The organism is Pseudomonas sp. W15Feb34 (assembly GCF_023127765.1).
Taxonomy (GTDB): Bacteria; Pseudomonadota; Gammaproteobacteria; order Pseudomonadales; family Pseudomonadaceae; genus Aquipseudomonas; species Aquipseudomonas synxantha_A.
In genome coordinates this window covers 94,742-152,412 of the sequence record NZ_SPKN01000053.1, presented here as the reverse complement: position 1 = coordinate 152,412, position 57,671 = coordinate 94,742, and the positions used below count along the sequence as shown (strand labels likewise).

Annotated in this window: 45 protein-coding genes (1 of these 45 cut by a window edge); 19 read left to right on the top strand and 26 right to left on the bottom strand. The window is 58.5% G+C overall.

Features of this window, described 5'->3' with window-relative positions:
* From E4O97_RS26900 to E4O97_RS26885, 4 genes are all read right to left on the bottom strand, one after another.
* Positions 1-986, bottom strand: the 5' portion of a protein-coding gene (locus tag E4O97_RS26900; RefSeq protein WP_216091400.1) for a class II histone deacetylase. It extends 127 nt beyond the left edge of the window; 986 of the gene's 1,113 nt are visible here — the first part of the coding sequence; it begins with the start codon at positions 984-986; the stop codon falls past the left edge of the window.
* The gene (locus E4O97_RS26895; RefSeq protein ID WP_248162775.1) at positions 983-2,137 is read right to left on the bottom strand and encodes an MFS transporter; all 1,155 of its coding nucleotides are present in this window, start codon (positions 2,135-2,137) and stop codon (positions 983-985) included. The genes E4O97_RS26900 and E4O97_RS26895 overlap by 4 nt, the downstream gene beginning before the upstream one ends.
* A 22-nt stretch (positions 2,138-2,159) precedes the next feature.
* Complete coding sequence (locus tag E4O97_RS26890) at positions 2,160-3,035, bottom strand: transporter (protein ID WP_223018330.1); 876 nt, start codon at positions 3,033-3,035, stop codon at positions 2,160-2,162.
* A 99-nt stretch (positions 3,036-3,134) separates the two neighbouring features.
* Positions 3,135-4,106: a LuxR C-terminal-related transcriptional regulator gene (locus E4O97_RS26885; RefSeq protein ID WP_248162773.1), complete on the bottom strand. Its 972-nt coding sequence runs from the start codon at positions 4,104-4,106 to the stop codon at positions 3,135-3,137.
* Between the two features lie 227 nt (positions 4,107-4,333).
* Between E4O97_RS26885 and E4O97_RS26880 the strand changes: the two genes are divergently transcribed.
* Complete coding sequence (locus E4O97_RS26880) at positions 4,334-4,846, top strand: GNAT family N-acetyltransferase (protein ID WP_032875400.1); 513 nt, start codon at positions 4,334-4,336, stop codon at positions 4,844-4,846.
* Here the strand turns inward: E4O97_RS26880 and E4O97_RS26875 are convergent.
* Positions 4,843-5,535 carry an aspartate/glutamate racemase family protein gene (locus E4O97_RS26875; RefSeq protein WP_078821351.1) on the bottom strand — a complete coding sequence of 231 codons (693 nt, stop codon included), beginning with the start codon at positions 5,533-5,535 and terminating at the stop codon, positions 4,843-4,845. The two genes, E4O97_RS26880 and E4O97_RS26875, sit on opposite strands and share 4 nt — an antisense overlap.
* 165 nt (positions 5,536-5,700) lie before the next feature.
* On the opposite strand from E4O97_RS26875, the gene E4O97_RS26870 reads away from it, so the two are divergent.
* Together E4O97_RS26870 and E4O97_RS26865 are read left to right on the top strand one after the other, a co-directional pair.
* Entirely contained in the window at positions 5,701-6,195 is a 495-nt protein-coding gene (locus tag E4O97_RS26870) for a hypothetical protein (RefSeq protein WP_032875395.1), read from the top strand.
* A 105-nt stretch (positions 6,196-6,300) separates the two neighbouring features.
* The gene (locus E4O97_RS26865) at positions 6,301-6,972 is read left to right on the top strand and encodes a DUF3313 domain-containing protein (RefSeq protein ID WP_005788271.1); all 672 of its coding nucleotides are present in this window, start codon (positions 6,301-6,303) and stop codon (positions 6,970-6,972) included.
* A 19-nt stretch (positions 6,973-6,991) separates the two neighbouring features.
* On the opposite strand, the gene E4O97_RS26860 is transcribed toward E4O97_RS26865, so the two are convergent.
* From E4O97_RS26860 to E4O97_RS26850, 3 genes are all read right to left on the bottom strand, one after another.
* Positions 6,992-8,392, bottom strand: coding sequence for a DUF1254 domain-containing protein (locus tag E4O97_RS26860; protein WP_248162771.1), 1,401 nt, complete (start codon positions 8,390-8,392; stop codon positions 6,992-6,994).
* A gap of 121 nt (positions 8,393-8,513) precedes the next feature.
* Positions 8,514-8,876: a response regulator gene (locus E4O97_RS26855; RefSeq protein ID WP_078821353.1), complete on the bottom strand. Its 363-nt coding sequence runs from the start codon at positions 8,874-8,876 to the stop codon at positions 8,514-8,516.
* 197 nt (positions 8,877-9,073) lie between these two features.
* Positions 9,074-12,685, bottom strand: a complete 3,612-nt coding sequence (locus E4O97_RS26850; RefSeq protein ID WP_248162769.1) for a hypothetical protein — start codon at positions 12,683-12,685, stop codon at positions 9,074-9,076.
* Between the two features lie 264 nt (positions 12,686-12,949).
* Here E4O97_RS26850 and E4O97_RS26845 point away from each other — a divergent pair, with 264 nt between their 5' ends.
* The 6 genes from E4O97_RS26845 (at position 12,950) to E4O97_RS26820 (ending at position 23,718) form a co-directional block, all read left to right on the top strand.
* The gene (locus E4O97_RS26845; RefSeq protein WP_248132245.1) at positions 12,950-16,447 is read left to right on the top strand and encodes a response regulator; all 3,498 of its coding nucleotides are present in this window, start codon (positions 12,950-12,952) and stop codon (positions 16,445-16,447) included.
* Positions 16,448-16,462: 15 nt separating this feature from the next.
* Positions 16,463-17,278 carry a protein-glutamate O-methyltransferase CheR gene (locus E4O97_RS26840; RefSeq protein WP_005788281.1) on the top strand — a complete coding sequence of 272 codons (816 nt, stop codon included), beginning with the start codon at positions 16,463-16,465 and terminating at the stop codon, positions 17,276-17,278.
* Complete coding sequence (locus E4O97_RS26835; RefSeq protein WP_005788283.1) at positions 17,275-17,874, top strand: chemotaxis protein CheB; 600 nt, start codon at positions 17,275-17,277, stop codon at positions 17,872-17,874. Before E4O97_RS26840 ends, E4O97_RS26835 begins: the two co-directional genes overlap by 4 nt.
* The gene (locus E4O97_RS26830; RefSeq protein WP_078821356.1) at positions 17,868-19,061 is read left to right on the top strand and encodes a hybrid sensor histidine kinase/response regulator; all 1,194 of its coding nucleotides are present in this window, start codon (positions 17,868-17,870) and stop codon (positions 19,059-19,061) included. Before E4O97_RS26835 ends, E4O97_RS26830 begins: the two co-directional genes overlap by 7 nt.
* Before the next feature lie 78 nt (positions 19,062-19,139).
* Positions 19,140-19,517 (top strand): response regulator, encoded by a 378-nt coding sequence (locus tag E4O97_RS26825; RefSeq protein WP_005788286.1) that lies wholly within the window; start codon positions 19,140-19,142, stop codon positions 19,515-19,517.
* A 361-nt stretch (positions 19,518-19,878) separates the two neighbouring features.
* Positions 19,879-23,718 (top strand): hypothetical protein, encoded by a 3,840-nt coding sequence (locus tag E4O97_RS26820; RefSeq protein WP_216091392.1) that lies wholly within the window; start codon positions 19,879-19,881, stop codon positions 23,716-23,718.
* A 55-nt stretch (positions 23,719-23,773) separates the two neighbouring features.
* On the opposite strand, the gene E4O97_RS26815 is transcribed toward E4O97_RS26820, so the two are convergent.
* The 4 genes from E4O97_RS26815 to E4O97_RS26800 form a co-directional block, all read right to left on the bottom strand.
* Complete coding sequence (locus E4O97_RS26815; protein WP_228309906.1) at positions 23,774-25,369, bottom strand: ATP-binding protein; 1,596 nt, start codon at positions 25,367-25,369, stop codon at positions 23,774-23,776.
* A gap of 71 nt (positions 25,370-25,440) precedes the next feature.
* Positions 25,441-26,943 carry an ATPase domain-containing protein gene (locus E4O97_RS26810; RefSeq protein ID WP_078821359.1) on the bottom strand — a complete coding sequence of 501 codons (1,503 nt, stop codon included), beginning with the start codon at positions 26,941-26,943 and terminating at the stop codon, positions 25,441-25,443.
* 132 nt (positions 26,944-27,075) lie between these two features.
* Entirely contained in the window at positions 27,076-28,134 is a 1,059-nt protein-coding gene (locus E4O97_RS26805) for a tetratricopeptide repeat protein (protein WP_078821360.1), read from the bottom strand.
* 76 nt (positions 28,135-28,210) lie between these two features.
* Complete coding sequence (locus tag E4O97_RS26800; protein WP_248162767.1) at positions 28,211-29,104, bottom strand: bestrophin family protein; 894 nt, start codon at positions 29,102-29,104, stop codon at positions 28,211-28,213.
* A gap of 245 nt (positions 29,105-29,349) precedes the next feature.
* Between E4O97_RS26800 and E4O97_RS26795 the strand changes: the two genes are divergently transcribed.
* From E4O97_RS26795 to E4O97_RS26775, 5 genes are read left to right on the top strand one after another with little or no spacing between them, the layout of a single operon-like run.
* On the top strand, positions 29,350-30,999 hold the full coding sequence (locus E4O97_RS26795; protein ID WP_216091390.1) for an AMP-binding protein: 1,650 nt from the start codon (positions 29,350-29,352) through the stop codon (positions 30,997-30,999).
* A gap of 21 nt (positions 31,000-31,020) precedes the next feature.
* Entirely contained in the window at positions 31,021-31,788 is a 768-nt protein-coding gene (locus E4O97_RS26790; protein ID WP_005788301.1) for an SDR family NAD(P)-dependent oxidoreductase, read from the top strand.
* An 11-nt stretch (positions 31,789-31,799) separates the two neighbouring features.
* The gene (locus E4O97_RS26785; RefSeq protein ID WP_216091389.1) at positions 31,800-32,984 is read left to right on the top strand and encodes an acetyl-CoA C-acyltransferase; all 1,185 of its coding nucleotides are present in this window, start codon (positions 31,800-31,802) and stop codon (positions 32,982-32,984) included.
* Positions 32,985-32,993: 9 nt separating this feature from the next.
* Complete coding sequence (locus E4O97_RS26780) at positions 32,994-34,121, top strand: acyl-CoA dehydrogenase (protein WP_032875350.1); 1,128 nt, start codon at positions 32,994-32,996, stop codon at positions 34,119-34,121.
* A gap of 11 nt (positions 34,122-34,132) precedes the next feature.
* Positions 34,133-34,906, top strand: a complete 774-nt coding sequence (locus tag E4O97_RS26775; RefSeq protein ID WP_032875347.1) for an enoyl-CoA hydratase — start codon at positions 34,133-34,135, stop codon at positions 34,904-34,906.
* A 136-nt stretch (positions 34,907-35,042) separates the two neighbouring features.
* Here E4O97_RS26775 and E4O97_RS26770 read toward each other — a convergent pair whose 3' ends face one another.
* The 12 genes from E4O97_RS26770 to arnC all read right to left on the bottom strand — a co-directional run bounded on the left by E4O97_RS26770 (position 35,043) and on the right by arnC (position 48,133).
* Positions 35,043-36,194 (bottom strand): acyl-CoA dehydrogenase family protein, encoded by a 1,152-nt coding sequence (locus E4O97_RS26770; RefSeq protein ID WP_005788309.1) that lies wholly within the window; start codon positions 36,192-36,194, stop codon positions 35,043-35,045.
* Positions 36,195-36,197: 3 nt separating this feature from the next.
* Positions 36,198-37,298 carry an enoyl-CoA hydratase/isomerase family protein gene (locus E4O97_RS26765; protein ID WP_005788310.1) on the bottom strand — a complete coding sequence of 367 codons (1,101 nt, stop codon included), beginning with the start codon at positions 37,296-37,298 and terminating at the stop codon, positions 36,198-36,200.
* A 131-nt stretch (positions 37,299-37,429) separates the two neighbouring features.
* A complete protein-coding gene (locus tag E4O97_RS26760; protein ID WP_248162765.1) occupies positions 37,430-38,137 on the bottom strand; it encodes an HPP family protein in 708 nt (235 codons plus the stop codon).
* Positions 38,138-38,302: 165 nt separating this feature from the next.
* Positions 38,303-38,491 carry a type VI secretion system contractile sheath small subunit gene (locus tag E4O97_RS26755; protein WP_256584644.1) on the bottom strand — a complete coding sequence of 63 codons (189 nt, stop codon included), beginning with the start codon at positions 38,489-38,491 and terminating at the stop codon, positions 38,303-38,305.
* A 321-nt stretch (positions 38,492-38,812) separates the two neighbouring features.
* Positions 38,813-40,435, bottom strand: coding sequence for a phospholipid carrier-dependent glycosyltransferase (locus tag E4O97_RS26750; RefSeq protein ID WP_216091387.1), 1,623 nt, complete (start codon positions 40,433-40,435; stop codon positions 38,813-38,815).
* On the bottom strand, positions 40,436-41,818 hold the full coding sequence (locus E4O97_RS26745) for a UDP-glucose/GDP-mannose dehydrogenase family protein (protein WP_032875337.1): 1,383 nt from the start codon (positions 41,816-41,818) through the stop codon (positions 40,436-40,438).
* On the bottom strand, positions 41,815-42,228 hold the full coding sequence (gene arnF / locus E4O97_RS26740) for a 4-amino-4-deoxy-L-arabinose-phosphoundecaprenol flippase subunit ArnF (RefSeq protein ID WP_078821367.1): 414 nt from the start codon (positions 42,226-42,228) through the stop codon (positions 41,815-41,817). The genes E4O97_RS26745 and arnF overlap by 4 nt, the downstream gene beginning before the upstream one ends.
* Positions 42,225-42,572, bottom strand: a complete 348-nt coding sequence (gene arnE, locus E4O97_RS26735) for a 4-amino-4-deoxy-L-arabinose-phosphoundecaprenol flippase subunit ArnE (protein ID WP_216091386.1) — start codon at positions 42,570-42,572, stop codon at positions 42,225-42,227. Before arnE ends, arnF begins: the two co-directional genes overlap by 4 nt.
* Positions 42,569-44,224, bottom strand: a complete 1,656-nt coding sequence (gene arnT, locus E4O97_RS26730) for a lipid IV(A) 4-amino-4-deoxy-L-arabinosyltransferase (protein WP_248128722.1) — start codon at positions 44,222-44,224, stop codon at positions 42,569-42,571. Before arnT ends, arnE begins: the two co-directional genes overlap by 4 nt.
* Entirely contained in the window at positions 44,221-45,105 is an 885-nt protein-coding gene (gene arnD, locus E4O97_RS26725) for a 4-deoxy-4-formamido-L-arabinose-phosphoundecaprenol deformylase (protein WP_032875325.1), read from the bottom strand. The genes arnT and arnD overlap by 4 nt, the downstream gene beginning before the upstream one ends.
* Positions 45,105-47,096 (bottom strand): bifunctional UDP-4-amino-4-deoxy-L-arabinose formyltransferase/UDP-glucuronic acid oxidase ArnA, encoded by a 1,992-nt coding sequence (gene arnA / locus E4O97_RS26720; RefSeq protein WP_248091322.1) that lies wholly within the window; start codon positions 47,094-47,096, stop codon positions 45,105-45,107. Before arnA ends, arnD begins: the two co-directional genes overlap by 1 nt.
* The gene (gene arnC / locus E4O97_RS26715) at positions 47,093-48,133 is read right to left on the bottom strand and encodes an undecaprenyl-phosphate 4-deoxy-4-formamido-L-arabinose transferase (protein ID WP_148853329.1); all 1,041 of its coding nucleotides are present in this window, start codon (positions 48,131-48,133) and stop codon (positions 47,093-47,095) included. The genes arnA and arnC overlap by 4 nt, the downstream gene beginning before the upstream one ends.
* Before the next feature lie 410 nt (positions 48,134-48,543).
* On the opposite strand from arnC, the gene E4O97_RS26710 reads away from it, so the two are divergent.
* Both E4O97_RS26710 and E4O97_RS26705 read left to right on the top strand, forming a co-directional pair.
* The gene (locus E4O97_RS26710) at positions 48,544-49,356 is read left to right on the top strand and encodes a hypothetical protein (RefSeq protein ID WP_216091383.1); all 813 of its coding nucleotides are present in this window, start codon (positions 48,544-48,546) and stop codon (positions 49,354-49,356) included.
* 106 nt (positions 49,357-49,462) lie between these two features.
* Positions 49,463-50,377 carry a tyrosine-type recombinase/integrase gene (locus tag E4O97_RS26705; RefSeq protein WP_032875314.1) on the top strand — a complete coding sequence of 305 codons (915 nt, stop codon included), beginning with the start codon at positions 49,463-49,465 and terminating at the stop codon, positions 50,375-50,377.
* Positions 50,378-50,399: 22 nt separating this feature from the next.
* Here the strand turns inward: E4O97_RS26705 and E4O97_RS26700 are convergent, their stop codons facing one another.
* Positions 50,400-51,611 carry a multidrug effflux MFS transporter gene (locus tag E4O97_RS26700; protein WP_216091381.1) on the bottom strand — a complete coding sequence of 404 codons (1,212 nt, stop codon included), beginning with the start codon at positions 51,609-51,611 and terminating at the stop codon, positions 50,400-50,402.
* Positions 51,612-51,770: 159 nt separating this feature from the next.
* Here E4O97_RS26700 and E4O97_RS26695 point away from each other — a divergent pair, with 159 nt between their 5' ends.
* From E4O97_RS26695 to E4O97_RS26685, 3 genes are all read left to right on the top strand, one after another.
* Entirely contained in the window at positions 51,771-53,384 is a 1,614-nt protein-coding gene (locus E4O97_RS26695) for a methyl-accepting chemotaxis protein (protein WP_216091380.1), read from the top strand.
* 194 nt (positions 53,385-53,578) lie between these two features.
* Positions 53,579-54,013 (top strand): hypothetical protein, encoded by a 435-nt coding sequence (locus E4O97_RS26690; RefSeq protein ID WP_050549419.1) that lies wholly within the window; start codon positions 53,579-53,581, stop codon positions 54,011-54,013.
* Between the two features lie 1,489 nt (positions 54,014-55,502).
* Positions 55,503-56,498 carry a fimbrial protein gene (locus E4O97_RS26685; RefSeq protein WP_248162763.1) on the top strand — a complete coding sequence of 332 codons (996 nt, stop codon included), beginning with the start codon at positions 55,503-55,505 and terminating at the stop codon, positions 56,496-56,498.
* 134 nt (positions 56,499-56,632) lie between these two features.
* Here the strand turns inward: E4O97_RS26685 and E4O97_RS26680 are convergent.
* Positions 56,633-57,671: polyamine ABC transporter substrate-binding protein (locus tag E4O97_RS26680; protein WP_248162761.1), on the bottom strand; the 1,039-nt coding region annotated here is incomplete at its 5' end.

Here is a 57,671-nt window from a genome sequence, read left to right as displayed (position 1 = left end):
AATTCCTCCAGAGTCGCCAACCCGCAAAACGGTACGTAGGCTTCGCTGTAACCGCCTTCATGCACCAGCACCAGACGGCCCTGGCACAAACGCTCGGCTGCCTCGCGCAGGCTGCGGGTCATCAGCCGGAACGATTCGCTGTGCAGCAACATGCGCGCCAGTGGGTCGACGGCATTGGCGTCATAGCCGCAGGCGATGATGATCAACTCTGGCTCGAAACGCTCCAGGGCGGGCAGCACAATGCGTTCCATCGTATGCGCATAGGTTGCGTGACCACTGCCCGGCGGCAGCGGGATATTGATGTTGGCGCCCAGGCCGGCACCCCGGCCACGATCCCGTTCGCCGCTGTAGCCCGGTGGGTAGCAAGCGTCCTGGTGCAGTGAAACCGTCAACACATCGGCGCGCTCCTCGAAGATTGATTGCGTGCCGTTACCGTGGTGCACGTCCCAGTCGATCACAGCGACTTTGCCGAGCCCGTTATGGACCTTAGCCGCTTCGATGGCAATGGCAATATTGGCGAGAAAGCAGAAGCCCATGGCGCTGTCTGCCAGGCAGTGATGCCCAGGCGGCCGAGACAGGGAATAGGCATTGTGCGCCTGCCCCTTGAGCACCGTGTCTACGGCGGCGATGGTCAAGCCCGCAGACAGTTTCGCGATCTCGTAGCTGCCCGGCCCAATCGGCGCCTGCGGGCCGAGCTCGCCGCCGCCAGCATCGCTCAGGGCCTTGAAGCGTTGCAGATAAGCGCTGCTGTGCACCCGTAGCAGGTCTGCTTCACTGGCCGGCGGTGCGCTAAGCAGGTGCAGATGACGCGTCAATCCAGACACATCCAACAAGCTTTTCAAGCGGCGTTTGGTCTCCGGGGATTCGGCATGACCGCTGCCAGCCGGCGGTTGTACCCAGCCGCCTACGGGTAATGTCAGCGCGTGCGCACCTGCGCTGTGCCACAGGCTCATTTCATCGAAGAAAAATGCGGTGGTTCGGTTCATACCGGCTCCAGTTCGGTGAGGTGGTTGGGACGGCTGGTGAGGATCATCACAAGGGAAAGCAACGTGATGACGGCAGCGCCCAGCAGCAGGAGGGTGAACCCGCCGCTGGCCTCGATCAGGCGGCCGGCAATCGCCGGGCCGATGGCCAGGCCACCGCCGATCACCAGGTTGGAGGCGTTCATGAGTTTGCCGCTGTGATCAAGATCAGCCAGGCAGGCCAGCACCAACGGCAGGATGAACGTCCAGGTGAACTTGAACAGCAGCGCCGCCAGGGCAAAACGCAGCAGCGCTGGCTCGCCGAGCAAAAGCAGCACAGCCGTCGCCATCAGCGCATAACCCCCGAGCAACAGCATTGCTCGGGGCAGTCGCCTGCCAATCAGCGACGCGCTCGCGGCGCCGGCAATGCCCATTACGGTTGCGATGGCGAGTACCTCGCCACTGTGTTGTGGGGAAATCCCGACACGGGCGCCCAAGGCACCGATAAAGGTCCAGACACCGCCCAGGCTGATGTAAAAGGCCAGGACTGCGCCGACCCCCAGCACGGCTTTCCAGCGTGAGCCAGGCAATGAAGGGCCGCGGTTTGCCGGTGCCGTGGCATTGCCAGCGGGAAACGCCCGGGCCAGAGGCAGCAACAGGGTCATCAAGCCCGCCAGGATCAGGTAGCAGGCGTTCAGTCCAAACCGCTCGAACAAGCCCGGCAGTACGATCAGCCCGAGTGCACCGACGACTAATTGGCCCATCACCCACAGCCCGTAGACACGGCTGGGATTGGCGGTAGTGGCGGCGCTGGCCAGGCAGAGGATCATCAATGAGCCGCCGGCCAGGGCGCTGGCACAGCGCAGCGCCAGTAACGCTGCATAGGTTTCGGCGTGCATCGACAACAGATTGGCCACGATAAATAGCAGCGCTGCAATCAGGGCCGCGGCGCGCCAGTCAACCCGCTTGAGCCACCACCAGGCAGGCAAGGTCGCCAGGCTCATCGCGCCCAGCTCCACGGAAAACAAATCGCCGATGCGTGCCGGGCTCAGTTGCCATTCGCTGGCCAACTGCGCGGCCACGGCGGGTGCGGTCATCAGGATGGTTGGGGTGATGGCGGCAAACAGCACGATTGCCGCCAGCCGTGCCTTTGCCGCAGCGGGTTGAGTAGGCATTTTCAAACTCCAGGAATGGGGATCAGAACACATGGACCAGACGCAGCAATGCCTCGGTCCCGGCATAGCCGTTGGAGGCAGCGACGTTTTGCGAAAGGCTGACCATCAGTTGGTTCTGGGTGTCGAGCCAATGCCCCAGTTCCAGGCCCAGTTGCGTGTAGCGTTTGTGGGTATCGTCGATACGGCGATTGTTGATGCGCAGCGCACCACCATCCGCCTGGATCAGGCGCAGTGCCCCGTAAGTGGCGGCGCTGAAGTCATAGGACGCGAAGGCTTGCAGGCGGTACAGCGGGGCTTGCTTGAGTTCGCTGCCAAAATAGTCGTCATTCTTGGCGTAAAGCTGAGCTTCGAGGTTAGCTTCCAGCACCCAGTTATCGCCGATGCCCTGGGTGTAGTTGTAGACAAAGGTGGCGCCCCAACGGTTGGCACCCGGGGACACATCCGGGTTCTGGCTGTGGTACTCACCTAGCGGCACGCTGATCAGGCTCAACAGGCCGCTGTAGGTGCGCGATGCCGGGTCGTTGATGAAAAACAGCGTGCCGCCCACTTGTGGATCGCCCAGGCCGCGCTCGCGGGTGCGCTGCTCAGTGCCGGGCAAGCGCGCCGTAATGTCGGCAAATGGCAGGATGAACTGCGGCGTACACAGCGTGCCGCAGGCGTCGGTGAAATACACCTGGCGGTAGGCCAGGGCGTTGACCTTGAGGTCGGCCTTGCCGGTGCTGTCGGCGGGCCCATGGAAATCGCCGGCACGGGTGGCGGGCAGGTACACCACCCCCAGGCTGGTGCCCGCCGGTGCGCCAAAAAAGTCCCGGGCGTTAAGGTCGGCAGCCTGGCTGTCGAGGCTGAGCAGCGTGCCGCCAAGCAGCACTGTGATCTTGCATAGAGGTGAATGAATCATGGCAAGGCATCTCTTGTAAGCGGCAGCCAAAAAACGGGCAACAGCTGCCCGCGACCGTGAAAACGAGCGTGGCAAAGTCTTAAGTTGAAAGGGCGAGGATCAGTCGGGTGGGGCGTGCACCAAGTGCGCTATACGCGCCTTGTCGTTGACCCCCAGCTTGGTGTAAATGGCGCGCAGATGGTGACGTACCGTATTGGGTGAAAGGCCAAGGTCGCGGGCCACTTGCTTATAAGTCTTGCCCTCGCCAAACCCCTGGGCCACGTCGTTCTCTCGCGGGCTCAACTGGGGCAGTGCACGGTTGAGGCGCGCCGCCAGCAGCAACTGGTCGCCCACTGCCGAAACCTGGATGTGAATGTGCTTGCCGGCATGGCCGCGTTCATCCAGTTGTACCGGCAGGGTAGGGCCGCTCCAGCGCGGCCACTCACTGAGCAAAATGTCGATAAAGCCGCGCTCGGCGCATTGCAATACGCCTCGAGGGTCGCATACAGCCAAGGCGAGGTTGCGTGGGCTGGTCAGGGTTTCACGCATGGCCACCAGCGTGCGGATCTGGTTCGCGGACACTGCCGCCACCAGATGCAACATCAGATTATTGAGCAGCAGGCAGTCATGGGTGTTGAACCTGGGCGCACCGGGTTTGCGGTATAGCGTCAGGTGGTCGCTGAGGTGGGTTTGCGGGTCGATATGGATCACGCACAGCAATTGGCCCAGGCCGTGGCGCTGCCCCAGCCAATTCAAGGCGCTGCCATTGGCCGGGTCGCGCATGTCGATGATCACGGCCTGGCCGGGTGTTGCATGCACTCGGCCGACGGTCACGTCCAGATGGCGGACCGACTGCCAGTCCGCCAGGTAGTGTGGTGGCAAATGGTACAGGTAGCTGTTGTGCTCTTCCGGCACACCGTCAATCACCGCCGCGCGCCCCCACCAGGCACTGTCAAATGCCAGCAACTGGCTCAGCCGTGCCAGAGCATGGTGCTGGAAATGTTCGATGTCTTGATGTTGGGCCAGGCGCTGCAGATCCAGGGCCAGGGTACTGAAGGCCTGCAACAGGCCATTGGGATCAAGGCGACTCATAGGTATTCCTCTGTGGGACTTTTTTTGTTGTTCTCGTCACAGGGTGAAGGCCGGGGCCTGGGTTCAGGGGGCAGGGCCTGGGTTGAGTATCGATGTTGCACGGCTGGACTGCCATCGTTCAGATGCAGGATGGCGCTGGTTGATGTGTGGGAAAACGCCGGGCTCGTCAGGCGGCTGACTTTGCCCCTACACTGGTCCGCCATTGGTCTTTCAAAGGATGAAACGCAATGCACACACCTGAGCCCCATATCGTGATCCAGCGCTTTACCGAGGCCCACCTTGAGGGCGTCGCCGCGCTCTACAACGAACCGGCGGTCTGCCGTCAGGTGCTGCAAATGCCTTTCCAATCGGTGGAAGCCTGGCGCAAGCGTTTGGTGATGGATAACGAGCGGCGCTTGCAACTGGTGGCAGTACATGGCGGTGAAGTGGTTGGCCAACTGGGCCTGGAACAGTACCTGCGCGTGCGTCAGAGCCATGTCGGTTCATTCGGCATGGGCGTGGCGACTGCCTGGCAGGGCAAGGGCGTCGGCTCGCGGCTGTTGACCGCCGCGCTGGACGTCGCCGACAACTGGATGAACCTGCACCGCGTGGAACTGACGGTGTATGCCGACAACGAAGCCGCGCATCACCTGTATCGCAAGTTCGGCTTCGAAGTGGAGGGCCGGTTGCGCGATTACGCCCTGCGTGACGGTGCGTTTGTCGACACCCTGAGCATGGCGCGCCTGCGCAAGTCGGCTTAATCCGCTAGAGCAAACGCCACCGCAGCCTGCGCATGCAGCGCGGTGGTATCCAGCAGCGGCAGGGCGCTGTGTTCGGGCTGGATCAACAGGCAGATTTCCGTGCAGCCGAGGATGACCGCCTGGGCGCCGCGCGCGGCGAGCGCCCGGATCACCCGCTGATACACCTGGCGCGAAGCGTCGCTGATGACTCCCACGCACAACTCTTCATAAATGATTCGGTGCACTTGCTTGCGCTCCTCCGCGTCCGGTATCAGCACGGTCAGGCCCTGGGCGGCGAGGCGGGATTTGAGGAAGTCCTGTTCCATAGTAAACGCGGTACCGAGCAGACCCACCGTCAAGGTTCCGGCCTCAAGGGCTGCGGCCGCCGTGGCGTCGGCAATATGCAGGAATGGAATCGACACCGCCGCCTCAATACGCGGCGCCACCAGGTGCATGGTATTGGTACACAGCACCACGCACTCGGCGCCCCCTGCCTGCAAACGGCGCGCGGCGTCCTCCAGGATCAGCGCGGTATCGTCCCAGCGCCCGGCGTGCTGGGCCTGCTCCACCGGGCCGAAGTCCACGCTGTACAGCAAAATCTGCGCGCTACGCAAAGGGCCAAGCTGGTCACGTACGCGCTGGTTGATGAGGCGGTAATACTCGGCGCTGGATTCCCAACTCATGCCGCCGATAAGGCCGATGGTGCGCATGCAATGCTCCGGACAAGGGGGTAGGGCACCACCTTACTCATCGACGGTGGGTTCGTCATACGCAGTTGCCGACAAAATCACCGGAGCAGTTTTTAACCCATACGGTAATGCTCTGCATCTGCCATGATCAGGCTTGGCAACCTGGCTCACCCAAGGAAATCCGCAATGGACGATGTACAGCAACTGGGCGAGATGCTTCGTCATTACGCCGATAGCGAAGCACACAAACAACAGCAGTTCGACCTGCAATCAGCACGTTGGGCGCAGAAGCTTGGCGAGCTGTTCGGCCAGATTGAACAGTGGCTGGAGCCGGTAAAAACCGTAGGTTTGCTGGAGGTTCAGCGTGAGGCTTACACCGCCAGCAGCCCGAGCGTGCCGGTGGAGAGTTCACCCTTCAAGAGCGAAAAACTCAGTGTGCACATCACTGGCAAAAGCGTGGAGTTCGTGCCGGATGTGATGGGCGTCGGTGGTTTGATTTCAGTATCGGTGATGGGCCTCACCGCCGCTCGCCACGGCAGTGTGTCGCTGGTCCTGCCGGTGGATAAGCACGACTGGCTGTGGAAGAAAACCAACGGCCTGAAAGACCCGGACACCTTCGGTTTCGACGCCAACTTCCTGGCCACTCAGCTACAGAGCCTGATCCCGCGCGAACGCGCATGATCGGCACAGAAAAAAACAGGCTCTGCATTTAATCAGGTGCATTGCCCAAGTATTGGCTATACCTAAAACTCATTCTTACGATGATGGTCGCCAGGGAGTTCAACAATGAAATTAAGGCTCATGATCAGCACACTGTGCGTCGCCTCGCTCGGCATGGCAGGCTGTGCCAGCAAGGTGCCGCAACCAGATGAGTATTCAGGGTTTCTCTCCAATTACAGCCAGCTCAAGGAAGCCAAGTCGCCCTCCGGGGCAGAGGTGATGCGCTGGGTCGATCCGCAGTTGGACTTGAGCCGCTACACCGCGGCGTACATCGAGCCTACCCAGTTCTATCCCAAACCCCAGGCCACCGCAAAGATTCCGGACAGCACCCTGCGGGGCATCAGCGACTATTACAACCAGGCGCTCAGGCGTGAACTGGCCAAGTCACTGCCCCTGGCCAATGCTCCAGGCCCAGGCGTGATCGTGGTGCGTGCGGCGATTACCGCCGTGAGCAGCAAGACCGAAAGCCTCAAGCCCTATGAGTTTATCCCCGTGGCGCTGGTGGCCGCAGCAGTCAGCACCGGCACGGGCATCCGCGATCAGGAGACCACGCTGGGCACTGAGGCGCAGTTCCTCGACGGAGGCACGAACAAAGTGGTGGCTCAGGTGGTACGCAAAGGCACCGGCAAGCCATTGGCCAATGACTCACAGGTGCTCAAGGCCGACGACGTGAAAGTCGTCATTGATGGCTGGGCGTCGGACCTGCATCAGTCCTACGTGAAGCTCAAAAAACATTGAGCCTCGGCAAGCCCAGGTGCTATTTCAGCGGTGTCAACGGGGGCAGCTTCCATTGACCGTTACCCACCTCGGGCTTGGGCAGGTAAATACGCAGGATCGCATAGAACGGACCGGGCGGGGCCGGCAGCCAATTGCTCTGTTCGGCCTTCGGTGGCTCGTGGTGTTGCAGCGCCAGGGTGAGGCCACCGTCGGCGTCACGCTGGAGGGTCGATAACATCCGCGAGTTGATCAGATAGCGTTTCTTGTGGTTAGGCACCAGCATTTTTGTCTTGGCGTCGTACAGGGTCAGCGACCAGAACGCATCGGTCGGTGGCAGCTGGTCCTTGGCAAAATGCACGGTGTAGCTGTGGCGTGCGCCGTTGGCCGGCTTACCCTCACTGTCGACGTCGTAGGTCAGGTGAGCCGCTTCGTCGCTGGAGTGACCGAAAATGCCTAACTCGGCACCGGCGTAGCGATACAGGTAGTTGTTTTGCAGGCGGTCGCGGCTACCGAACAGATCAGCCTGGGCAACCTGATGAGTGTCGAGTTTGTCCTTTTTGAACGCGGCAAATTCGGCCCGGCCATCGGCGATGCCTTCTTCCAGGGCCTTGCGCTGTTCTGCTGTCAATTGGTTGACCTTGAACGGCGCACCCGGCGCTATGCCGATTTTGGCAAAGCGCGCCAGCAGGTCTTTTTCGCTGTCCTGTGGGGCGGCGAAGGCCAGCATGAAGTTCAGGTAGCGAAACAGTTGCGGGCCTTCGGTCATGGTCGCCGTCGGCTTGGGCCATTCGATCTTCGGCACCTTGGCCGGGGCAGGCTGCTTCACATAGCTGCTCAGGGGCTGCACTTTATAGCCGCTCTGGATTTGCTTGACCTTGCCCATGTCCTTGTCATCGAACAGCTGCGTGCGGTATAGGGCGTAGGCGATGTTGCTTTCGCTGTAGACCACTCGGTCGATGTCCACCGGTTGCTGACCTTTCCAGTCAGGCCCGGCAATCATGTAGTGACCGCCGTTGTTACCGGTGCTGCGGGTGCCCAGATAAGCAATGTTCTGGGAATAGAGGTCGATCAACTGCACCGAGTAGTAGCGCTCGTCTTCAATCCTGGGCAGGGTCAGTACCAGAGGCTCTTTGCGCAGATCCATCCACACGAATGAGTAGGGTGTGTCCGCGTTCGGGCTAGGGAGCGCGGTGTCCTTGGGGGTCAGTACCTGCGCGGTATTACCGATATGGTTGAACGGCGCCTTGAAGTGGGCGCCGCCCTTGTCAACGGCCTGGGTGTAGAGCGTCTTGTACATTTGCACCACCGGGAAACCGTACAGGTAGGCTTCCTTGGCGATTGCCCGGGCTTCACTCGGGCTGGCGGTGAAGTCAGCCCAGGCGCCGGTACTCATAAATATCGAGAGGCTCGCCAACAGCAGGCGCGTCGGTTTTCCAATCATGTTGTTGCGTCCTTCCTGAGTTCTGTCTAAGAGCGTGAGGTGAAGGCGCAGAGTTTCCAGTTTTATTGGCTGAACGTCACGTTAATCCCTTCGCCGACGCGGACAGATCCTAAAGGAGGTGTCAGGCTGGAAGCATTGATTTGACTTTGTCACGTAGTTGGTCGATGGAAAATGGCTTGGCGATCACCTGCATGCCGGACGTCGCATCAATATTTTCGGCATAGCCACTGGCAAATAGAATAGGCAGGGTGGGGCGCAGTTCGCGGACCTTGGTCGCCAGCTCCCTGCCATTCATGTCTGGCAGGCCGACGTCGGTCATCATCAGGTCGATCACCTGGCTAGTGTCCTGCACCATAGAGAGTGCCTCTTCGGCGTCAGCGGCCTCAAGCACCTTGAACTCCAACTCTTCGAGTACATCGACGATCAGCATGCGCACGATGGCATCGTCTTCGACTACAAGGATGGTGGATGCTTCAGCGGACATAAGGGAGATTCCTGAAAAATAAAGGGCGTGTCTTCAACGCTTGAAAGACCATTCTCTAATGAGTCGCGCCGATCTCGGCAAGTTCCGTTGCGGTGGGGCATTGTGAAGGGTATGCGAGCAAATGTCGCGGGAACAAAGGGAAGAACGTCAATGGCACTGCGCAACCATGCCATTGACGCAAGTGATTCAAACGAAGGTCAAAGATTTGCGGTGATCAGCGGATAGGGCTCGTTGTACGGCACGGTGTTGACAAAGCTCTGTTCGTTGAAATAACTGACGTTGAACTCTGGTACGCCGCTGGCAACGTCGACGGGTTTAAGCGTGCCGGCGGCCCATCCACTGTTCAAAGAGACCTCCAGCCCCCGGCGCATTGAGGCCTCATCCGCAAACGTCGCCAACCCGAAGTTGGGGTTGAAGAAAAACCATTCTTTCTCGTTGTTTTTGTTCTGGGTGACGCCTGCGAGCAGCCCATGATCTTTGGTACTGATCGCCAAGAGTGTCGGAGGAGTTGCCTTGCTGAGATTGTCGATAATGTCGGTGTACGGCAATTGGCTGAAAGGTTGCGTACCGTGATACTGACTACTCAGAACCTGATGCATTTGGTTCAGTTGCTTACGAAAAGCCTTTACGTTGGGGTCGTCAGCATTCCCAACTGCTTTCATGAAGTTACTGATGAACTGGTCCCTGCGACCGTGCAGAATCGCCAGCGCCATGGTATTCACGATAGCTGCGCACTCCCCATTAGAAGCCAGGTCCGTTTGGCTGAGGTAGAGGTTTTGCGGCATTGCGTGGGCTTTACCCCCTTGGGCAACTATCTCATTTTGAAAAGCTTTGTAATGTTCAAGGCTAGTGTGCGCCATGCGTTTCTGTATTTCCTTGGCCAATGTGCCTACCGCCTCAGGATCATTGGTCTTCGTGACTGCCAGATCCCTAACCTCCGATTGCTTCATCGTTGGGTGGTAGCCTGGGACATCTTCGACCCGGCCCGAGTTAAAGCCTCGCATGTAGGCAACGCTATCATTTCTCTGGGCGCTCTCTAATGTGTCTCTGAATATCTCGCGACTGGTGGATGGATTGGGCGCGGCGTACCTGGCTATCCAGTCAATAAAGTTACTGTTTATCTGACCATTGGCGGCAACGGTCGCAGGTGTGAAATCAACCAGCGCAGCTCCGTAAGGCTTCTGCGTGATCGGGTCATAGGCGTACCACTTGCCCTCTCGAAACACAGCGCCGCCTTCGACCGTCTGCTCTGTAACCTTGTAGGTGCCGGTTGCGACGATGCCCTCCTGTTTACTGGCGGCTTTAAGCAGGTCATAACTACCGGTTGCGCCTTTGAGCATGTTCACGCATTCGAGCCCCTTGGTCGCAATTTTATGTAGCACGGTCCCAACCCCGGTTATCCCGCCGACCAGACCGCCGAGTACGTTGAGTGAATCAATTGCCATTGCACCGAAGAGCTTTGCTGTCTTCACGGCCCTGGCGCCAGCACTCAAGGTCCGCACGCCCTTGAGCGCGGCATTGCCGGCTTGCGCAGCTTTGCCCACGCCAAACGTGAGGAATCCGAGGATATCGAAGGCCAGGTCAGATACCGCCTCGCCGTAGTTGCCTTGCCGAATGTTGTTAACGGCAGGCCGAAATGGGATCAAATTGAGCAGGAACTCACCCACCTGACTATCGCCCATCCGATCATGCTCGAAGGAAGTAACGCTCTTGGCGTAATTGAGCAACTCCTTGCGGTCGAGGTCCATTTTTTCCAGGTAGAAACTGGCAATCGCATTGGTTCGGCTGGAGTCGAAGCTATTGGGAATCGCATCACTGCCAGGTTTTTCTGCAGAGTCAGGGGCGGGCGAGTTAGTGAAAGGGTGATAAGGCCTTGATATCGCGTGGAGTTGTTCCCCGGCTTTATTGGTTTTTTCTAGGGTGAGCAGGCCAGGGAAATTTGAGATCAGCCCGTTTTTTTTCTCGATACTGCCGGTGCTAGTGTTGATGTGGTAGAGATTTTCCACGCCCTCTCGGGTGGTTTTCACATATAGAGTACGATCACGCTTGACCAACTCTAAGTGGCCATCCTTTGTTTTGCGGTATTCATCGCTGTAGAAGTATTCAAGTTTGCCGAATTCGAAGTTTTTGCGATCTTCCAATGGCTGCTCGCCAATCAGATGTTTGACCATCCCATGGTGGCCTTTCTTTTGTGCCGTTATAGCCTTTTCATATTGGTCCATGAAGTTTGCGGTGATGTCACACTCTTCGGTGCGTGCAAAGCGATTGAATGCAGTGATCGGAAGCCGCTTGTCGTTGGTGATCCATGCGTATTTCTCCCCTAGACGCTCCCCCTCCAGCAGAATATCGAGCATGGAGCGCATTCTCGGGTCACCGCGCAGAGGGCCGTCTCCGGTGTAACGCATGGCCAATACTCGGGCTTCGAAAACCGCCGGATCTACGTCGGGAAACTCGGCTTTCAGGCAGTCAAGCGCCATCTCCGTGCGATTGGGAATAGGCACCTGTATGGAAGAAGAGATATCCGTCAACGATTTCAGATGGTTGTTGTAAGCCACCCTGACCTGTTCGATTTGTGAAGGTGTAGGTTCGCTGTTATGGCGGGACAGCAGGTTTCGGGTTATCCCCCAAAGTATCAAGGCATCGCGCTGGGCCGTTTGAACGGCGTGGGTGTTGGCCGGCAAGGACTCTGCTGCAATCAGCACTTCGGCATACGTCATGCCGGAAACCCGGCCGGGCGTCTGGGCTTCGATTTTGGCGGCGGCGATGGTCAACTGGACCCACAGGGTACTGCCGAACGTCACCCTGGCAGGGATATCCTTGATGAGCAGTTGTGGGGCCGCCCGGGACAACAAGAGGTGCATCACCAGTTTCACGATGTTGGGTGTCGCTCGGTTTTTCTGGATCAGATGAGCACTCAGCTTTTCAAGTACCGATGAGGCGGATTGCCCCCAGTGCTCGGGGGCCGCCAGGTCGAAATCGGTTATTCTGTTGCTGACTTGCCCCCCGCTGATGCTCCAGGGGTCCAGTACGGTGTGAATAGCGGCCAATATATAGTCGTACACACTGGTGCTTGAAGAGACGCCACCCAAGTGCGCTTGCAGGGCTCGTCCCAATTCCTGGGACCTAGGGGCGTCGAGCAACTTCTGCAACGCTGCTTCAGGATTTTGCAGGTCGCTTTGCGTCACCGAACTGCCGTTCAGCAAGTATGTCAACGTACCTTTGTCAACGTCCGGTAGCGGCAGGTCGGATAAGCCAGTGTCGCGGCTGAACATGAACTGGTAGACCTTTTGCTTATCCTGCTCTGACATCGGTATTGGCCAGGACAGTGCTCCACCGAGATTCCCCAGAGGGAACTGCGCGGCTTTTTGCTCCAATACACGGGCCAGCGCCCTGGCGTCATCGATTTGACGTGGCAGATCAAAGCCGAGGTCGGTAATGACGGTAGCCAGCGTCGGCGGCGTAGTTTGTGCCGAGGCGTAGGATGAGTCCGGGTGAGGTTCCAGAGTGGTTCTGTTCAACCAGGACAAAAGCCCGAAATCAATCCAGGTTTTCGGAAGATCAACGTTCATCCTTCTTGAAATACTTCCAGTCACCGAGGGGTCAAGCTTCTGAAGTTGCTCAGCCACTTTCCGCACATTTTCCTGGTCTGCCAGTTGTCTGCGCAGGGTGGCGAGAGGCGGCGCTTGAACTGCTGGAGTGGGTTGGGCATTGGTCGTTGCTGGCGCGCTTGAGGTGCTTTGCGCTTCAAATTCAGCGGCTTTGACGAAGAAAGGGGAGGCGGGGATGTTTACTACAGAAGTCATGCTCATTAGGTCTGCCTTGGCGGGTCAAAAAGGACGCCTTCCAATAGGTCTTCCGTGTTCCTGAGGCGCATTTATGAGTGTCAGAACAAGCGAGGTGCGTTCCGTGCTCTGTTTGAACCTATGTAAATGGGCGAATGAAATAGACCTGATTGCGCACGAAACTCGACATGCATTGAGTAGGCAATCGCTTCGAATCAACGCACAAACATAGCCTTGACCCTTGTTGTTCGGGCAAACTCCCCCTTTTTCGCATTTGGCCAAGGCATCCCCATGACTCCCACGTCGTCCGTCGATGAAAAGAGCTTTCGTACTCTGTTGAGCCGTAACGTGGCCTTACCCTTGGGCGTGGGGGTGCTCAGTGCGGTATTTTTCGTCTGCCTGATTACCTATCTGCTTTCGGTGATCCAGTGGGTGGAGCACACCGATCGGGTCATCAATAACCTCAATGAGACGTCCAAGCTGACAGTTGACCTGGAGACCGGCATGCGCGGTTTTCTGATCTCCGGTGACGAGCATTTTCTCGACCCTTATGAAGTGGCCAAGCCGCGAATCATTGCCGACCTGCGTAATTTGCAAGACCTGGTGGCAGACAACCCCCAGCAGGTCGACCGCCTCAAACGCCTGGAAGCCTTGCAGAACGAGTGGAACACCTACGCCCAGTCGATGATTGATATGCAGCGCCAGAACGGTGACTACCGTGGCGCCGTCAAGGCTGGCCGTGGCAAACGCCTGACGGACGAGATTCGCCGGGAGTACGAAGACGCGGTGGCGATGGAGCAGCAGTTCCGCATCACCCGTAACCAAGAGGTCACCCGCACGACGGTGCTCAGCGTCACCCTGTACCTGGTGTTCGTACTGGGACTGAGTGGGTTTCTTGCTTATATCGGTAGAAAGAATTTAGTTTCACTTTCAGACAGTTACAGTAATAACCTCGCGTCACAACAGAAGATTGCGCGACGCCTCGAACAGCAAGCCTGGCTACGCAATGGCCAGACCGAACTGGCTGAACAGGTGCTTGGCCAACTGACCCTGAACATGCTCGGGCGCAACATCCTGCAGTTCTTCGCTCAGTACATGGGCTCGGCCGTTGCCGCTTTGTATGTGCGCGATGAGCACGGCGGCCTCAAGCGCGTGGCCACTTATGGGTTCTCCCGCGAGCAAGAGCAGCAGGAGCAGTCGATCTATAGCGACGAAGGCATCGTCGGGCAGGCCGCCCAGCTGGATCGCCTGATTCGCCTGGACGATGTGCCGGTGGATTACTTCAAGGTCAGCTCCGGCCTGGGCGAAGGCGCTACCCGCAGCGTGCTGGTGATGCCGACCAGCGATGAAGACCGCGTCAACGGTGTGGTTGAACTGGGCTTCCTGCGTGCGCTGGATGAGCGCGATGTCGAACTGCTGGAACTGATCGCCGGCAATATCGGCACCTCTATCGAAGCCGCCCGCTATCGCCAGCGCTTGCAGGAAGTACTGGCCGAAACCCAACAGCTCAACGAAGAGCTGCAAGTGCAGCAGGAAGAACTCAAGACCGCCAACGAAGAGCTGGAAGAACAGTCGCGTATCCTCAAGGAATCCCAGGCCCACCTGGAAACCCAGCAGGCCGAGCTTGAGCAGACCAACGAGCAACTGGCCGCGCAGACCCAGACCCTGGCCGAGCAGCGCGACGCCATGGATCGCAAGAATATCCAGCTCAACCAGGCCCAACTGGAGCTCGAAGACCGCGCCGATGAGTTGCAACGCTCCAGCAAATACAAGTCCGAGTTCCTCGCCAACATGTCCCACGAGCTGCGCACCCCACTGAACAGCTCGTTGATCCTGGCCAAGTTGCTGGCAGAAAACCCCCAGGAAAACCTCAGCGCCGAGCAGGTCAAGTTTGCCGAGTCGATCTATTCGGCCGGCAACGACTTGCTCAACCTGATCAACGACATTCTGGATATTTCCAAGGTTGAAGCCGGCAAGCTGGAAGTGCGCCCGGAGAACTCCAGTGTGGTACGCCTTGTCGACGGCTTGCGGGGCATGTTCGAGCCGCTGGCGGCAGATCGCAAGCTGGGCTTTGAGGTGGACGTGCAGGAGGGTGCACCGACTTTGCTGTTTACCGACCGGCAGCGTCTGGAGCAGATCCTCAAGAACTTGTTGTCCAACGCCATCAAGTTCACCGAACAGGGTGAGGTCAGCCTGACGGTCTCCAGGGCGCCAGGGGAGGGCATTGCCTTTACCGTGCGCGACTCTGGCATCGGTATCGCCCTGGACCAGCAGGAAAGCATCTTCGAAGCCTTCCGCCAGGCTGATGGCACCACTAATCGCCGTTATGGCGGCACCGGCCTGGGCCTGTCCATTTCCCGCGACCTGGCGGCGTTGCTCGGCGGCTACATCAGCGTGACCAGCGAAACAGGCAAAGGCAGCATTTTCACGCTGGTATTGCCGGAGCAGTACGTGGAGCGTGAGGAAGATGCAGCACCTATCGAGCAACCGCGCCAAGCCGTGGTCGCGCCAAACCCTGCGCCGGTGAAGATTTCTGCGCTGCCAGTCACTGATACCCAGCAGATCCCACGTTTTGCCGATGACCGTGAAAAGGCCCCTTTCAGCACCCGCTGCATCCTGGTGGTGGAAGACGAACCCAACTTCGCGCGCATCCTGTTCGACCTGGCCCATGAGCTGGGCTACCACTGCCTGGTCGCCCACGGCGCCGACGAAGGCTACAGCCTTGCCGAGGAATACATCCCGGACGCGATCCTTCTGGACATGCGCCTGCCAGACCATTCCGGGCTGACCGTGCTGCAGCGTCTCAAAGAGCACGCCAACACCCGCCACATCCCCGTGCACGTGATTTCCGTGGAAGACCGCGTCGAAGCTGCCATGCACATGGGCGCCATCGGCTATGCGGTCAAACCCACCACTCGTGAAGAGCTCAAGGACGTGTTCGCCCGCCTGGAAGCCAAGCTGACCCAGAAGGTCAAGCGCGTGCTCCTGGTAGAGGACGATGATCTGCAACGTGACAGCATTGCCCGCCTGATCGGCGACGATGACATCGAGATCACCGCCGTAGGCTTTGCCCAGGAAGCCCTCGACCTGCTGCGCAACAACATCTACGACTGCATGATCATCGACCTCAAGTTGCCGGATATGCTCGGCAATGAGCTGCTCAAACGCATGGCCACCGAAGACATCTGCTCGTTCCCGCCGGTAATCGTCTATACCGGGCGTAACCTGACCCGCGATGAAGAAGCTGAGCTGCGCAAGTATTCCCGCTCGATCATTATCAAGGGTGCACGCTCACCTGAACGCCTGCTGGATGAAGTCACACTCTTTCTGCACAAAGTCGAATCCCAGCTGTCCCATGACCGCCAGAAGATGCTCAAGACTGCCCGCAGCCGCGACAAGGTCTTCGAGGGGCGCAAGATCCTGCTGGTGGACGATGATGTACGCAATATCTTCGCCCTGACCAGCGCCCTGGAGCACAAGGGCGCCGTAGTGGTTATCGGACGTAACGGACGCGAAGCTATCGACAAGCTCAACGAAGTCGAGGATGTCGACCTGGTATTGATGGACGTCATGATGCCCGAGATGGACGGTTACGAGGCCACGGCCTTGATCCGCCAGGACCCGCGCTGGAAAAAACTGCCGATCATTGCGGTCACGGCCAAGGCCATGAAAGACGATCAGGAACGCTGCCTGGCGGCCGGGTCCAACGACTATCTGGCCAAGCCGATTGACCTGGACCGTCTGTTCTCGCTGATTCGCGTATGGCTACCGAAGATGGAACGTATTTAAGTGGAGCAGTGTTTTTTGGACAAAAGCAGCGACATTGAGCTGCGCCTGTTGATTGAGGCGATTTACCTCAAGTACAGCTACGACTTTCGTGACTACTCCGGTGCGTCGGTCAAACGGCGCGTGGCCCACGCCTTGCGCCAGTTCGACTGCGCGACCATTTCGGCGCTGCAGGAGCGAGTGCTGCACGACCCGGCAGCGTTCATGCAGTTGCTGCAATTCTTGACGATCCCGGTGAGCGAAATGTTTCGCGACCCGTCGCACTTCCTGGCCATCCGCCAGGAAGTGGTACCGCTGCTCAAGACCTACCCGTCGATCAAGATCTGGATCGCCGGCTGCAGCACGGGCGAGGAGGTATACTCCATGGCCATCCTGTTGCGCGAAGAGGGGTTGCTGGAGCGCACGATCATCTACGCCACGGACATCAATCCGGCATCGCTGGAGAAAGCCAAGCAGGGCATCTTCTCCCTTGAGAACGTTCGCGCCTACACAGCCAATTATCAGCAGGCAGGTGGGCAGCGTTCATTTGCCGACTATTACACCGCAGCCTACGATTATGCGATCTTCGACAAGACGCTGCGCGAGAACGTGACCTTCGCCGACCACAGCTTGGCGACCGACAGTGTATTCTCAGAAACACAATTAATTTCATGTCGTAACGTATTGATTTACTTCAATAAAAAGTTGCAGGATCGAGCATTCGGATTGTTTCATGAGTCGCTGTGTCATCGTGGCTTTCTCGTCTTGGGCAGCAAGGAAACCCTGGATTTTTCTGCCTACAGCAAGCAATTCGAACCCTTGGTCAAACAGGAACGGATCTACCGAAAATCATGAGCGAGGCGCATGACCCCCCGATGCGTGGGATTGAAGCTATCGTTGTCGGCGCTTCCGCCGGCGGCGTTGAGGCCTTGCTGAGCATTTTTGGTGAGCTGCCTGTGACCTTCAGCCTGCCGATCATCGCCGTGCTGCACCTGCCGGATGAGCGTCGCAGCCAGTTGGCAGAAGTCTTTGCGCGGCGCCTGAGCATTCCGGTCAAGGAAGCCCGGGACAAAGAGGCGGTCGAGGCGGGCACCTTGTATTTTGCCGGGCCTGGTTATCACTTGTCGGTGGAACATGACCGCAGCCTGTCCCTGAGCCAGGAAGACCGTGTGCACCACTCACGGCCCGCCATCGACTACCTGTTTGCCTCGGCTGCCGATGTGTATGGGCCGCGCCTGCTGGCGATCCTGTTGACCGGCGCCAACCAGGACGGCGCGCAGGGGCTGGCCCACGTCAAGCAATCCGGCGGCACCACCATCGTGCAGGATCCCAAGCAGGCACGGATCGCCGTGATGCCCCTGGCGGCCCTGGCCTTGCATACACCTGACCATATTCTTTCCTTGAGCCAGATCGGCTCATTGCTGGCTTCCCTGGAACCCTTCCCATGTTAAGTACTGTCCAGGCCAAACTGCTGATCGTCGACGATCTGCCGGAAAACCTGCTGGCCCTTGAAGCGCTGATCAAGCGCGAGGATCGCCAGGTCTTCAAGGCATTGAGTGCCGACGAGGCGTTGTCCTTGTTGCTGGAACACGAATTCGCCATGGCGATTCTCGACGTGCAGATGCCCGGCATGAACGGTTTCGAACTGGCCGAACTGATGCGCGGCACCGAAAAGACCAAGAACATTCCCATTGTGTTCGTCAGCGCCGCCGGCCGCGAACTCAACTATGCCTTCAAGGGCTATGAAAGCGGGGCGGTGGACTTCCTGCACAAGCCGCTGGACATCCACGCGGTCAAGAGCAAGGTCAATGTGTTCGTCGACCTGTATCGCCAGAGCAAGGCGATGAAGCTGCAAGTCGAGGAACTAGAGCGCAGCCGCCGCGAGCAGGAGCTGTTGCTCACGCGCCTGCAAGCTACACAGGCCGAGCTGGAGCAGGCGGTGCGTATGCGAGACGACTTCATGTCGATTGTCGCCCACGAAGTGCGTACGCCTCTGAACGGGCTGATTCTGGAGACCCAGCTGCGCAAGATGCACCTGGCCCGTGACAACGCCGCCGCGTTTACCCTGGACAAGATGCATGCGATGGTCGACCGCGATGAGCGGCAGATCAAAAGCCTGATCCGCCTGATCGAAGACATGCTCGATGTGTCGCGCATCCGCACCGGCAAGCTGTCCATACGCCCGGCGCGTTTTGATCTGGCGCAACTGGTGCGCAACCTCGTACATAACTTCGAACCACAGGTCGCCGCTGCCGAGTCGTCGATGCAGTTGGTGGCCGACGAGGCTGTGGAAGGCAACTGGGATGAGTTTCGTATCGAGCAGGTGATTACCAACCTGCTGACCAATGCCCTGCGCTACGGGGCTAAAAGCCCGGTGGATGTGCGGGTGTATACCGAGCATGGCGAGGCGCGCGTTGAAGTACGCGACCGTGGCATTGGTATCAGTGAAGCCAACCAGAAGCGCATTTTTCAGCAGTTCGAACGGGTTTCTGCCAACCATGCCGCCGCTGGCCTGGGCCTGGGGCTGTTTATTTCCGAGCAGATTGTTGCCGCCCATGGCGGCACCATTGAGGTCGAGAGCCAGATAGGCGAGGGCGCCCTGTTTCGGGTGTGCCTGCCCCTTGAGGCGGCTGCGTGAAATCAATCGTCAGCTCAACGCAACCTCTGCGTGACCCCATGGTCGTAACTGCAGCAATTGACCGGACAAAGGCTTCCCATGAGTGAAGATGCGCAAGATGTCGTACTGATCGTCGAGGATGACGAATCCATTATGTTTGTGCTGGGTGAATACCTGGCAGGTTTGGGCTACCGGGTCTTGAAGGCAATCGATGGGGAGCAGGCCTTTGAAATCCTAGCGACCAAGCCGCACCTGGACCTGATGGTCACCGATTATCGCCTGCCTGGCGGGATTTCCGGGGTGCAGATTGCCGAGCCGGCGCTCAAGCTGCGACCGGAATTGAAAGTGATTTTTATCAGCGGCTACCCGCAGGAAATCCTCGACTGCAACAGCCCGATCACGCGCAATGCACCTATCCTCGCCAAGCCGTTTGATTTGGATACGTTGCAAGAGCATATCCAGCGTTTGCTTGCATAAGTACACGTCCTCCACCGCGAGGGAAAATCCTCGCGGATGAGTCCAACATCAGCCGATGGAGTAATAACTTCAGGTTGGGCAACTCTGCTCACCCGGTGAAAGGCTGACTCAAGCAAAAAGGTAGTGGCAACATTCATATCGATCTTGGTTTTTTAAGCGAGGAAAGTGGTAACAATGTCGGATGACATAACGAAAGTATATTTCAGCCTGTCATGACGGCCTTTTGCCAAGGCGGCGTCGAAATATCGTTGCTTTATATATCCTGATCGGAACCTTCTGACAGATTCAGCCCATTAATCTCGTCGGCGATGAGCCACATTCATCACTGACTTTATTAATTTGTCTTTCAGAAGGTTGACCCATGACCCTATCCAATATTTCCTCAAGCAACCGCCTGTCTGATCCGGTAATGAACTCGTACCCGCTTTCTATCGAGGCGCCCATACAACAAGCCCAAGCCACCGGGGAAACTGGCGATAGGCGGCTGTTGGAGCTTTATGCGAGTGCCATACGCCAAGCAACGCAGACAAACACGGGCGATGAAACAATTGACAATATTCCTAATGACTCGCGGTTTGGCGCATGGTGGCAGCAACTGTACAACGCTACCCATAGCCCGGTTTTCCTGGAATGGGCGAAATCGAAGAATATCGATACCTCACAAGCCATCACCATCAACCCTCACAGTGACGTGCTGACCGTTACGATCAATGGCGAACGTACTGAATTGCGCGGTTCGGAACAAGGCCCCGGCTGGCGGGAGGCTACGGGCCCGATCATGGTGGCCGCGAAAGCGTTGGGGTCTTCCACCGTCGACGCGCCAACCCGCCCAGCGCTGGCGCCGTTGATTCTGGTTGCTCGATTTTATGGTGAGGTACTGCTGCCTTACAGAAAAGAAGAAGTGCTCGCCCGAGCCACGCAGCTTGAACATAATCAGGAATTCGATGTGTTGGGAGCTGAGACTTATGTCGATCTTGGCGCTCAATCGCCCGAGATACTGGAACAGCAAAAGCGCGAGCTAGGCGATAGCGCCAACAAATTCGCGTTGCTTGAAAAACTGAAGAAATTCAACCACGTCCATCCTCAGTTCCTTGCCGGGTATCTGGCCGATACACGGGTCTCGGCCCACCCAGACTCATCCTACCGAGAAGACACTCAACAGCCCGACGCCAGTCTGCAAGACCTGCTTCATGCAAACGGCTGGTACGTGCCAAATAATGTGGACGAACTGAAAAATCTGATCCATGTTCTGGGCTCCCCTGCATTGCCTCAAACAACCGACGGAAACTTTGCCGGCGCATTGGCATGGCCCACGCCAATGTCCGCCGAGGACCAGTCTGAACTGGTGCGCATAGTCATTGACAACCAGCCGCCATTGCCTGGCTTGAGCAGCGACGCTCGGCTTGGCAGCGCTGATGTGTTGGGGGCATTGGTAAAGCAGGTCCCCCGCGCCGTACTCGATCAAGGGGATCCAGTCGCCACCGTAGAATGGATCCTCAACAGCGGTGTGGGCCAAAAATTAGGCACGGAGCTGAAAAAGCGAATGGGGGAGGTGGCGCAACACTCCACACCACGGGAAGTATTGTTGACGGTATTGGCTGTGACACTGGACTCACAAAGTCTGGTTGAGGCAAAACCCGATCACATTGCCGGGTTTAATCTCACCGCGCCCGAGTTCAATCACCAGCCCTTGTCCGTCATCAAACAAGGGCTGATCGATCATCTGGTGCAGACCAACAAAACCACACCAGAGGCCGCGCCAGTTGCAGCAATGCTTCTACTGAGTCGTGCCGCACCAGAGCTATGTGTCAAAGACATTCCCGAAGACGTGACCTATCTCTCAGCTAACTGGCTCAAGCTCAAGGCAGCGGTAGGCCGGCTCGAAGCAACCAGCCCGGGTGCCGCGACACGCATGAGCTTTAGCGAAATTGTTAATTTCGACGCTATTGAGCCTATTACAGACCATGAGCAAGAGATTCAAACGCTGACGGCCTTGCCTGGGCTCCGCGAATGGGGCAAAGCTCATGGCAAGCTCTCGATAACAAAGGAGCATACAGCTCAACAGCTGGAAGAAACCCAGAAGGCATTCAGTCAGGAGCAACAGCAGATATTGAGCGCCGCTGACGTATTGACGTCCTCACCCCCGACGCAGCGTTCTATAGCACTGGCCGAGCTCAAGGCGCACTTCGGTGAGGACATGCCGTTTGAAGAAAAGAGTATCCGTAGCCACGTCACTCGGACGGATGGCTACAGGTTAACTCCATCGCTTACATTAGATCCTGAAGGCAGTTATTCATTGCTGGACCTTTATCTGGCGAAGAAGGCAGGGTTGACGGTGGGTTGGTACTCCACCAACCCCAAGATTACTGAAACAGTCATCAATAAACTTTTAACGTTGCCGGATCCGATAACAAAACACAGCGAGGTGTTCGATCAGTACGCCGAGGATTTGTCGCAGGCCTGGAGTACAGTGACAAAAAAGCTTATTTCCAACTTGCCTCTGGAAGACCGCAAAAACATCGAATGGGGCGATTTGGAGTTTTATGAAAAAGGTCAGACAACGCGTACGGAAACAATCGCAGGCCGTGCGGGAACTCTACACTATTCCAACGGTTTTTCACGGCCTAAAGAAGACAGGTCACTGATTATTAAAACCGTTCGTAACGGTGTCGAGACTTACTATGAGTTTGATCCTCAACGCAAGGCGATACGAAAACGAGACGATTGGAAGGACACCTTCCATGAGGGGCCTCAAGGTCCAGAGACTGAAATCCAGTACGGCGGTCTTGGCAAACAATTCACCGTTGATACCATTCGAAAACATCCGGCCTCTGATGACGCCGCCACTAGGCGGGGAGCCCCAGAGAACGAAGATTTCCTACCTGATTCATTTTCCAGTGACCGAAGTAATTTTTTGGGCATGCTGCTCTCTAAAAACATTATAAGATCCTACGGCATGGAGGAGGTGAAGGCCTCCACTCGCGAAGTAACAACGTTTGATCAAGAAAAAGAAAAACAGACGTTTTTTCGTAACCTGATCCTGGGTTTAATCCCCGGAGGGTCTGCCGTGTGGAATTTGGCACACGGCAATTACAAAGATGCAGCTGCGGATATCATTTTTGATATCGTGTTATACGCCGCCACCGCAGGGCTAGGAAAGCCGGTTAGTGGAGCATCTCGTGCGGGGTCAAGCCACTTCGGAAAGTTCCTGACTGCTGGCAAATCGACAGCTGGCGTGGGTAACTTGCTTAGGTCGACAACAAACGGTGGGGGGAAACTGGTATCCACAGGCCGTCAGTGGTTCGGCAGGTTGACAGGATCCTCCGACAGTGTCGACTTACTTAAGCTCTCCAATAGACACGATATTGCAATAGGTACTTATAAACCGCTCAACGGCGAGCCAATATCGAACGTCGCTGCGAAGTTCGATGAGGCGACTGGCAGATGGTCACCTTATGATGTAACCAAAAACAAAGTCTATGGCAAACCCCTGGAAAACTTCACCCCTGAAACCGCCAGGTATTTTGAGGACAGCTTGGGCGTTGCAGATGATGTTGCAGATGGCGTCGGTGAAGTGGTACGCCGCAGAAAAAAAACCAATCACCTGGAAAAAAGCCTGGCCAATGATCGCGCAATACATTTAGGGCGCGAAATCAAGGACTTCAAGGTGCTCGGCGATGGTATTTTTTGCTATGTGGATAAATATAAAGGCGTGGAGAGGCTTAATATCTGTGCCCATGGCGTCAATCCGAACTTTAAACAACTTCTCACTGATGAGCCAATGAGTATGTTTTTTAATGGTAAGAAGAACACGCCCGCTGATCTGCTGGAGCATCTTCGCGCTTCGGGTATTAGCCCTGAAAAGTTCAACAATGTACGCTTGTTGATGTGTCACTCAGCCAATGGTTCTGCCAATTCTTTTGGGAGTCAGTTTGGGAAATTAATAAAGCGTGATGTCAAGGCGTTTCAAGGGCCTGTTCGTGCGTATGTCGTGCCTGAACATGTTGATGCTTTAAAGGCAGATATAAACCTGACAAGTCCCGGAGCTTCAACCGCTGATATTAACCAGAGGATCTACAATCAGCTTCAGCTGAATTTATCTCTTGGCACAAGTAAAACCAGCTCTAAAGGAATTAGCGGCTCTCGGTCTGGAAAGGAAATACCCTTTTATTATCGCCCAGTAAAGTTTAAGGCAAGCTAAAACATGATCAGCCCCTTCGTCACAGCGAAAGGGCTGTCAGTTCTGATAAAGGCCCTTACTCCCGAATCATCTCCCGTACTGTGGCCGTTAATAAATCAAACGTAAACGGCTTGGTGATCAACTGCATCCCTGGGTCCAGGAAACCACCGCGCACCGCTGCGTGTTCGGCATAGCCTGTAATGAACAACACCTTGAGTTCAGGTCGAATTTGCCGGCCGATTTCCGCCAATTGCCGGCCATTCATACCGGGTAACCCGACATCGCTGATCATCAGGTCAATGCGTTGTTCGGACTCAATGATTGGCACCGCCGTATTCGCGTCCTCAGCCTCGATAAACCCATAACCCAGTTCCTTGAGCACGGCGCTGACCAGCACCCGTACTGCGGGGTCATCCTCGACGATCAACACCGTTTCCCCTGCATTGGCAAACGGTAGCAAAGTCGGATTGAGCGGTTCCTGGGCTTGGGGCTCGCCGATAAAACGCGGTAGGAACAAGCTGACCGTGGTGCCTTTGTTGACTTCGCTGTGGATGGTCACATGCCCACGAGACTGGCGAGCGAAGCCATAGATCATTGACAGCCCCAGCCCGGTGCCCTGGCCGATGGGTTTGGTGGTGAAAAACGGATCGAACACACGGCCCATCAAGTGTTGCGGTATGCCGCAACCGTTGTCGCTGACACTCAGCTCTACGTAATCGCCCGGTGTCAGGGAGCCGTAGGCGGCGGTGAAGACACTGTCGAGGTGGCGATTGGTGGTTTCCACCCTGAGCGTGCCCCCCGTGGGCATCGCGTCGCGTGCATTGATTACCAGGTTGAGCAGGGCGCTTTCGAGTTGGTTCGGGTCGGCTTCGGCTGTCCACAACACCTCGCTCAAGCGCATGTCCAAGCTGATACTTTCGTTGATGCTGCGTTGCAGCAACTCGCCCATGGAAATGACCAACTGATTGATCTGCACGGGTTTGGAATCCAGCGATTGTCGACGGGAGAACGCCAACAGTCGGTGGGTAAGGCTGGCCGCACGGTTGGCGGAGGTCACGCCCAGGTCGATCAGGCTGTCCAGGTCATCCAGCTTGCCGCGGGACACGCGCCTGCGCAGCAATTCCAGGCTGCCGATAATGCCGGTGAGCATATTGTTGAAGTCATGGGCGATACCGCCGGTCAACTGGCCGACGGCTTCCATTTTCTGCGATTGGCGCAACGCTTCTTCGTTGTTGCGCAGTTGCGCAGTGCGTTCTTCCACTTGCTGTTCGAGGGTTTCCAGGGTGCGCTGCAAACGCAGTTCGCTCTGGCTCAAGTCGATCAGCCGGTCGCGCGCTTCGTATTGGCGTCGACGACCGCGCAGTGCAGTACTGACCAGACTGATAAGCGTCACAGGATGGAATGGGCGCTCAAGGAACGTGACGTTGCCCAGTAGCCCGCTCAAGTGTGAAGAGCCATTTTGTTCACTGCCGCCGTGATGGGTCATCAACACAATGGGCAGGTCCGACCAGGCCGGCTGTCGGTGCAGGAACTCCAGCAAAGGTTCCAGGTTCACGCCACGCAAGGCTTCAGCCGCAATGATGAGCAGGCCGGCACCCTCGTTCAGCGCTGCGCACAAATCCTCAAGACTGCCGGCAACCACACCTTGGTAACCGGCTTCATTGAGCATCATCAGCGCGAGTGAGCTGTCTCGCCCCAGGGGCGCAAGGATGATGGCTCGTTCGAAGGCAGAAGGAGGCGGGGTCACACGTCCTCTTCCTTGAGCAGGGGTGAACCGGCGCCCATGTAGGTCGGAATGCCGCGCAACACGCCCTGGAAATTATCCAGTGGTTGGCCTACGGTCATGCCGCGACTGCTGATACGGTACTCACGTATGGTCGACTCGTGGGAACCCGTGCGTTTCTTGATAATGGAAATCGCGCGGCGGACCTTGCCCAGTGCTTCGAAATAACGCAGCAGGATAACGGTGTCGGCCAGGTAGGTGATGTCTACCGGGGTTTGCATATCGCCGACCAGGCCGTGCTGGGCAACGGTCATAAAGGTCGCAGCGCCGCGGCGGTTGAGATAGAGCAGCAGTTCGTGCATATGCAGGATCAGTGCATTTTCTTCCGGCATCGCCGCTTGATAACCATTGATGCTGTCAATTACCACCGTCTTGATGCCGCGTTCGTCCACACAACGTCGTACCCGATGGGAGAACTCACCCGGGGACAACTCGGCCGCGTCCACCTGTTCGATCAACAGATTGCCGGTAGCTTGCATAGCCTCCAGGTCAATACCCATGTTCTTCATGCGCTCGAACAGCAATCCCATCTCTTCGTCAAAGATGAACAGTGCGGCCTTTTCTCCGCGCTCTACGGCGGCGGCGGCAAAAATCATCGAGATCAAGGATTTGCCGGTACCGGCCGGACCGAGGATCAGACTGCTGGAGCCGGTCTCGACACCGCCGCCCATCAAGGCATCCAGTTCGGCAATGCCGCTGCTCATGGTTTGCCGTACATAGCCACCACGGTGCTCGGCCGCTACCAGACGCGGGAACACATGTACACCGTCGCCCATGATGGTGAAGTCGTGGAAGCCGCCCCGGTATTTCTGCCCGCGGTACTTCACGACTCGCACACGACGGCGTTCGGCGCCGTAGTCAGGGGTCAACTCTTCCAGGCGGATGACGCCGTGAGCCACGCTGTGCACGGTTTTGTCGAGAGACTCGGTGGTCAGGTCATCGAGCAGCAGCACCGTGGCGTCATAACGCACGAAGTAGTGCTTGATCGCCAGGATTTGCCGGCGATAGCGCAGCGAGCTTTGCGCCAGCAGACGGATCTCCGACAGGCTGTCGACTACCACGCGGGTCGGTTTGACGCGTTCCACCACTTCGAAAATCTGCCGAGTGGCTTCGCCCAGCTCCAAGTCGGAGGAATACAGCAAGCTCTGCTGATGCTCTGCATTGAGCAAGCTTTCGGGCGGGGTCAATTCGAAGATATGGATATTGTCGTCCAGGTCCCAACCGTGGGACTTGGCACCTTGGCGCAGTTCCCGCTCGGTTTCTGACAAGGTGATATACAGCGATTTTTCACCGTTTTTCGCCCCTGCCTGCAAAAAGTGCAGGGCGACGGTGGTTTTACCGGTGCCCGGCTCACCTTCAAGGAGAAACAAATGGCTACGTGATAGCCCGCCGGAAAGAATGTCATCAAGACCTTCGATGCCGGTGGCCGCCTTTTCACTTAAAAGCGCATTGGATGTAGACAAGAAGTGCCCTCAGGTCACGTACAAGTTGGGTGCACGCCGAAGGGGCGCGCCATATTCACTTGACCGTATCGGCATGTGGCGGTTCAACGTTTCTTAAGAATTGCAGTCGTGTAGGAGCGCGCAAGCTCGTTCCTACAGGCCTTGCTGTAAGGCTGGATCATCCGGGTTCTGCTGCTCCAACTGTGCCAGCAGCACCTGGACGTTCTGCAATTGGCCGCTCTCTTTCCAGTAATTGACCAGCAGTACACGTGCTTTGCGATTGGCCGGGTGGCGCTGAACGATCTCTTCCAACTGGCGCTGGGCCGCCTCCAGTTCATCCTGGTCGTGCAGTGTGGTGGCCAGGTCAAAGCGATAATCCTGGTTGTCCGGCTCAAGCTCCACCGCCTTGGACAGGCCGAGCAAGGCATAGGGGCGCTCGCCGTGGTGCAGCAACCACATGCCCAAGGCGTGTTGCAGGTAGGCCGACTCCGGATGCGCCGCCAATTGCTGCGCCAACAGTTGGCGCGACTCCTCGCTCTTGCCTTGCTTGTCCAGCAGTTCGATTTGCGCCACGCCTGCTTGCAGATTGTCCGGCTCCAGGCGCATTGCCTGTTCCAGAGCGTCTTGCGCCGGTGCCAGCATCGCGCTGTGGATGTACAGGCGCGCCAGTTGGATCCAGCCTTGCGCGGTTTCGGGCTGGGCCTTGAGGGTTTTCACAAACTCGTCGAGTACCTGCTGCAAGGGGCCGAAATACAAGCCCAGGGTGTCCGGCGACAGACCGAGCAGGGCATTGGCCGCAGCAAAGCGCACAGCCTGTTCGGGATCATCCAGTACCGGACCGAGCAACAGGGTGCGCTGGCCGCTAGGTACCAGGCCGACGATGCTGTGGATCGCCGCTTCGCGAACCATTGCAGATTCATCGGCCAGGTCTTTATCCGCCAGCTTCAGCGCTTGGGGGCTGGGGTAATTGGGCAATTGGGCGTGCAGGGCGGCACGGCGCTCAGGCGACAGATCAGGCCGTCCCAACTGTTGGTACAACACGCGCGCAGCGCCCGGCTCACCGTTTTGGGCCTGTTTCAACGCCTTGGAATAACCGTGGGCAATGGCGGGCGCCACGGTGACTTGAGGGGGACGAGAGAAAAACCAAGTGATCGACACGATCAACAACAGGGCGCACAGGCCGATGATGGAGTTACGGCGTGACTTTGACATGCGGGCGTCCGAAAGCTGTGGTTGCTAGTGCAAAGCCATCAGCTTCGGTCAGTGCAGGGCCAGTGTCAAACCGGCGTCAAGTCAGCACGTACTCCACCGGTTGCGGCGCAGCAGGCAAGTCGACTTCACCGAGGGCCGCCAGGATCTCGCGCTCCAGGGTTCGCAGGATGGCATCGCACGGCAGGTCGTTTTCGTCAAAGCCAAACGGGTCTTCCAATTCATCGCCGATCGCATCCAGACCAAAGAAGGTGTAGCTGACGATTGCAGTGAACACCGGCGTCAACCAGCCCAGCGGTTCGGCCATGGCGAAGGGTAACAGGATGCAGAACAGGTAAATGGTGCGGTGTAACAGCAAGGTGTAGGGGAAGGGCAGCGGAGTGGTCTTGATGCGCTCACAGGACGCCTGCACCTGGCTGAGGCCGACTAGCCGAGCTTCCAGCTGGGTGTAGCGCCATTCACTGATCACACCCTGCCGGGCCAGAACGCACAACCGCGCACCGAGCATCTGCAGCACGCTGTCAGGCAAGTTGGGGTGGCTCGCGCGCACGGCAACCCAGGGCTGCATGGCGCGTACCTCATCTTCATGGCGCAAATGCGCGATCAAGCCATGGGCAAAACCGCATAGCTCACGCAACAGCCCGGCCCGCTCGGGGGTATCGCCGAGCACCTGGGTTTCACGAATCAGCGAGCGTACCTCGATGATCATTTGCCCCAGTTGCTTGCGGCCTTCCCACCAGCGGTCATAACAGGCGTTATTGCGAAAACTCATGAAAATCGACAACAACAAGCCCAGCAAGGTAAAGGGCGTAGCGTTGACCTTGGAAAAATAGGCGGGGTGCAGGGTTTCCACCAGCACGATGACTGAAGCCAGCAGCGTGACCAACAGGCTGCGCCAGGCAATGCGCTTGGCAATCGAGCCCTTGAGGGAAAACAGGATGCCCAGCAGGTTGGGCTTGGGGCGAACGATCATGGCAGGCTTCTGTGAGGGTGCAGGCATCAGGGTAGAAGCTGGCTTGCAGAGCGTCCAATCACTTGGATCGACCGTTTGATCGGTGGGACCAATGATCGGCGTAGCCGCCGATAGCAGGATTGGCCAAACCAGTCAGCCAAGTTGAAGGCTTTGACCATTGCCCCTGCAACGCTCTGGAGCGACTATTTCAGCCGATTTATCCAGTTAAAAAGTCCTGAAAATAAAAATACAGAAGGATTGAAACGATGCGTGAGTATTTGGCCGCCACCACCGAGTTTGATTATCAGCGCACTGTCGATGCCGCACTGGCTGGCAACCTGCAGGCGCTCAATGCCTGCGTGGAGTGCTGTGACCGCCACGCGCTGCCAGGGCGCATCGCGTTGTTCTGGGAGGGGCGGGACGGGCGCAGCGCCACGTCGACCTTTACTGAATTGCAGTATCAGGCCGCACGCTTCGCCAATTTCCTCCTGGCCCAGGGCGTCAAGCGCGGCGACAAGGTGGCGGGCCTGCTGCCACGTACGGCCGAGTTGCTGGTGGTGGTGTTCGCAACCTGGCGCATCGGCGCGGTATATCAGCCGCTGTTTACCGCCTTCGGCCCCAAGGCCATTGAACATCGCCTGACCAGCTCCGGCGCGGCGCTGGTGGTCACCGACGCGGTGAACCGCCCCAAGCTGGCCGAAGTCGCCGGCTGCCCGACCATTGTCACGGTCACCGGCGCCAAGGGCGAGGGCATCGTGCGTGGCGACTATAGCTTCTGGGCTGAGCTGCCCAACTACTCCAACGTCTGCGAGCCGGTGTTGCTGGGCGCGGAGGATCCGTTCCTGCTGATGTTCACTTCGGGCACCACCGGTCCCTCCAAAGCACTCTCGGTGCCGCTCAAAGCCATTGTCGCGTTCCAGGGCTATATGCGCGACGCCGTGGACTTGCGCCCTGAAGACGCGTTCTGGAACGTCGCCGACCCCGGTTGGGCCTATGGCATCTATTTCGGTGTGACCGGGCCGTTGTCCATGGGGCATCCGATTACCTTCTACGACGGCCCGTTCACCCTGGAAAGCACCTGCCGGGTCATCAATAAATACGCGATCACCAACCTGACCGGCTCGCCCACGGCGTATCGATTGCTGATTGCCGGCGGCGAGCAGTTCGCCCGTTCAATCAAGGGCAAGCTGCGCATCGTCAGCAGTGCCGGCGAGCCGTTGAACCCGGAGGTGATCCGCTGGTTCGCCGACAACCTGGAGGTGACCATCCACGACCACTACGGTCAGACCGAGCTGGGCATGGTCTTGTGCAATCACCACGGCCTGACGCATCCGGTGCATGTGGGCTCGGCGGGGTTCGCTTCGCCCGGGCACCGCATCGTGGTGCTGGATGACAACCACCAGGAACTGCCAGCCGGGCAGCCCGGCATTCTGGCCATCGACCGCGAGCAATCGCCGATGTGCTGGTTTGCCGGCTACGACGGTGTGAAAACCAAAGCCTTCGTCGGCAACTACTACCTCAGTGGCGATACGGTGGAATTGAACCCCGACGGCAGTATCAGTTTTGTCGGGCGCAGCGATGACGTGATTACCACTTCCGGCTACCGCGTGGGGCCATTCGATGTCGAAAGCGCCCTGGTCGAACACCCGGCGGTGGTCGAGGCCGCCGTGGTCGGCAAACCATGCCCTGAGCGTACTGAACTGGTGAAAGCCTTCGTGGTGATCAGCGAGCAATACCGCGCCACCCCGGAACTGGCCGAAGAGCTGCGCCTGCATGTACGCCAGCGCCTGGCTGCCCATGCTTACCCACGGGAAATCGAATTTGTCAGCGACTTGCCCAAAACCCCGAGCGGCAAGCTGCAACGCTTCATTTTGCGCAATCAGGAAATAGCCAAGGCCCAGGCGGCCGTGGCTTGATCCCTTTCAAAGGAAACAACGATGCAGATTGAAAACAAGGTATTTCTGGTCAGCGGCGGTGCTTCTGGCCTCGGCGCGGCCACGGCTGACATGCTCATCGCGGCCGGCGCCAAAGTCATGCTGGTGGACTTGAACGCTGACGCCGTTGCCGCCAAGGCCACGCAACTGGGCGACAACGCTCGTAGCACCGTGGCAGATATCTGCCAGGAAGCCGCTGCCGAAACTGCCGTGAAGGCAGCGGTGGAGGCGTTTGGTGGTTTGCATGGCCTGATCAACTGCGCCGGTGTCGTGCGCGGCGAGAAAATCCTTGGCAAGAACGGCCCGCATGGGCTGGCCAGCTTTGCCCAGGTGATCAACGTCAACCTGATCGGCAGCTTCAACCTCTTGCGCCTGGCCGCTGCGGCGATCGCAGAAACCGAAGCGAATGCCGACGGCGAGCGCGGTGTGATCATCAATACCGCCTCGGTGGCGGCATTCGATGGGCAGATCGGCCAGGCCGCGTATGCCGCGTCCAAAGGTGCGATTGCCAGTTTGACCTTGCCCGCCGCTCGGGAACTGGCGCGTTTCGGCATCCGCGTGATGACCATCGCCCCGGGCATTTTCGAAACCCCGATGATGGCCGGCATGACTCCGGAAGTTCGCGACTCCCTGGCCGCTGGCGTGCCGTTTCCACCGCGCCTGGGCAAGCCCGCCGAATATGCCGCGCTGGTGCGACATATCCTTGAAAACAGCATGCTCAATGGTGAGGTGATCCGTCTCGACGGTGCCTTGCGTATGGCCGCCAAGTAAGGAGTGCCTGTATGAACGACCCTATTGTGATTGTCAGCGCCGTGCGCACGCCCATGGGCGGGTTCCAGGGCGACCTCAAAAGCCTGACCGCACCGCAGCTGGGCGCCGCAGCGATTCGTGCCGCCGTTGAACGCGCCGGTATCGCCGCCGATGCGGTAGACGAGGTGCTGTTTGGCTGCGTACTGCCGGCCGGGCTCGGGCAGGCACCTGCACGCCAGGCGGCCCTGGGCGCAGGGCTGGACAAGGGCACCCGCTGCACCACCCTGAACAAGATGTGCGGCTCGGGCATGGAGGCGACGATTCTCGCCCACGACTCATTGCGCGCCGGCAGCGTCGATGTGGTGATCGCCGGCGGCATGGAAAGCATGTCTAACGCACCGTACCTGCTGGATCGTGCGCGCAGCGGCTACCGCATGGGGCACGGCAAGGTGCTTGACCATATGTTTCTCGATGGCCTGGAGGATGCCTACGACAAGGGCCGCCTGATGGGCACCTTTGCCGAAGACTGCGCCGAGCACAACGGCTTTACCCGGGAAGCTCAGGATGCCTTCGCCATCGCGTCCCTGACGCGCGCGCAGGAGGCCATCACCCATGGCAGCTTCGCCAGCGAGATCGTCCCGGTGCAGGTCACCGTGGGTAAGGAACAAAAAACCATCCTGCACGATGAACAGTCGCCTAAAGCCAGGCTGGACAAGATCGCCAGCCTGAAGCCGGCGTTCCGTGAAGGCGGCACCGTCACCGCGGCCAATTCCAGCTCGATCTCCGACGGCGCCGCGGCATTGCTGCTGATGCGCGAGTCGGACGCCCATAAACGTGGCCTCAAGCCGTTGGCGGTGATCCACGGGCACGCCGCGTTTGCCGATGAGCCGGGGCTGTTTCCGGTGGCGCCGGTGGGGGCGATACGCACGTTGATGAGCAAGACTGGCTGGCGCCTGGAAGACGTCGACCTGTTCGAAATCAACGAGGCCTTTGCCGTGGTCAGCCTGGTAACCATGAGCAAGCTTGCGATCCCTCACGACAAGGTCAACGTGCATGGTGGTGCCTGCGCCCTAGGCCATCCTATTGGTGCTTCGGGTGCGCGGATCCTGGTGACACTGCTGTCGGCCCTGCGCCAGAAGGGCCTCAAGCGTGGCGTCGCGGCCATTTGTATCGGCGGCGGTGAAGCCACGGCCATGGCCGTTGAATGCCTCTACTAAGGATGACTTATGCTGCCCAATGACGAACAACTGCAAATCAGCGACGCCGCCCGGCAATTTGCCCAGGAACGCTTGAAGCCGTTCGCCGCCGAATGGGATCGCGAGCATCGCTTTCCCAAGGAAGCCATCGCTGAAATGGCCGAACTGGGCTTTTTCGGCATGTTGGTGCCGGAACAGTGGGGCGGTTGCGACACCGGCTACCTGGCCTACGCCATGGCCCTGGAAGAAATCGCCGCAGGTGACGGCGCGTGCTCGACCATCATGAGTGTGCACAACTCGGTGGGCTGCGTGCCGATCCTCAAATTCGGCAATGACCAGCAAAAGGCCCAATTCCTCACGCCCCTGGCCAGTGGCACCATGCTCGGTGCCTTCGCATTGACCGAACCCCAGGCCGGTTCCGATGCCAGCAGCTTGAAGACCCGTGCACGCCTTGAAGGCGATCACTATGTGCTCAATGGCTGCAAACAGTTCATCACCTCCGGGCAAAACGCCGGGATCGTGATTGTGTTTGCCGTCACCGACCCGGCAGCGGGCAAGCGCGGGATCAGTGCCTTCATCGTACCCACTGACTCTGCGGGCTACACCGTGGCGCGAGTCGAAGACAAGCTCGGGCAACATGCTTCCGACACGTGCCAGATCCTGTTTGAAGACGTGAAGGTGCCCGTGGCCAATCGCCTGGGCGAGGAGGGCGAGGGTTACAAGATCGCCCTGGCCAACCTTGAGGGTGGCCGTGTCGGCATCGCTTCCCAGTCGGTGGGCATGGCCCGCGCCGCCTTCGAAGCAGCCCGCGACTATGCCCGTGAGCGGGAAAGCTTCGGCAAACCGTTGATCGAGCACCAGGCCGTCGCCTTTCGCCTGGCGGACATGGCCACGCAAATTGCCGTGGCCCGGCAGATGGTGCATTACGCCGCGGCCCTGCGTGACAGCGGCAAGCCGGCGTTGGTGGAGGCGTCCATGGCCAAGCTGTTTGCTTCGGAAATGGCCGAGAAAGTCTGTTCGGCCGCCTTGCAAACCCTGGGCGGTTACGGTTACCTGAGCGACTTCCCCCTGGAGCGGATCTACCGCGATGTGCGGGTCTGCCAGATTTACGAAGGCACCAGCGATATTCAACGCATGGTCATCTCACGCAATCTATAAGGAGCCGATACATGAGTTATGAAACCATCCTGCTTGACGTCCAGGGCCGCGTCGGGCTGATTACCCTCAACCGCCCGCAGGCGTTGAACGCCTTGAACGCGCAACTGGTCAGCGAACTGAACCAGGCGCTGGATAACCTGGAGGCCAACCCAGAGGTCGGCTGCATCGTGCTCACCGGCTCGAAAAAAGCCTTTGCGGCCGGCGCCGACATCAAGGAAATGGCCGAGCTGACTTACCCGCAGATCTACATGGACGACCTGTTCAGCGACAGTGACCGTGTGGCCAACCGCCGCAAGCCGATCATTGCGGCGGTGAATGGCTTTGCCCTCGGTGGCGGCTGTGAACTGGCGTTGATGTGCGACTTTATCCTGGCCGGTGACAGTGCCAAATTCGGCCAGCCGGAAATCAATCTCGGCGTGCTGCCGGGCATGGGCGGCACCCAGCGCCTGACCCGCGCCGTGGGCAAGGCCAAGGCCATGGAAATGTGCCTGACCGGGCGCTTTATCGACGCCGTCGAAGCCGAGCGTTGCGGGATCGTGGCGCGTATCGTGCCGGCCGATGAGTTGCTGGAAGAAGCGCTGAAAGTCGCTGCCCTGATCGCCAGTAAGTCAGTGCCGATCAGCATGATGGTCAAGGAGAGCGTGAACCGCGCCTTTGAAGTCAGCCTGTCCGAAGGCGTGCGCTTTGAGCGCCGGGTGTTCCACGCGGCGTTTGCGACCCAGGATCAGAAGGAAGGCATGGCCGCATTCGTGGCCAAGCGGGCGCCGGAGTTCAAGGATAAGTAAAACGCTGTGGGAGGGGGCTTGCTCCCGATGGCGGTGGATCAGTCAGCACATCAGCTACTGAACCACGGCCATCGGGAGCAAGCCCCCTCCCACATTTGAACTGCAGCGTTTGACACAGTTTTTTGCAGTGTGTCAGTCAGAGCTGGTAGTGCTTGAGTTCCCTGGCAATCACCATCCGCTGAATCTCGCTGGTGCCTTCGTAAATCTGCGTGATCCGCGCATCCCGGTAGTAACGCTCCACCGGATAGTCTTCCAGATACCCATACCCCCCATGAATCTGCATCGCCTTGGAGCAGACACGCTCGGCCATTTCCGAGGCAAACAGCTTGGCCTGGGAAGCTTCGGACAAGCATGGTTTGCCGGCACTGCGCAGGCGCGCAGCGTGGAGGATCAGCAAGCGTGCTGCGTTCAGCTGCGTTTGCATGTCAGCCAACAGGTTGGCCACGCTCTGATGTTCGATGATCGCCTTGTCGAACTGCACGCGATCCCGGGCATAAGCCAGCGCTGCTTCAAAGGCGGCGCGGGCGATGCCCAAGGCCTGGGCGGCAATACCGATGCGCCCACCTTCCAGGTTGGACAGGGCGATTGCAAGGCCCTTGCCGCGCTCACCCAGCAGGTTGGCTTGTGGCACGCTGCATTGGTTGAGCGTAACGGCACAGGTGTCCGACGCACGGATGCCCATCTTGTGCTCGGTGCGGTCGACCACAAAACCCGGGGTGTCGGTAGGCACCAGAAACGCTGAAATACCCTTCTTGCCCAGTTCCGGATCGGTCACCGCAAACACGATGGCCAACCTGGCGCGCTTGCCGTTGCTGACAAATTGCTTGGCGCCGTTGATCACCCACTGGCCGTCTTTCAATTCGGCACGGGTGCGCAGGTTGTGGGCTTCGGAGCCGGCCTGAGGTTCGGTCAGGCAGAAGCAGCCGATGGCCTGGCCGCTGGCGAGTTCAGCCAGCCATGTGTGTTTTTGCTCAGCTGTGCCGTAGTTGAGGATAGGCCCGCAACCCACTGAATTGTGGATACTCATCAAGGCGCCAGTGGCGCCGTCACCCGCGGAAATTTCCTCCACGGCCAGCGCGTAGGCCACGTAGTCCACATAGGTGCCGCCCCATTCTTCCGGGACCACCATGCCGAGCAGGCCCAGTTCGCCCATCTTCGCCACCAGCGCGTCGTCGATCCACCCGGCTTTCTCCCAGGCTTGGGCATGGGGAGCAATTTCGCCACGGGCGAAGTCCCGCGCCATGTCGCGGATCATGATTTGTTCTTCTGTGTATTCAAGATCTTGCATGGCTTATTTCTCAATCTGCGCGAAGCTGTGGAAGAAGCTCTCGACGTGGCTGGCATCCAGCGCATTGAGCGTGGGCGGGTTCCAGCGCGGGGCTTTATCCTTGTCGATGATCAGGGCGCGAACGCCTTCAATCAGGTCGCCACGTTCGAACCATTGACGGTCCAGGTGCAGCTCCAGAGCAAAGCACTGTTCCAGCGGGAGGTGCCGGCCACGACGCAGCATTTGCAAGGTCACGGCCATGGCCAGGGGCGAGCGGGTTTGCATCAGATGGGCGGTAGTCAACGCCCATTCGTGGGTGTCGGCGACCGTAACTGCCTGCAATTGCTCGACGATGCTCGGTACATCCGGCAGGGCGAAGAAGTGATCAATGACCGGGCGCAGGGCCGCCAGCGGCGCATCGGGTAATTGCTGCACCGCCAGTTTGGCGAGCACACCTTGCAAATCCTTGAGGGGGGAATCGCTCCATTGCAACTGATCGAGCTTGTTGTCCAGGGCGGGGAGTCTGGCGCTGTCGATAGACCAGTCGGCCAGCCCGCAATACAGCGCATCGGCGGCACGTATCTGCACCCCGGTCACGCCAAGGTAAGTCCCCAGCTCACCGGGAATACGCGACAGGAAATAGCTGCCGCCTACATCAGGGAAGTAGCCGATAGCCACTTCCGGCATCGCCAGGCGACTGCGTTCAGTGACGACCCGCAGATCCGCGCCTTGTACCAGGCCCATGCCGCCGCCGAGGACGAAGCCGTCCATCAGTGCCACGACCGGTTTACGGTAATGGTGGATGGCCAGGTCAAGGGCATATTCCTCCACGAAGAAATCCTGGTGCAGGGTGTCGCCGTTCTTGAAACTGTCGTACAGCGAGCGGATATCGCCGCCAGCGCAGAAGGCTTTTTCGCCGGCGCCACGCAGCACCACGGCATAAACCTGCGGGTCATCCGCCCACGCCTGCAGCTGCGCCGTCAACTGGCGGACCATGTCGAGGGTGATGGCATTCAAGCCGGCGGGGCGATTGAGGGTGAGGTGGCCGATATGGTTACGCACTTCACTCAGTACTTCCTGCTGAATATCGGCGTGGCTTGCTTCGGATGAAACCTGAGCAGTCATCACTAACTCCCTGCTTTTATTGTTCTTTATCAAGATGTTCGCGGGCGAACCTTCTCGCGATCCTACCAGTGCAAATTTGCCCAGTACAACCGGTAATCATGCAGGTCGTTTTTGCATTTATGCAGCAGGGATCAAGCCGCGCGGTTGGCCAGGACCTCACCGATACTGCGACGTCGTGCATGGCCTTCTGCTGCGTGGATCAGTTGTTCCAGCTCAGTGGGCTCGACATCGTAAAATTGCTCCATTTCGGCCAGCGCCAGCTTGAGGTCGGCCGCTGTAATCGATGGATCGCTCACGGGCTGAATGCCGAGGACGACAGGAGCAGGCTCGGCTGGCCCCTTGGGGTAACGTGTGCGCGTGGCATTGTTATAGAGCAGTGCGCATCCCAGCAGAGCGCCGGCACCCAGCATGACCGGCGCCAGTTCATACCAGCCCAGGGCGATGGACGCAGGGTCGGCCAGTACCAGGGTCATGGCCAGACCACCGGCCGGTGGGTGCAGGCAACGCAGCCAACAAATCAGGATTACCGTCATGCCCGCCGCCAGGCACGCGCTACCCAGGGTTCGCCCCAGTACCCGTGCCACCAGCAATGCAACGATGCCGGCACACAGGTAACTGCCCATGATCGACCATGGCTGGGCCAGCGCTCCCGATGACACCGCAAACAGCAACACGGCCGAAGCGCCAAGGGGGCCGAGCAAATGCAGGGCGACCTCCATGCCGAATATCTGGGCGCAAGCCCAGACACTGAACATTGTGCCCAAGGCCATGCCGATGCCGGCACGACTCCATTCAGCGGGGCGGGTGTTGATTGCAGCGGGTAACCAGCGAGCGAGCATTTAAAGACGATCCATAAACGGCGGGCGAAAAAAAAGGCCTGCCTGGTTTCCCGGTGCAGCCCTTTGAACGTTCCAACATTTGGGGGAGGAACCCGTGCAGTGTGCCGAGGTTGGTCTGATCGCACCACTGCATATTAATGAAGGTTAAACGCAAATATTATGCAGTTAAAGGGTGTCTCCGAAGGTAATGGGGCCTGCCACAGTGGGCGCTGGTGTGCAGAGTTTGCCCAGCACCCGGTTATTGGCCTCTTCATTGAACAAGCGCTCATGCAGGTTTTCGCGCAATTTGGCGTCGTCGGCCAGTGGCCCCTTCAACGCCACCAGCGCGTCGCGCAATGCCATCAAACGATCCAGTCTTGGTAAAGGTACATTCAACAGTTCCTCTCGCACGGCATTGTCCTCTCAATGAAGTAAGCCATCGCGCTTGGGCAGCCTACAGCGTCCTTGTAGTTATGGCGTGCCTTGACCCAAGCGCTTTCGGGACAGCCCTGACGATCGGGTGGTAGATACTTAACGCACATGGCAGCGAGTCTACCGTCGGGTTCCAGGCACAGGAAGGGAAAGTGCACCAGCTATTACGCAAAGGAATGTAGGTGTTTTCTTGGTGCTTGTGATGAAAGACGCCTACTGGTTAAAGAGTCGGCGTTCTTTCTTACAATGCCCCTGGAAAAGTGCTCATGGCACCGTGGTTTTTACCAGATGCAACAATACGTAGGGGTTCTTGTCGAACTCGCCGGTCAGCGTGGGCGCGATCGAACGCAAGCGTGGATCGTCCAGCCCTTCGAAGTCGGCCTGGCTCATGACCAACCATGCCGGGGCCTGGATCGGCTTCAATTCAATGGGCAATTGGGTAAACAGCGGGACCTTGTCACAATCGAAGTTGACCATGAACTTGATGGCTTTCGCGTCTTTACCCAGCGCGTGCAGCACCACGGGCGCCGGTTGCTGCAGGACTTGAGCCTTGACGGCGAGGCTGAACGTGCGGGTGTCGTATAACCGACGCTCCAGGGGTTCGACCACGAGGATGTAGGTTGTCCAAAGGGCCAGCACTGCAGCCAGGGCCGGGCCATACGTACGCAGTCGGGACTTGAGCAGTGTCAGCAGCGCCAGGATCTGAAGCAGCCCAAGCACGGCGAAGATCACTTCGAGGTGGGCCAGCGGCTCCGGATAACGCCGCCGCGCCACTAGCAGGCCAATCACCAACAGCGTCGGCAATAGCGTCCAGACGCCCAGCATCAGGCCGCGCAGCCAGGCAAACAGTCGCCCCTGTGTCGCCTGGAACGGATACGCGGCAATGATCGCTGCCATCGGCAACATCGGCAGGATATAGCGCGCTTTTTTCGCCTGGGGCACCGACAGGCCCACCATCACCAGCACACCCGCGGCTGCGCAATACAACACCAGCTTCAATGCCGGATCCGGTGTGCGCCGCCCGCCGATCATGACCGCCACCAATACCAATATTGCCAGCGGATAAGCCAGCGCGTAGTTACCCATGGAGCTGGTGAAGTAATACAGCACACCGCCGGAGCCTTCGCTGCCATCCATGCGTCCCAGGAACTGCATACGAATCACGTCATGCATGAAGTCTTCGCCGCCGCTGAGCTTGGCCAGCAGCAGCAACAGACCGACGCACGCTGCCAGCAGCGCCAACGCCAGCAGGCCGAAGCTGAACAGGCTGCGCCATTGGCGGTTGATCAGGTAATAGCTGCACAAAACGCCTGTGGGGATCACCAGGCCAATCGGCCCACGCAGTGCAAACCCGAGCAGCAGCAACACAAACACCCAATGCAAGCGCTTCGCCGCAGCGAAGTGATCATGGGCATAGCCCAGATAGAACACCGCCAGAGTCACGGCGGCGAGCATCTGGTCCAGGGAGACCGCGCGGGTTTCGCTGACAAAGGTGCTGCTGAGCAGCAACATTGCCAGGCTCAAGAGCCCCCAGCGCGGGGAGTAGGGCGCAGTCAGGCGGTAGACCAGCATTACGATCACTGCTGACGCGACCGCGGTGGGCAGCCATGCCGTCAGGCTGGTGACCTGGCCCAATGGCAATGACAGCAGCCAGGTCAGCAGCGTTGAAGTCGCCAGGTAGTCGGCATACGGTTGGCCGTAGGTCGTGGGGAAGAAGCCTGGCCCGTGGCGCAGCATTTCCTGGGCAAACACCACGAAGCGTGAATCAAAGCCGATGATCGCCTGGTGCCAGTTGCCGGCGATAAACAGCACCAGCGCCAAGAGCCCAAGCCCCAGTGACTGGCGACGGATTGTGCTGCTCTGCATGGATGGGAAAGCCTTGTTCACCTAGCCGACATCCCTGACCTGTTCCACCCAGTTTTGCTGGGGAATCGGTAACTCGCAGGAATCGCCACGGCCAATGGGGAAATACTTGAAGCCTTTGCGTGTCAGGCGTTCGCCGTCATACAGGTTGCGGCCATCGAAGATCACCGGGGTTTTCAAGCGCTGATGAATCAGGTCGAAGTCCGGCGCCTTGAATTGTTGCCATTCGGTGCACACGATCAGCGCATCGGCGCCGCCCAGGGTGGACTCCGGGGTGCCCATCAGCATCAGGCGCGGGTCGTCGCCATAGATCCGCTGGGTTTCCTGCATGGCTTCCGGGTCGAAGGCGCGCACATTGGCACCGGCGGCCCACAAGGCTTCCATCAGCACGCGGCTGGGAGCGTCGCGCATGTCATCGGTGTTGGGCTTAAAGGCCAGGCCCCACAGGGCGAAGGTCTTGCCCTTCAGATTGCCCTTGAAGAACGCATTGATGCGCTCGAACAGCTTGCTCTTCTGGCGCTGGTTGATGGCTTCCACTGCTTCGAGCAGGTCGCTGGAGCAGTTGGCTTGCTTGGCGCTATGGATCAAGGCACGCATGTCTTTGGGGAAGCACGAGCCGCCGTAGCCACAGCCTGGGTAGATGAAGTGGTAGCCGATTCGCGAGTCGGCACCAATGCCCAGGCGCACCGATTCAATATCAGCGCCCAGGTGCTCGGCTAGTTCGGCAATCTGGTTGATGAAGCTGATCTTGGTGGCCAACATGCAGTTGGCGGCGTACTTGGTCAGTTCGGCGCTGCGCAGGTCCATAAAGATGATGCGGTCGTGGTTGCGATTGAACGGCGCGTACAGGTCGCGCATGACCTCACGTACTTCCTCGCGCTCGCAGCCAATGATGATGCGGTCCGGGCGGCGGCAGTCGGCAACGGCCGAGCCTTCCTTGAGGAATTCCGGGTTGGAGACAATATCGAACTCCAACTGACGGCCAGCGGCATTCAGGTTCTTTTCGATATGAGCGCGCAGGGTGTCACCGGTGCCGACCGGCACGGTGGATTTCTCCACCAGGATCACCGGCTGCACGCGATGGCGCGACACGGCATCACCCACCGATAGCACGTATTTCAGGTCGGCAGAGCCGTCTTCATCCGACGGCGTACCCACGGCGATGAACAACACTTCACCGTGCTCGACAGCGAGTTTTTCGTCGTAGGTAAAATGCAGGCGTCCGCTTTCCAGGTTGTCCTTGACCATCGCGGCCAGGCCCGGCTCGAAGATGGTCACGTGACCTTTCTGGAGCGACTCGACCTTGCTCTTGTCAACGTCCATGCAAATGACATCGTGACCGACTTCGGCTAATACAGTGGCCTGTACCAGACCAACGTAACCACTACCAAATACGCTGATTTTCATGGGGTATTCCTGGGACTTGAGGTGCATGCACGACGAGAGTTGATAACCAGTACGCCGAGGATGACCAAGGCCACCCCCAGGGTTTTTGAAAGCGAGAAAGCTTCGTTGAACACCGGCAGGCTGGCGGCCAGCAGGTAGACCAACGCGTAGCTGATGCTGAGCAGCGAGTAGGCACGGCCCAGAGGCAAATGCTTGAGTGCGCCAAGCCAGCAGAGCATCGACAGCGCGTAGGCGATGATCGCCAGGATCACCACGCCCAGGGCGCTCAGGTCGATGCTGTTGTGGGCGAAGGCGGCCAGCCACTCGGTGGGCAAGGGCAGGCGCGTCATGCTCCAGCGCATGCCCAGTTGGGCGCCACTCACCAGGCCGACACTGCCCAGGGCCAGGGCGAAACCCTTTATGCGGCTCATACCTGGCGCCCCAGCAGCACGACGCCGGCAATCACCAGCCCCACACCCAGCCAGTGGCGGCCATCAATGGGTTCGTGAAATACAAAGCGCGCCATCAGCGTGACCAGCACAAAATTCAGGCTGAGCATGGGGTAGGCAACTCCCACTTCCAAGCGCTGCACTACCAGCAGCCACACCAGCAGGCCCAGGCCCAGGCACACCAACGCTGACCATAACCACGGCGAGCGCACCTTCAATGCCCAGCCTTGAGGCAGGTTCCGCCAGCTTTCCACGGCAAACTTTTGCGATACCTGGCCCATGCAGGTGAGCAAGCAGGCTGTGAGCAACAGCAGCAGGGTGGTCATGGCGCGACCTGCGGGAAAATGAGGATCACGATCTTGCCTTGGGCATAACGCTTGCCATCGGTGGGCAGCAGCGCGAGCTCGTCCTTTTCACCTTGGCTGTTGACGCGCATCACCACACCCACGGCACCGGTGCGGCGGGTTTGCGCCATCCACGCCTGGATCGCATTACGGTCGACCAGCCGATGGGCCGTGTCGGCGTAAGCCAGCCCGTACTTGACCTCGCCCGAGGTGTTGTAGAGCGTGATATCCGGTCGTTTGAGACGCCAGGACAGTGCAGAAGCAGCGCCCAGATCGTTGCTCAACAGGGCGACAGTGGGCTGTAATTCCTCGATGTGATCGATGATGAACTGGTCCGGGGTCTTGTTATAAACCACCGAATGGGGCAATGCCGCAGGCACCAAAACCACTAGTAGCCCACTGCCAATCAGAGGCGCGGCCCACAACGTCAAGGGCCGTGCCGCTTGCAGCAGGTTGACCACGATCCAACCGAACAGGAAGATGAACACCAGCACCAGGCTGAAGGTTTCCTCACCCGGCTCGTACACCGGTTTTTTCAACTGGAACCAGCTGAGGGCCAGCAATACCAGCACACCGATCGCCAGGTTCAGCCAGCCATTGATGCGCAGGACGCGACCGTGGCCTTGCTTGAGCTTGTCGCTCAAGGTCGAGCCCATCAGCAACGCCAGGGGCAGCATGCAAGGCATGATGTAGGAGGGCAACTTGCCCTTGGCCAGGCTGAAAAACGCCAGCGGCATCAACAGCCATAGCAGCAGGAATGCGGTTTTCGGCGCGCGCTTTTGCAGCCATGCCTGCTTGAGCGTGGACGGCAACAGGGCTACCCACGGTAGCGCGAACGCTACCAGCAGCGGCAGGTAATACCAGAACGGCTCAGCGTGCTGGGCATCTTCCCCGGCAAAGCGCTGGATGTGCTCGTGCCAGAAAAAGAAATGCCAGTAGTCCGGTTCTTGCAGGTGCACAGCCAATGCCCACGGCACGCTGACAGCAATTGCAACCACCACGGCCACGCCGCCAACCGTGCACAACTCACCCAGGCGTTTTTGCCAGAGGGCGTAGGGCAGGGCGATCAATACCGGTAGCAACCAGGCCAGGAAGCCCTTGGTCATGAAGCCCATGCCGCACGCGAAACCCAACAGCGCCCATGACCACAGTCGGCCGCGCCGCGTGCTGCTGTCAAAGCAGAACCACAACGCCACGCCGGTCAGGTTGACCCAGAAGGTGAACTGCGGGTCCAGGTTGGAATAACCACCGAGGGCCGCCACGCTGACGAAGCTCATGTACAGCAGGGTGCTGACCAGGCTTTTGTGCGGGTCGCTCCACAACCGGCGGGATACCAGGTAAACCAGCACAATGCTCAAGGCGCTGCTCAAGGCCGAGGCAAACCGCACGCCGAACAGGTTCTGCCCGAAAATCGCCTGGCCCAGCGCAATCATCCAGTAGCCCGCGGCGGGTTTTTCGAAGTAACGAATACCCATGAAGTGCGGTGAGGCCCATTTACCGGTCAGCAGCATTTCCTGGCTGATCTGCGCATAGCGGGTTTCATCGGGAATCCACAGGCCATGGGTGGCCAGCGGCAGCAGGTAAAACGCGGCAAACGCCAGCAGGAGCAGGGGCAAGGCCCAGCGACGAATCATGCCTGCTGTACTCCCAGCCAACCCTCGCGGCCGCTCAATGCGCCGCGCACCAGTTTTTGTTGGGGCAGGGTGGTTACATCTGCGGGCAGAAGATCACCCAAGGGTTTGAAATCAATGCCGCGCTGCCCTGCCTGGGCGAGCAACTGGCGAAAATCATTGGCCATCAGAATCCCTTCAACTTCTGCGTGGATGGTGTAGACGTTCAGCTTCGCTGCGCTGAACCGGTCCAGGATGAAGCGGTTGAAATCATTGGCAGCCACCACCGGCCCGACGACTTCGTCGAAGGTCGGCAGGTCTACCGGAATTTGTGGGGTGCCCGCGCTGCCATCGGCCAGTGTCGGTCGAAACAGGCTGGTGCCCCGGCAATCACTGTTGTAGCGAAAATTGAAGCCTTGCTTGGCTTGCACCACACGTTCGTCGGCGCGCCACCCGGCGGCGGCTGAACAGTCCACGCGCTCGCCTAGGATGTCGCTCAAAGTCTGCACACCACGCCGAATCTGCTCGACCAGCTGTGCCTCGCTCCAACGCCCGGTATTGGCCTGCCAGCCATGGTGATCCCAGGCGTGCAGGCCGACTTCATGCCCGGCGGCCTTGGCCTGGCGCATCAGATGCCCCAGGTCGCGGCCGATCGGCTTGCCTGGCCAGGCGGTTCCTGCCAGCAAGATGTCCCAGCCATACAGGCCGGCGGCGTTGGAACGCAGCATCTTCCACAGAAACTGTGGCCGAATCAGGCGCCACAGATGGCGGCCCATGTTGTCCGGGCCGACACTGAAGAAGAACGTCGCCTTTACCCCGGCTTCATCCAGGGATTCGAGCAGCCGCGGCACACCTTCACGGGTGCCACGGTAGGTGTCGACGTCGATGCGAAGACCTGCCTGCATTACTTTTTATCCGCAATTTCAAGCATGGCTTCACGCAGGAAGAAATCGAGCGTGTTGCCGATGGTTTCGCTCATCTGTACGCTCGGCTCCCAGTTCAGCAGGCGCTTGGCGTTCTCGATGCTCGGCTTGCGGTGCGCCACGTCCTGGTAGCCCGTGCCGTAGAACGCCTTGCTTTCGACGTCGCGGAAACCGGCGAACGGTGGGAAGTTGTGGCGCAGTGGGTGAGCCTCGAACTGACGCAGCAGTTCTTCGCCCAACTGGCGGATGCTCGCTTCGTTTTCCGGATTGCCGATGTTGATGATCTGGCTGTCGCACACGCCATTGTCGTTATCAATGATGCGCGCCAGCGCTTCGATACCGTCGGCAATGTCGGTGAAGCAACGCTTCTGCTCACCACCGTCGAACAGACGGATCGGCGTGCCTTCCACCAGGTTCAGGATCAATTGGGTAATGGCGCGGGAGCTGCCGATACGCGCAGAGTCCAGGCGGTCCAGACGCGGGCCCATCCAGTTGAACGGACGGAACAGGGTGAACTTCAGGCCCTTGTCGCCGTAGGCCCAGATCACGCGGTCCAGCAGTTGCTTGGACACCGAGTAGATCCAGCGCTGCTTGTTGACCGGACCGACCACCAGGTTGGAGGTGTCTTCATCGAAATACTGGTCCTGGCACATGCCATAGACTTCGGAGGTCGAGGGGAAGATCACGCGCTTGTTGTACTTGACGCAGTAGCGCACCAGCTTGAGGTTTTCTTCGAAGTCCAGTTCGAACACACGCAGTGGGTTACGGGTGTATTCGATTGGCGTGGCGATGGCAACCAATGGCAGGACCACGTCGCATTTCTTGATGTGGTATTCGATCCACTCGGTGTGGATGCTGATATCGCCTTCCACATAATGGAAATTCGGGTGGCTGCGCAGACGCTCGATGGCGTCGGAGCCGATGTCCAGGCCATAGACTTCGTAACGGTCGTCACGCAGCAGGCGCTCGGACAGGTGGTTACCGATAAAGCCGTTTACGCCCAGGATCAACACGCGGGTACGACGTGGCTTGCGGCCAGACTCGGCGCCACGCAGTACGGAGCCATCCACCAGGCCCAGTTCATCGGCCAGGGCCGGGCCGGCCAGGTACAGGCCGTTTTCGTTACGCTGGCCAAACTTGATGACCAAGGAGTCTTCACCGCAGGCAATACGCAGCGGGTTGACGCTGATCACACGGCCTGGCGCCAAACCGTCGTTGCCCTTGACCACGTCGGCTTGCCATACGATCAGCTTGTGCTCGCCCACTGCGCAGAAGGCGCCCGGGTACGGCTGCGTCACCGCGCGCACCAGGTTGAACAGTTGTTCGGCAGGCTTTTTCCAGTCCAGCTTGCCATCGGCGGCAGTGCGGCGGCCAAAATAGGTGGCTTGGTTTTCGTCCTGGGCGGTTTCGGTGAGCTTGCCCAGGGCCAATTGTGGCAGCGCGTCGCGCAGCAAGGCTGTGGCCGCATCACGCAATTTGGCGTGCAGGCTCAGGCCGGTGTCGGTGCGGTCGATGCTGACTTTCTGCTGGGCGAGGATGGCGCCGGCATCGGCACGCTTGACCATGCGGTGCAGGGTGACGCCGGTTTCGGTTTCGCCGTTGACCAACACCCAGTTGGCCGGGGCGCGGCCACGGTATTTAGGTAGCAACGAACCGTGCAGGTTGAACGCGCCTTTGCGAGCGGTGGCCAGCAGCGGTTCGCTCAGTAGGTTGCGGTAGTAGAAGGAGAAGATGTACTCCGGGTTCAACTTGGCGATGCGCTCGACCCACAGCGGGTGGTTGGCGTCTTCCGGGGCGTGCACCGGGATGCCATGGCGTGCGCAGAGTTGGGCGACGGAGCCGTAGAAATTGTTTTCCTTGGGGTCATCGGCATGGGTGAACACGGCAGCAATGTCGTAACCCGCACCGAGCAGGGCTTCAATGCCTGCACAGCCGATATCGTGGTAAGCGAAGACAACAGCTTTTGAACTCATGACTGAACCTGATCCGAAGGAGAAGTAGAAGTAGAAGTATGGGAAGACACCAGGCCGTCAACGACGACGACTGGAGTCGGTGCTGCCGGCTGGTTGCGCAGCACTTTTTCAATAAAGAAGCGCGGGCGGGCGCGTACATCGCTGTACATGCGGCCCAGGTATTCGCCCAGCAGGCCCATGCCGATGAACTGGCCACCGGTAAACACGAACAGCACCGCAAACAGCACGAACAGACCATCACCCGCCCAATCGGCGCCGAAGGCCAGGCGCATGACGATCAGCGCAAAGGCGAACAGCACGCCCAACGCCGCGAGGCTGAAACCGACGATGGACAGCAGGCGCAATGGTGTGGTGGTCATGCAGGTCAGCAGGTCGAACATCAAGCTGATCAGGCGCATGGCGCTGTATTTGGACTCGCCGTGCTCACGCTCGGCGTGGTGCACGAGGATTTCCGTGGTATGGCGGGCAAAGCCGTTGGCCAGGATCGGGATGAAGGTGCTGCGTTCACGGCAGGCGAGCATGGCGTCGACGATGGTGCGGCGGTAGGCACGCAACATGCAGCCGTAGTCGGTCATGGCCACGCCGGTAGATCGCTGCACGGCCAGGTTGATCAAGCGCGACGGCCAGCGACGGAACGCGGAGTCCTGGCGGTTGTTACGCACGGTGGCGACCACGTCGTAGCCCAGGGCAGCTTGCTCCACCAGGCGCGGGATCTCTTCCGGCGGGTTCTGCAAGTCGGCGTCGAGGGTAATTACGACTTCGCCACGGCACTGTTCGAAGCCGGCCATGATCGCGGCGTGCTGGCCGTAGTTGCGGTTGAGGATCACCGCTACAACATGGCTGCCTTCTTCAGCGGCGGCGTCTTCGAGCAGTTGGGCCGAATTGTCGCGGCTACCGTCATCCACCAGGATGATTTCGTATTCGTAGGCCAGCTGCTTGCAGGCTGCTGTAGTACGACGCAGCAGCTCCGGCAGGCTCTCTTGTTCGTTGTAGACCGGGATAACGATCGACACGCAGTGAATAGGGTAGGGTTTCAAAGTTTCATGACCTCGGCTGGAGCAACTTGACGCGTGAAAACAGCAGCAATCATCGGGCAGAACTACAGCCCGCAGATGACAACGCGGCGCTAAAGATAAAGCGTAATCAACAGGTTAGTCGATAAACCACGGAATGCCCTGAAGTACTGCTTACAAGGTTAAGCGCAAATGTGTGCAACGAATATGAAAGGCGGATGAAAAACTCGTTTATTTGACAGGTAGACAGCTAGGGTTCAGCTAAGTAATCAAGGCGTTACATGTGCAGGCCGGATGGTCAGATCGGAACGCTGTGCCGGGCGTTTGGTTCAATCCGGGCGCTCCCGCTCGGCCAATGCCGGTGATTGAACAATCTTCTCTGCATTGGCGCTCAAGTGCCGGTAAAGTAAGCCATCTCTTGCCAGGGTACTCGGATGAATAGCGTGCAGCTTTTGCGCGGCCAGTTGCGGCCTGCGTTGATGGGATTATTGATGACGATGGCCTGTGTCACCAGCGTACGCGCCGATGAAGGGATCGCACTGACCAGCATTGAACAGGTGCCGGAAGGTGTGGAAGTGCCCGGCAAGCAAGTCGGTGCTTATACCTGGGATGACCTTCAGGGCAAGAACCTGCTGGTACTCGCCGAGCAGGTCAGCGAGCGGGAGGATGATGGCACCCAGTCGGCGTTTGTCTACGCAGCGCAGTACCTGCTCACGGGCGATCGCCCCAAGCGGGTCTGGATGCTGCACGACGACGTGCAACACTGCGAGTTCGACGCCAGCCTGCGCTTTGATCAGGCGGCCACCAAAGTCACCGACCTGCTGCGCGACGGCAATACCCAGGTCACGGTCGGTTATTCGCGCACCTGTACCAGTGATGTGAGCCCCAATGAGTTCAAGCTGATCATGCGGGTCGGCAAGTCCGGCAAGTATCGCCTGCGCGGCCTCGATCGCGTCGGCGCCAGTTGGTGGGACGAAGATGCCGGTGCCCTGCGCGGCATGCCCTTGCCCACTGACTGCAGCGTCGAGGCCCAACAGAAGTTGGTCAGCCAGTACAAGGAGCAGGGCACCGAACTGCCACTGCCAGGCTGCTATGGCGACGAGAAGGACTTTGCCAAGGCCCCGGCTGGCTACCTGACGTTTATGCGTGGGCATTGGTTTGCGCTGATGCAGCGACAGGACGCTGACTGGAGCCAGTCCCTGGCGCAACCGCAGGAACCGGCAGAGGAAGTCGAATTGGCGCCGTGATTTTGTGCCAGGGCCGCGCCTGGGTTAGACTCAGTCTTCGCCAATCCACTAAATACATCGATTAATCAACGAGTTGATTGATGTATTTAATCCAAAGGCTGATCCCTTGACCGAGACTATCCGCAACCCGCTGACCCTCTACCTCACTCGCCTGGCGCCCTCCAGCCAACTGACCATGCGCTACGTGCTGCAGGATGCCGCCGACCGCCTGGGTTTCGAAGACCTCAACCTCGAAGACATTGACTGGCATTTACTGCAACCCGAACACGTCGTCGCACTGGTGGCCGCATTACGCGAGGACGGCTATGCGCCGAATACCTCATCGCTGTACGTGAATGCGGTACGAGGAGTGATGAATGAAGCGTGGCGCATGAGCTTGATCAGCCAGGATCACCTGTTGAAGATGCGCTCGGTCAAGGCTGCCGCCGGTACGCGCCTGGGGCAGGGCCGTAACCTGCGTCGTACACTGATCCGCGAGATGCTCGATGTATGCGCCGCCGATCCTCGGCCCCAGGGGCTGCGGGATGCCGCAGTAATCGGCCTGTTGTATGGTTCCGGGATGCGCAAGTCGGAGTCGGTCAATCTCGACCTCGCGCAGATCAATTTTGATCAGCGCAGCCTGCGGGTGATCGGCAAAGGTAATAAGGAACTGATCAAGTACGCGCCGGACTGGGCGTTCGCAAAACTGCGGGCGTGGCTTGAGTTTCGTCGTGAACAACTCAAGGAAGGTGAGCAGGACGACACCTTTCTGTTCAACCGTATCCGCCGGGGCAGCCACATCACGCGCGAACGCATTACCAAACATGCGATTTATTACATTGCTCGGCAGCGCGGTGATCAGGTGGGTGTGAAAATCATGCCCCATGATTTCCGCCGTTCGTTCATCACCCGAGTGATCGAAGAGCATGATTTGTCGATTGCCCAGAAATTGGCGCATCACACCAATATCCAGACCACCGCCAGCTACGACGTACGCGACGACAATGAGCGGCGCAGGGCAGTGGACCGCTTTGATCTGTGAGCTGGGCGGGGTAGGGCAAGCCTCAGGAGGAGGGCGGGACGCTTGAGGCCAGGTGCGCCGGCAACCGGCGCAAGGTCCACAACGTGGTGAGCATTGCGGCAAGCGCACATAGCGCAATGCCGATCAACATCGGTGCAGGAGTATGGTCGGCGAATACGCCCACCAGGGTCATCGAAACGGCCGCGGTAACCATCTGGATCGCGCCAAGCAAGGCAGACGCAGAGCCTGCCACCGCGCCATGATCTTCCAGCGACAGCACACCTGCCGCCGGCAGCAACAGGCCGAGAAAACCGAACCCAATAAACAGCAGGCCCATCATCAAGGGCAGGCTATCACCCCAGAATGTGGTGGCTGCCAACAGGGCCATGACCGTGGCTACTGCGACCACCGACCAACGAATAAGCGGCGCCAGACCAAACCGTGCGCTCAGGCGTGCGGTCAGTTGGCTCATGGCAAAAAACGAGGCGGCGTTGAGGGCAAAACACATGCTGAACTGCGTCGGTGTCAGGCCGAAATACTCGATGTATACGAAGGGCGCGCTGCCGATAAATACAAAGAAGGTCGCAAGGCCAAACCCGCACACCACCGATAACCCGGTGAATACCGGGTCGCGCAACAGCGCTCCATAACTGCCGAATGCATTGCCCAGGGTCTTGCCCAAACGGCGTTCGGCCGGGTGGGTTTCCGGTAGTTGCACGATGGTCATGACCAGGCACAGCACGGCGACCACCGCCAGCACAGCAAATACTTCGCGCCAACTCCAGATCGAAATCACCAGGCTGCCGGCCAGCGGCGCGAGGATTGGCGAAACACTCATCACCAGCATCAGCAAAGCCATCAGGCGCGCTGCCTCATGGCCGGTGTACAGGTCGCGCACGATCGCCCGCGGGATCACCATCCCCGCACAGGCACCGAACGCCTGTATGGCACGAAATCCGATCAATACTTCGATCGTCGGCGCCAATGCGCAGCCGATACTGCCAACGGTAAAGATCACCAAACCCGCATAAATCGGCAGTTTGCGCCCGAACACATCGCTGATCGGCCCGTAGAACAACTGGCACACACCAATGACCATGAAGAACACGGTGAGGCTCATCTGCACCGCCGCCGGTGAGGCCCCAAGGCTTGCGCCCAGGGTTGGCAGCGCGGGCAGGTAGATGTCGATGGCAAACGGGCCGACGGCGGTGATCAAGCCCAGCAGCAGGGCGAGATGGGCGATACTTCGAGACATTTGGCAGGTCCGGCTGGAGCAAAGGACGGTCAGCTTAAGTGAAACGCGCAGATCCGCAAACTTAGGCTTCACTAACAAGGAGTTGTTGCCGATACAGCTAACAGTGAGCACTTGAACGGTTGGATTCCCAACCGATGGTCCTGGCACGGGGATACCAGCATGACGATCAAATTACGCTTGATGCTGTTGATTGGGACCGGATTGCTCACCGCCTTGATCATGAGCCTGGCCAGCTATTTGGGAAATACCCGGATGGGCGATGCGGTACAGGACAATGACGTCAGCATGACCGTGCTGCGTAATCACATGGAAGCCGACATGATGCACGACGCCCTGCGTGCCGACGTGCTATCGGCCATGTTGGTGGGGCTAGGCAAAAGCACCAGCACACCAGCCCAGGTCAACAGCTCGCTCAAGGAACATGCCGAACACTTTCGCCAGGTGCTGGCGGACAACTTCAAGCAGCCGTTGGACGATGCAATCAAGGCGAGCCTGGAAAACATCAAGCCCAGCCTGGATACCTATATCAGCGCCGGTGAGCGTATCGTCGCGCAGGCCCTGGACAACCCCGAAGCCGCCCGTGGTGAGCTGGAGACCTTCAATGCCGCGTTCAGTCGGCTGGAAGATCAAATGGCGGCCTTGAGCGAACTGATCGAAAACAAGACTCAACTGACCAGTATCAGTACCCGACAAACCATCAGCCACGCCAATTGGACCCTGGCCGTGGTACTGATCGCCAGCCTGTTACTGCTGCTGGCACAAGGGCGCTGGGTGATCCTGAGCATCATGGGGCCACTGCGTACCGCCAGCCGCATTGCCGACAGCATTGCCCATGGCAACTTGAGCGAACCTATTATCGAGCCCAGAAATCACGATGAAGCCAGTGCGCTGATTCGCAGCCTGGCCACCATGCAGCGGGATTTGCGCGGCATGATTGAAGTGGTTCGCAGCAACGCCCACGGCGTCAATGGCATGAGCGAACAACTGAGCCAGGGTTGCCATGAAGTCGCAGGCAGCAGTCAACAGCAAAGCGCCGCCGCCAGCACCATGGCCGCCGCCGCTAGCGAAATGACTGCCAGCATCGAGGAAATCACTCGCCACGCCCAACGCGCCCTCGACATGGCCAACCAGGCAGAAACCCTGGCCAAGGACGGCGGCCGCGTCATTCACCAGGTTGTCAGCGACATGGATGGCATTGCCCGTTCAGCGCAGCAATCGGCCCAAGTGATCCGCACACTGGACAAGGAGTCCGAGGCGATCTACAGCATTATTCAAGTGATCAAAGGCATCGCCGACCAGACCAACCTGCTGGCCCTGAACGCCGCCATCGAAGCCGCCCGTGCAGGTGAGCAGGGCCGCGGCTTTGCAGTCGTCGCCGATGAAGTGCGCAGCCTGGCCGGACGCACCAGCGCATCCACGCAGGAGATCGCCAGTATGGTCGGGCGCATCCAGCTGAACACCCGGGAAGCGGTGACCAGCATGGAGGAGGGCGTTGCTCAAGTGGACAAGGGCATGGCCGTTACCGCCGAAGTGGAACGCGCCATTCGCGAGATCCTTCAGGCCACGCTCAGCACCACCGAATTGGTCAACGATATTTCCCGCACCATCAGCGAGCAAAGCCTGGCCAGCAATGAAATTGCTCACCAGGTGGAGATGATTGCAGGTATGTCGCAAAACAACAGCCGCGTGATTGGAGACACGGCGTCAACGACGGATGAATTGTCGAGTTTGGCGGGGAAGCTTTCGCAGTCGGTGGATCGGTTCAGGTTGTGAACCGACCTATCTATATATAACTCAACTAAATAGTCATTTAGTTTAGTTATAGTCAGTGGTTATATAATAAGGGCAGAGCTAGCTCATCCTTCACGCTAGTGTGGGTACGTGCACGATACTTTACATTTGAGCATCATAAAGGGACGGTCTATATGCGGGGAAGGCTTACGTCAGGTCTATGGGTGGCATGTTTCGTGATCAGTGCCACGGCGCTGGCGGATGAACTGCCGCGTAGCGAGCAGATAAAAGCTTTCCGCGCTGCTGGATTTAACCAAGAGACGTCGGAGTGCGAAATCGAGACAACAGGTAGCTACACGCCGGCAACCATGGAGCTGATCAAGGACCTGAACGGCGACGGTCGGCCGGATGCGTTGATTACCGAAGGCAGCACTGACTGTTATGGGCAAGCGGGTACTGGATTTTATCTAGTCAGCCAGCAGACTGACGGTCACTGGAAACTCATGCTCAAAGAAAGCGGCGTCGCTGAGTTTCTCCCTGGCAAAGGCAGTAATGGTTGGCCTGATGTCGAGGTCGGCGGCCCGGGCTCTTGTTTCCCAGTACTGCGTTATGACGGGCAACGTTATCGATTTCACCACAGCGTTGGTGAACCGTGTGCTGACTCGCCGTAAATGCCCGGTGGCCCAAGGGTCAAACGGAGGCAGGTCAGCGAGGGCAACGATGGCTGCTTATGAATCTGGCGCGCGGTGGTCTAGGTCGCTTAGTGAAATGCGCCGAACAGAGCCCCTGAAGGATGGCTCAGTGGTTCGCATAATGTATATTATGTTAAACGACAGGTCATGTCATAAATGTTCATGAGCTACCTAAGTCGCTGATTCGAGAAGTCCTTGGCCTCCCGTAGAGATTTGAAACTTGCAAAATCCGCAACCCCAAGACCTGCTGATGTGCTATGGGATACGCTGCAGCATAAGTCGAAAGGCCTTGTTTCCTGATGCAGCGCTACAACTGGGGTCGACCGCATCAATTCAACGGTAGGCTACCGCCAGCGATTGCCGAGGAAAAACTTAATCCGGAGTCCGGGATTAGTTAACCACTACACTTCTCCTCGAACTCGAGACCAACTTTTCACTTCCTATGCGCTCGGACACGGCGGCATCAAGGGCTCGGTGCTCACGAACTCGTCGTTCAAGCGTTGTCATCGAGGTATGAGGAGAACACTCAAGGCGCGTTCTTGAAGGTCAAAGGTTCGGCGCATGGCCTGAAAAAGATGGGCTGGAAATCCGTTCTTGATCTGGGCCAGTCGTTCAGAACCCCTCAGTGCGAAGCGACCGGAACTGAAGGCCCAAAACTCCTCGTTCCCTAAGTTACGCAACCTCTCATGCTTTCCATTTTGGCGCCGCTCAGGTGCTGAAGTGCTCAATGGTTCTACTCCTTCACGCGGGAAGCAGGATTTTGATAATCCTATCATCGGGTGTCAGCAGTAGAATACGTGTTAAACGCTTCGGAGGGGGGCCAATTTCATGCATCTTTTAAAGGGGATGACCGCCCTCCTCTTTGATCCCGATTTCCTCCTATCAGGATTGGCGGAAATCGGGAGGTCTATCTGCGCCGAAAAGTCAGGGGGCTCGCTATATACATCGTAATTTCCGAAATCGCCTCCCGCCGTTAACTACTTAATAAGCCTGCAAAAATCTGAGGGCCGGTAAAAGCGTTCTTCCGCTATGTAGCGGCTGAAACGTCTTGCCTCGTGAGAATATATTCAGCGAGGAGTAAGTATGTCCTCACAAAACCCTATCAGATAATTCGCGCTTTTTATCTGTTATTTCCACACGTTAGAAGGACGAATCTGATTCGCTATGATTGATGCCTCATGGCATGCAGACTGCGGTTTCGGTGTAACGTAAAATGCAAAAGTCGAAAATCACGGATTGAGATAAATCGTATGACGACAGAGCAATATATGAACTTTGAACAGTTCAGCGCTGAAAAGCCAGCCCTAAAAAAGGACATACGCCTTGTTGCGCGCCCATTGAATATGAAGGCTGAGCTATTGGCTATACAGGTACAAATGGTCAATATCGCATGATGCGCTGTTTGCCTCTTTCGTTGTTCGCCCTTAGCGGGCTCTGGCGCAGACGCACCCGCAGATATCGGGAGGTCATGGCCACTGTCTGTGTAGTTAGCGGTCTGCTAGCATTACCAGCCAGTGCCCTGGCGGGCTGCGCGGCGAGCGGCAATAAAATCGTGCCGTCGATTTCGGATGTGCCCACTGACAGCGGAGGGATGATCTCGTCCGTTTGGCACTCGGCAACCATGTCGCTCATCTGCACGAAGATGCCCTCAGGCACCTATACGAATACGATGGGTGCTACAGGCGTGCCTGCCGGAGCATCCGTCGAGTTTGATGGTGCGTCCTACAACCTCTACCAGACGAACGAGAGTGACGTATTTTACTTTGGGACTTCTTCTGTCGATGGTGGGGCGGAGCACGGATTGAGTTCCAACGTCTACGAAACCGTGCGAGAGATAGGCTTCAGCGGCAGCAGCGGCCGCGTCTTCGACTTTACAATGCGTTCGACGGTCAAAATAAGGTTTTACAGCCCCAAAAAGAGCATGACCTCAGGCCTGCGCACCATCAATACATTGGACGTCATCACGGGCAAAATTACCCATACTAAACCCGGGGTCTACAACGGTATATGGACGATGCGCGCTGATAAATTCACGTTCGTGGCCAAGGGTACCTCCTGCACCTTAACCACGCCGACCAATATTAAGCTTAAGCAAGTGAGCATGGTCGATATGCCTTCAGTCGGGTCCAGCATCGCCGGCGGTGCATTTGTACTGGGCCTGAAATGCAGCACGGATGCACCTGCATTTCAAGTGAGTTATTCCATGTCGGACGTGTACAACCCTTCGAACCTTTCTTCCTATCTGAGCCTGGCCGATGAGCCCACCAGAGCGGCGGGTATCGCATTACAAGTGTTGAATGGGACTAACGCCATCAGTTTCGCCCCTTCAGCCAATACCATAATGGGCAACTTGAGGAGCGGTACGATCAGTCAGCCTATGACCGTGCAATACATACGGACCGGTAAGATCGCGACGCCTGGAAAAGCCAACGCGGCTGTCACCGTGACCTCTACTTATGACTGATTGCTTTCTGGACTATCACACGCAAGCGTCCGGCCAACCCACCTTCCTGACCACGACACTATTTGCAGCTCACCGGAGGGCATTCCCTAGGCTCTAGGTGGCTGGCCAGACAGAAACGCTTCCAGTCATCGTCATCAGGTCCCACTCTTGACCTTACTCCAAACCCGCGTGCGCACCCGCTCCAGTTTCAAGGGCAGCGGCTCCAGCGCAAACAGCGTATCCAGCACTGCTTTGGAAGGATAAACCCCCGGATTATCGCGCACCTTCGCATCCACCAGCCCCGTGGCATCCTTGTTGGCATTGGCATAGCTGAGGTAGTTGGACGATGCGGCGATCACCGGCGGGCGAAGCATGTAATCGATAAACGCCAAACCCTGTTGGAGATTCGGTGCATCGTTGAGCAGTACCAGGTTTTCCACCCAGATCGGCGCGCCTTCCTTGGGAATGCTGTACTGAATCCGGCGACCATTACCGGCTGCGTCGGCCGCTTTGCGAGCGTCCATCACGCCACCCGCCCAGCCGACGACGGCGCAGATATCACCGTTCGCCAGATCGGTGATAAAGCGCGAGGAGTCGAAGTAGCGGATGTGTGGGCGCAGTTTCAACAGCAGGGCCTGGGCCTTGAGGTAGTCTTCCGGGTTTTGGCTGTTATAGGGCAACCCCAGATAGTGCAAGGCGATCGGGATGATTTCAGCGGGCGCATCGAGCATGGCGACGCCGCACTCGCCCAGCCTGGCGAGGTTTTCTTCCTTGAAAATCAGGTCCCAGGAATCTACCGGTGCGTCGTTACCCAGAAGCGCGTGGACTTTGGCCACGTCGTAGCCGATGCCGGTGGTGCCCCACAAATACGGCACCGCAAAGCGATTACCGGGATCGTTGTTGTTGACCTTGGCGAGGATGTCCGGGTCCAGATGGGACAGGTTGGGCAGTTGCGAGCGATCCAGTTCCTTGAGTACACCGGCCTTGATCAGGTTCGGCAACAGGTCGCCGGTAGCGACTACCACGTCATAGCCGCTACGCCCGGCCATGAGTTTGCTTTGCATGACCTCGCTGTTGTCGAACACGTCGTAGGCCGATTGAATGCCGGTCTGCGCCTGGAAATCCTTCAGCGTGTTGGGTGCGATGAAGTCATACCAGTTATAGATATTGACCTTCGGCTCCGCGGCCTGAGCA

Bases quoted from the DNA above. Each gene is read 5' to 3' on its own strand.
- E4O97_RS26895 (WP_248162775.1), bottom strand. From the start codon at position 2,137: ATGCCTACTCAACCCGCTGCGGCAAAGGCACGGCTGGCGGCAATCGTG.
- E4O97_RS26890 (WP_223018330.1), bottom strand. From the start codon at position 3,035: ATGATTCATTCACCTCTATGCAAGATCACAGTGCTGCTTGGCGGCACG.
- E4O97_RS26885 (WP_248162773.1), bottom strand. From the start codon at position 4,106: ATGAGTCGCCTTGATCCCAATGGCCTGTTGCAGGCCTTCAGTACCCTG.
- E4O97_RS26880 (WP_032875400.1), top strand. From the start codon at position 4,334: ATGCACACACCTGAGCCCCATATCGTGATCCAGCGCTTTACCGAGGCC.
- E4O97_RS26875 (WP_078821351.1), bottom strand. From the start codon at position 5,535: ATGCGCACCATCGGCCTTATCGGCGGCATGAGTTGGGAATCCAGCGCC.
- E4O97_RS26870 (WP_032875395.1), top strand. From the start codon at position 5,701: ATGGACGATGTACAGCAACTGGGCGAGATGCTTCGTCATTACGCCGAT.
- E4O97_RS26865 (WP_005788271.1), top strand. From the start codon at position 6,301: ATGAAATTAAGGCTCATGATCAGCACACTGTGCGTCGCCTCGCTCGGC.
- E4O97_RS26860 (WP_248162771.1), bottom strand. From the start codon at position 8,392: ATGATTGGAAAACCGACGCGCCTGCTGTTGGCGAGCCTCTCGATATTT.
- E4O97_RS26855 (WP_078821353.1), bottom strand. From the start codon at position 8,876: ATGTCCGCTGAAGCATCCACCATCCTTGTAGTCGAAGACGATGCCATC.
- E4O97_RS26850 (WP_248162769.1), bottom strand. From the start codon at position 12,685: ATGAGCATGACTTCTGTAGTAAACATCCCCGCCTCCCCTTTCTTCGTC.
- E4O97_RS26845 (WP_248132245.1), top strand. From the start codon at position 12,950: ATGACTCCCACGTCGTCCGTCGATGAAAAGAGCTTTCGTACTCTGTTG.
- E4O97_RS26835 (WP_005788283.1), top strand. From the start codon at position 17,275: ATGAGCGAGGCGCATGACCCCCCGATGCGTGGGATTGAAGCTATCGTT.
- E4O97_RS26830 (WP_078821356.1), top strand. From the start codon at position 17,868: ATGTTAAGTACTGTCCAGGCCAAACTGCTGATCGTCGACGATCTGCCG.
- E4O97_RS26825 (WP_005788286.1), top strand. From the start codon at position 19,140: ATGAGTGAAGATGCGCAAGATGTCGTACTGATCGTCGAGGATGACGAA.
- E4O97_RS26820 (WP_216091392.1), top strand. From the start codon at position 19,879: ATGACCCTATCCAATATTTCCTCAAGCAACCGCCTGTCTGATCCGGTA.
- E4O97_RS26815 (WP_228309906.1), bottom strand. From the start codon at position 25,369: ATGATGCTCAATGAAGCCGGTTACCAAGGTGTGGTTGCCGGCAGTCTT.
- E4O97_RS26805 (WP_078821360.1), bottom strand. From the start codon at position 28,134: ATGTCAAAGTCACGCCGTAACTCCATCATCGGCCTGTGCGCCCTGTTG.
- E4O97_RS26800 (WP_248162767.1), bottom strand. From the start codon at position 29,104: ATGATCGTTCGCCCCAAGCCCAACCTGCTGGGCATCCTGTTTTCCCTC.
- E4O97_RS26795 (WP_216091390.1), top strand. From the start codon at position 29,350: ATGCGTGAGTATTTGGCCGCCACCACCGAGTTTGATTATCAGCGCACT.
- E4O97_RS26790 (WP_005788301.1), top strand. From the start codon at position 31,021: ATGCAGATTGAAAACAAGGTATTTCTGGTCAGCGGCGGTGCTTCTGGC.
- E4O97_RS26785 (WP_216091389.1), top strand. From the start codon at position 31,800: ATGAACGACCCTATTGTGATTGTCAGCGCCGTGCGCACGCCCATGGGC.
- E4O97_RS26780 (WP_032875350.1), top strand. From the start codon at position 32,994: ATGCTGCCCAATGACGAACAACTGCAAATCAGCGACGCCGCCCGGCAA.
- E4O97_RS26775 (WP_032875347.1), top strand. From the start codon at position 34,133: ATGAGTTATGAAACCATCCTGCTTGACGTCCAGGGCCGCGTCGGGCTG.
- E4O97_RS26770 (WP_005788309.1), bottom strand. From the start codon at position 36,194: ATGCAAGATCTTGAATACACAGAAGAACAAATCATGATCCGCGACATG.
- E4O97_RS26765 (WP_005788310.1), bottom strand. From the start codon at position 37,298: ATGACTGCTCAGGTTTCATCCGAAGCAAGCCACGCCGATATTCAGCAG.
- E4O97_RS26760 (WP_248162765.1), bottom strand. From the start codon at position 38,137: ATGCTCGCTCGCTGGTTACCCGCTGCAATCAACACCCGCCCCGCTGAA.
- E4O97_RS26745 (WP_032875337.1), bottom strand. From the start codon at position 41,818: ATGAAAATCAGCGTATTTGGTAGTGGTTACGTTGGTCTGGTACAGGCC.
- arnF (WP_078821367.1), bottom strand. From the start codon at position 42,228: ATGAGCCGCATAAAGGGTTTCGCCCTGGCCCTGGGCAGTGTCGGCCTG.
- arnE (WP_216091386.1), bottom strand. From the start codon at position 42,572: ATGACCACCCTGCTGCTGTTGCTCACAGCCTGCTTGCTCACCTGCATG.
- arnT (WP_248128722.1), bottom strand. From the start codon at position 44,224: ATGATTCGTCGCTGGGCCTTGCCCCTGCTCCTGCTGGCGTTTGCCGCG.
- arnD (WP_032875325.1), bottom strand. From the start codon at position 45,105: ATGCAGGCAGGTCTTCGCATCGACGTCGACACCTACCGTGGCACCCGT.
- arnA (WP_248091322.1), bottom strand. From the start codon at position 47,096: ATGAGTTCAAAAGCTGTTGTCTTCGCTTACCACGATATCGGCTGTGCA.
- E4O97_RS26710 (WP_216091383.1), top strand. From the start codon at position 48,544: ATGAATAGCGTGCAGCTTTTGCGCGGCCAGTTGCGGCCTGCGTTGATG.
- E4O97_RS26700 (WP_216091381.1), bottom strand. From the start codon at position 51,611: ATGTCTCGAAGTATCGCCCATCTCGCCCTGCTGCTGGGCTTGATCACC.
- E4O97_RS26695 (WP_216091380.1), top strand. From the start codon at position 51,771: ATGACGATCAAATTACGCTTGATGCTGTTGATTGGGACCGGATTGCTC.
- E4O97_RS26685 (WP_248162763.1), top strand. From the start codon at position 55,503: ATGGCCACTGTCTGTGTAGTTAGCGGTCTGCTAGCATTACCAGCCAGT.